The organism is Desulfocicer niacini (assembly GCF_054657595.1).
This window is the reverse complement of the sequence record NZ_BAAHYK010000032.1, coordinates 1-57,671: the sequence shown is the minus strand read 5'-3', so window position 1 is coordinate 57,671 and position 57,671 is coordinate 1. Positions and strand designations below refer to the sequence as shown.

At 47.2% G+C, this 57,671-nt stretch carries 38 protein-coding genes, 1 pseudogene and 5 riboswitches (1 of these 44 running past the window's edge); of the genes and pseudogenes, 17 read left to right on the top strand and 22 right to left on the bottom strand.

What is annotated here, in order from left to right; all coding sequences use genetic code 11:
- From ACYQ2M_RS16895 to ACYQ2M_RS16865, 7 genes are all read left to right on the top strand, one after another.
- On the top strand, nucleotides 1-1,223 hold the 3' portion of the coding sequence (locus tag ACYQ2M_RS16895; RefSeq protein WP_459917543.1) for a TonB-dependent receptor plug domain-containing protein. 814 nt of this gene lie to the left of the window's left edge; only the last 1,223 of its 2,037 coding nucleotides appear in the window; the start codon falls outside the window, past its left edge; it ends in the stop codon at nucleotides 1,221-1,223.
- A gap of 120 nt (nucleotides 1,224-1,343) precedes the next feature.
- Entirely contained in the window at nucleotides 1,344-5,264 is a 3,921-nt protein-coding gene (cobN, locus tag ACYQ2M_RS16890) for a cobaltochelatase subunit CobN (RefSeq protein WP_459917542.1), read from the top strand.
- Complete coding sequence (locus ACYQ2M_RS16885) at nucleotides 5,261-7,021, top strand: WD40 repeat domain-containing protein (protein ID WP_459917541.1); 1,761 nt, start codon at nucleotides 5,261-5,263, stop codon at nucleotides 7,019-7,021. Before cobN ends, ACYQ2M_RS16885 begins: the two co-directional genes overlap by 4 nt.
- Before the next feature lie 20 nt (nucleotides 7,022-7,041).
- Entirely contained in the window at nucleotides 7,042-8,685 is a 1,644-nt protein-coding gene (locus ACYQ2M_RS16880) for a hypothetical protein (protein WP_459917540.1), read from the top strand.
- The gene (locus ACYQ2M_RS16875; protein ID WP_459917539.1) at nucleotides 8,682-10,397 is read left to right on the top strand and encodes an ABC transporter ATP-binding protein; all 1,716 of its coding nucleotides are present in this window, start codon (nucleotides 8,682-8,684) and stop codon (nucleotides 10,395-10,397) included. Before ACYQ2M_RS16880 ends, ACYQ2M_RS16875 begins: the two co-directional genes overlap by 4 nt.
- A complete protein-coding gene (locus ACYQ2M_RS16870) occupies nucleotides 10,390-11,283 on the top strand; it encodes an energy-coupling factor transporter transmembrane component T family protein (RefSeq protein WP_459917538.1) in 894 nt (297 codons plus the stop codon). Before ACYQ2M_RS16875 ends, ACYQ2M_RS16870 begins: the two co-directional genes overlap by 8 nt.
- Before the next feature lie 509 nt (nucleotides 11,284-11,792).
- Nucleotides 11,793-12,419: a DUF3786 domain-containing protein gene (locus ACYQ2M_RS16865; protein ID WP_459917537.1), complete on the top strand. Its 627-nt coding sequence runs from the start codon at nucleotides 11,793-11,795 to the stop codon at nucleotides 12,417-12,419.
- Nucleotides 12,420-12,468: 49 nt separating this feature from the next.
- Here ACYQ2M_RS16865 and ACYQ2M_RS16860 read toward each other — a convergent pair whose 3' ends face one another.
- From ACYQ2M_RS16860 to nhaD, 7 genes are all read right to left on the bottom strand, one after another.
- Nucleotides 12,469-15,393 carry an HD domain-containing phosphohydrolase gene (locus ACYQ2M_RS16860; protein WP_459917536.1) on the bottom strand — a complete coding sequence of 975 codons (2,925 nt, stop codon included), beginning with the start codon at nucleotides 15,391-15,393 and terminating at the stop codon, nucleotides 12,469-12,471.
- Between the two features lie 101 nt (nucleotides 15,394-15,494).
- On the bottom strand, nucleotides 15,495-16,247 hold the full coding sequence (locus ACYQ2M_RS16855; protein WP_459917535.1) for an acyl-CoA dehydratase activase: 753 nt from the start codon (nucleotides 16,245-16,247) through the stop codon (nucleotides 15,495-15,497).
- On the bottom strand, nucleotides 16,244-17,476 hold the full coding sequence (locus ACYQ2M_RS16850; RefSeq protein WP_459917534.1) for a 2-hydroxyacyl-CoA dehydratase subunit D: 1,233 nt from the start codon (nucleotides 17,474-17,476) through the stop codon (nucleotides 16,244-16,246). Before ACYQ2M_RS16850 ends, ACYQ2M_RS16855 begins: the two co-directional genes overlap by 4 nt.
- A complete protein-coding gene (locus tag ACYQ2M_RS16845; protein WP_459917533.1) occupies nucleotides 17,473-18,444 on the bottom strand; it encodes a 4Fe-4S binding protein in 972 nt (323 codons plus the stop codon). Before ACYQ2M_RS16845 ends, ACYQ2M_RS16850 begins: the two co-directional genes overlap by 4 nt.
- Nucleotides 18,429-19,277 (bottom strand): hypothetical protein, encoded by an 849-nt coding sequence (locus tag ACYQ2M_RS16840; RefSeq protein ID WP_459917532.1) that lies wholly within the window; start codon nucleotides 19,275-19,277, stop codon nucleotides 18,429-18,431. Before ACYQ2M_RS16840 ends, ACYQ2M_RS16845 begins: the two co-directional genes overlap by 16 nt.
- Nucleotides 19,278-19,605: 328 nt before the next feature.
- Nucleotides 19,606-19,789: riboswitch (cobalamin riboswitch) on the bottom strand.
- Nucleotides 19,790-20,069: 280 nt separating this feature from the next.
- The gene (locus ACYQ2M_RS16835) at nucleotides 20,070-20,924 is read right to left on the bottom strand and encodes a protein phosphatase 2C domain-containing protein (protein ID WP_459917531.1); all 855 of its coding nucleotides are present in this window, start codon (nucleotides 20,922-20,924) and stop codon (nucleotides 20,070-20,072) included.
- A gap of 525 nt (nucleotides 20,925-21,449) precedes the next feature.
- A complete protein-coding gene (nhaD, locus tag ACYQ2M_RS16830) occupies nucleotides 21,450-22,889 on the bottom strand; it encodes a sodium:proton antiporter NhaD (protein ID WP_459917530.1) in 1,440 nt (479 codons plus the stop codon).
- Nucleotides 22,890-23,103: 214 nt separating this feature from the next.
- On the opposite strand from nhaD, the gene nhaR reads away from it, so the two are divergent.
- Nucleotides 23,104-24,009, top strand: coding sequence for a transcriptional activator NhaR (gene nhaR / locus ACYQ2M_RS16825; RefSeq protein ID WP_459917529.1), 906 nt, complete (start codon nucleotides 23,104-23,106; stop codon nucleotides 24,007-24,009).
- A gap of 54 nt (nucleotides 24,010-24,063) precedes the next feature.
- Here the strand turns inward: nhaR and ACYQ2M_RS16820 are convergent, their stop codons facing one another.
- From ACYQ2M_RS16820 to ACYQ2M_RS16800, 5 genes are all read right to left on the bottom strand, one after another.
- Nucleotides 24,064-24,309: a hypothetical protein gene (locus ACYQ2M_RS16820; protein ID WP_459917528.1), complete on the bottom strand. Its 246-nt coding sequence runs from the start codon at nucleotides 24,307-24,309 to the stop codon at nucleotides 24,064-24,066.
- A 502-nt stretch (nucleotides 24,310-24,811) separates the two neighbouring features.
- Nucleotides 24,812-25,357 carry a P-loop nucleotide/nucleoside kinase family protein gene (locus tag ACYQ2M_RS16815; RefSeq protein WP_459917527.1) on the bottom strand — a complete coding sequence of 182 codons (546 nt, stop codon included), beginning with the start codon at nucleotides 25,355-25,357 and terminating at the stop codon, nucleotides 24,812-24,814.
- Nucleotides 25,358-25,562: 205 nt separating this feature from the next.
- Nucleotides 25,563-26,552 carry an MBL fold metallo-hydrolase gene (locus ACYQ2M_RS16810; RefSeq protein ID WP_459917526.1) on the bottom strand — a complete coding sequence of 330 codons (990 nt, stop codon included), beginning with the start codon at nucleotides 26,550-26,552 and terminating at the stop codon, nucleotides 25,563-25,565.
- A 138-nt stretch (nucleotides 26,553-26,690) separates the two neighbouring features.
- Nucleotides 26,691-27,137 carry a DUF3795 domain-containing protein gene (locus ACYQ2M_RS16805; RefSeq protein WP_459917525.1) on the bottom strand — a complete coding sequence of 149 codons (447 nt, stop codon included), beginning with the start codon at nucleotides 27,135-27,137 and terminating at the stop codon, nucleotides 26,691-26,693.
- A gap of 475 nt (nucleotides 27,138-27,612) precedes the next feature.
- A complete protein-coding gene (locus ACYQ2M_RS16800; protein ID WP_459917524.1) occupies nucleotides 27,613-28,302 on the bottom strand; it encodes a transglutaminase-like domain-containing protein in 690 nt (229 codons plus the stop codon).
- A 471-nt stretch (nucleotides 28,303-28,773) separates the two neighbouring features.
- Here ACYQ2M_RS16800 and ACYQ2M_RS16795 point away from each other — a divergent pair.
- From ACYQ2M_RS16795 to ACYQ2M_RS16775, 5 genes and pseudogenes are all read left to right on the top strand, one after another.
- Nucleotides 28,774-29,629: pseudogene (locus ACYQ2M_RS16795) on the top strand (IS4 family transposase); the annotation flags it as partial.
- Between the two features lie 578 nt (nucleotides 29,630-30,207).
- Nucleotides 30,208-30,392: riboswitch (cobalamin riboswitch) on the top strand.
- Nucleotides 30,393-30,764: 372 nt separating this feature from the next.
- Nucleotides 30,765-32,909, top strand: a complete 2,145-nt coding sequence (locus ACYQ2M_RS16790; RefSeq protein WP_459917523.1) for a TonB-dependent receptor — start codon at nucleotides 30,765-30,767, stop codon at nucleotides 32,907-32,909.
- A gap of 98 nt (nucleotides 32,910-33,007) precedes the next feature.
- Nucleotides 33,008-33,229, top strand: coding sequence for an iron chelate uptake ABC transporter family permease subunit (locus ACYQ2M_RS16785; protein WP_459917522.1), 222 nt, complete (start codon nucleotides 33,008-33,010; stop codon nucleotides 33,227-33,229).
- Nucleotides 33,230-33,784: 555 nt separating this feature from the next.
- Complete coding sequence (locus ACYQ2M_RS16780; protein WP_459917521.1) at nucleotides 33,785-34,606, top strand: ABC transporter ATP-binding protein; 822 nt, start codon at nucleotides 33,785-33,787, stop codon at nucleotides 34,604-34,606.
- Between the two features lie 74 nt (nucleotides 34,607-34,680).
- Nucleotides 34,681-38,427 (top strand): cobaltochelatase subunit CobN, encoded by a 3,747-nt coding sequence (locus tag ACYQ2M_RS16775; protein ID WP_459917520.1) that lies wholly within the window; start codon nucleotides 34,681-34,683, stop codon nucleotides 38,425-38,427.
- Nucleotides 38,428-38,430: 3 nt separating this feature from the next.
- On the opposite strand, the gene ACYQ2M_RS16770 is transcribed toward ACYQ2M_RS16775, so the two are convergent.
- The 8 genes from ACYQ2M_RS16770 to ACYQ2M_RS16735 form a co-directional block, all read right to left on the bottom strand.
- The gene (locus tag ACYQ2M_RS16770) at nucleotides 38,431-39,165 is read right to left on the bottom strand and encodes an ABC transporter ATP-binding protein (RefSeq protein WP_459917519.1); all 735 of its coding nucleotides are present in this window, start codon (nucleotides 39,163-39,165) and stop codon (nucleotides 38,431-38,433) included.
- Nucleotides 39,158-40,096: an ABC transporter ATP-binding protein gene (locus ACYQ2M_RS16765; protein WP_459917518.1), complete on the bottom strand. Its 939-nt coding sequence runs from the start codon at nucleotides 40,094-40,096 to the stop codon at nucleotides 39,158-39,160. Before ACYQ2M_RS16765 ends, ACYQ2M_RS16770 begins: the two co-directional genes overlap by 8 nt.
- The gene (locus ACYQ2M_RS16760; protein WP_459917517.1) at nucleotides 40,093-40,902 is read right to left on the bottom strand and encodes an ABC transporter permease; all 810 of its coding nucleotides are present in this window, start codon (nucleotides 40,900-40,902) and stop codon (nucleotides 40,093-40,095) included. The genes ACYQ2M_RS16765 and ACYQ2M_RS16760 overlap by 4 nt, the downstream gene beginning before the upstream one ends.
- On the bottom strand, nucleotides 40,899-41,846 hold the full coding sequence (locus ACYQ2M_RS16755; protein WP_459917516.1) for an ABC transporter permease: 948 nt from the start codon (nucleotides 41,844-41,846) through the stop codon (nucleotides 40,899-40,901). The genes ACYQ2M_RS16760 and ACYQ2M_RS16755 overlap by 4 nt, the downstream gene beginning before the upstream one ends.
- Nucleotides 41,847-41,850: 4 nt before the next feature.
- Nucleotides 41,851-43,533, bottom strand: coding sequence for an ABC transporter substrate-binding protein (locus tag ACYQ2M_RS16750; RefSeq protein WP_459917515.1), 1,683 nt, complete (start codon nucleotides 43,531-43,533; stop codon nucleotides 41,851-41,853).
- Between the two features lie 202 nt (nucleotides 43,534-43,735).
- On the bottom strand, nucleotides 43,736-45,838 hold the full coding sequence (locus tag ACYQ2M_RS16745) for a TonB-dependent receptor plug domain-containing protein (protein ID WP_459917514.1): 2,103 nt from the start codon (nucleotides 45,836-45,838) through the stop codon (nucleotides 43,736-43,738).
- 132 nt (nucleotides 45,839-45,970) lie between these two features.
- Nucleotides 45,971-46,153, bottom strand: a riboswitch (cobalamin riboswitch).
- A gap of 181 nt (nucleotides 46,154-46,334) precedes the next feature.
- Complete coding sequence (locus ACYQ2M_RS16740; protein ID WP_459917513.1) at nucleotides 46,335-47,105, bottom strand: alpha/beta fold hydrolase; 771 nt, start codon at nucleotides 47,103-47,105, stop codon at nucleotides 46,335-46,337.
- A gap of 118 nt (nucleotides 47,106-47,223) precedes the next feature.
- A complete protein-coding gene (locus ACYQ2M_RS16735; RefSeq protein WP_459917512.1) occupies nucleotides 47,224-47,457 on the bottom strand; it encodes a helix-turn-helix domain-containing protein in 234 nt (77 codons plus the stop codon).
- Between the two features lie 296 nt (nucleotides 47,458-47,753).
- On the opposite strand from ACYQ2M_RS16735, the gene ACYQ2M_RS16730 reads away from it, so the two are divergent.
- Nucleotides 47,754-48,599 (top strand): DUF169 domain-containing protein, encoded by an 846-nt coding sequence (locus ACYQ2M_RS16730; RefSeq protein WP_459917511.1) that lies wholly within the window; start codon nucleotides 47,754-47,756, stop codon nucleotides 48,597-48,599.
- Between the two features lie 329 nt (nucleotides 48,600-48,928).
- Here ACYQ2M_RS16730 and ACYQ2M_RS16725 read toward each other — a convergent pair whose 3' ends face one another.
- Both ACYQ2M_RS16725 and ccsA read right to left on the bottom strand, forming a co-directional pair.
- Nucleotides 48,929-49,774: a hypothetical protein gene (locus ACYQ2M_RS16725; protein ID WP_459917510.1), complete on the bottom strand. Its 846-nt coding sequence runs from the start codon at nucleotides 49,772-49,774 to the stop codon at nucleotides 48,929-48,931.
- A complete protein-coding gene (gene ccsA / locus ACYQ2M_RS16720; RefSeq protein WP_459917509.1) occupies nucleotides 49,771-50,517 on the bottom strand; it encodes a cytochrome c biogenesis protein CcsA in 747 nt (248 codons plus the stop codon). Before ccsA ends, ACYQ2M_RS16725 begins: the two co-directional genes overlap by 4 nt.
- A gap of 243 nt (nucleotides 50,518-50,760) precedes the next feature.
- A riboswitch (cobalamin riboswitch) is annotated at nucleotides 50,761-50,938 on the bottom strand.
- A 361-nt stretch (nucleotides 50,939-51,299) separates the two neighbouring features.
- Nucleotides 51,300-51,555: riboswitch (cobalamin riboswitch) on the top strand.
- 248 nt (nucleotides 51,556-51,803) lie between these two features.
- On the opposite strand from ccsA, the gene ACYQ2M_RS16715 reads away from it, so the two are divergent.
- From ACYQ2M_RS16715 to ACYQ2M_RS16705, 3 genes are all read left to right on the top strand, one after another.
- Nucleotides 51,804-53,528 (top strand): TonB-dependent receptor plug domain-containing protein, encoded by a 1,725-nt coding sequence (locus ACYQ2M_RS16715; RefSeq protein WP_459917508.1) that lies wholly within the window; start codon nucleotides 51,804-51,806, stop codon nucleotides 53,526-53,528.
- Nucleotides 53,529-53,863: 335 nt separating this feature from the next.
- The gene (locus ACYQ2M_RS16710) at nucleotides 53,864-56,119 is read left to right on the top strand and encodes an acetate--CoA ligase family protein (protein ID WP_459917507.1); all 2,256 of its coding nucleotides are present in this window, start codon (nucleotides 53,864-53,866) and stop codon (nucleotides 56,117-56,119) included.
- 141 nt (nucleotides 56,120-56,260) lie between these two features.
- Complete coding sequence (locus tag ACYQ2M_RS16705; RefSeq protein WP_459917506.1) at nucleotides 56,261-57,175, top strand: radical SAM protein; 915 nt, start codon at nucleotides 56,261-56,263, stop codon at nucleotides 57,173-57,175.
- The last annotated feature ends 496 nt before the right edge of the window (nucleotides 57,176-57,671 follow it).

The following is a 57,671-nucleotide window of genomic DNA, read 5'->3' as shown; positions in this document are numbered from 1 at the left end:
CCTACCTTAACTTCGGGCTGTCCAGCCGGCTGTCGGATAAATTTGAATTCAAGGCCCAGGCCGACTGGTTAAAGTCTAAAGATTCCTATACCGGTGAAACCCTTGTCAATGTGACCTATCCTCCTTTTGGAGCGCCAATACCAAGCTTTAATTACAGCGCTTCTGTGAATCATACCCAAGCCCAAAGGTATCGTGGGGATGTGACATTGAACTGGTATATGGTACCGGATCAGATCATGACCATTGGCAGTGAACTTATTTATAACAAGTATGAAAAGAGCATTCGCGATTTACAGACGGGCGAACTTCTGGAGGTCCAGGGCCGACAAGGCGAAATCACGGATAAAGATGATAGGCTTTATTCTCTCTATGCCCAGTACGATGGTTTATTTTTTGACTGTTTTGAAATAGTTTTGGGTGCCCGGTTTGATGATTACGATAGCTACGGTTCCCAGGTCTCTCCAAAAGGGACCCTGCGATGGCAGTACGGCAACGACGGCAACCTTAAGTTTTCTGTTGGAAAGGGGTTCCGAGCCCCCAACCTGAACCAACTTTATTCATCCCCCTGGACAATTTCTCCCATGATCGTTTACCAGGGCAATTCAGATTTGGAGGCGGAGACCATGCTCTCCTATGAAATGTCCCTGGAGCAGTATGCCTTGAATCGAGCACTTTTTTTCCGTTTGACCCCCTATTACACCGATGCGGACAATTTTATCACCAGTATCAGGATGCCGGACCCCGTGAATCCTGCCTCCGGACAGATCATGTACCCGGATAATGTGGATGAGGTGGAGATCAAAGGCGTTGACCTGGAAATATCATACAAAGTGACCCCACCCTTAACCCTGTTTGCAAATTACAATTACAATGAAACCAGGGATGCGAAAACCGATATGATTTTGAACGGCTATCCGAGAAACAGTGGGGCTTTGGGCCTGCGTGGAAACCACCGGATACTAACTGACTGGCGTCTGTTTGGCTCATACTCGGCCCGCTACCGCGGGGAATGGGATGATACAAGCTGGGGCCGGACTATGGTGAAGGAAACAGTGGGCGGCTATTGGTGGCATATGGCCTCGGTGGGGATTTCCTACAAGGAGATGGTCACCCTTAAAATCGATGGTTTTAACCTGTTCGATGATCGTACCAAAACCGGTATTGATGATTATCCGGCCCAGCGCAACGTATTGGTTGAGCTGGCGTTAAAATATACATTTTAGGCCATTCCCCACTGAATCTGTTCATAACGGCCACGGGTCTTCCTGGTATTTCGTTTAAGGCATATCCGCAACAAAGGTTGAAAACGCCTGGGTAAGGGTTTGAGTAAAAGGAGAGAAAAGATGTCTTCAAAGATAAAAATTGCTGGTTTCCGTGTGATTTTCGGGCCGAGTACCATCGGCAGGCTCTACGAACAGGCCGCTGAAACCTGCAGTACAAAAGGTATAAATATAGAACTGAAATATGCCCAGCCGGCAGCGGCAGGCATGCCCATGCCATCGTCGGAATGGTTGCATTTTGCCAGAGAAGAGGCAGATGCGGTGTTTTACAGCTTTCCCACAGATTTTAAAGTTCTGGGTCAAATATTTGACAAACTTACCAAAGAGCTGGACAAACCGGTGGTACCGGTTACCCCCGAGGCTGCAGCCATTGGAAACCTTCCCGTGGAAATGGCGGAACAGGCCGTTGCCTACCATTTATACGGCGGGAAGGAGAATATCGAACATTTTTTCTGCTGGCTCGGGGAGCTTGCTGAAAAGTTTTTGCCCGGCAGGGCTCAATCGCCCAGGGAACTTCCCTGGGCCGGCATCTATCATCCTGATAATGACCAATATTTTACCAAGCCTGGGGATTATCTGACCTGGTACAGGGGACACAGACCCAATGCCGGTCCCCTGGTGGGGCTTTTGTTTCCGAGGCTCTTCTGGGTAGAAGAAAATCTGGCAACATATACCGCCATAATTCGTGAAATCGAAAAAAGGGGGGCAGGGGTTATCCCTGTCTTCAGCGACGGATGGTTTGGAAAGGTTAAAAATGACGATGTCATACTAAAATATTTCACAAGGGCGAATAAAGCGATCATAGAAACCCTTGTGGTGTACAGCGCGTTTTTTTTAAAATCAAAACAAAAACAGGCGGCCATCAATCATGAATCGTCAACCAATGTGCTGACACAACTCAATGTTCCGATTCTGAAGATGATCCATTCCGCCAGCCAGACAGAGGAGCAATGGCGATCCGATGCCCAGGGGCTGAACCTGCCCCAGGTGATTATCAGCATTACCCTGCCTGAATTTGACGGGCTCATCGAACCGATTCTCGTGGGTGCATCCGGCGGCTCGGGCGATTATGCCCCGACCTTGCCCATTGAAGGCCAGGTGCCGTACCTGGTGGATCGTATAATGGGATGGATCAATCTGCGTGCCAAGGCCAATGCAAAAAAAAAGGTGGCCTTTGTTCTGCTCAATTCCCCTTGCAAGAGTGTGGAGGCAACCGTGGGAGCCGCCTTTGGCCTGGACAGTCTGGAAAGTATGGTCAATATCATGAAACAGATGCAGGCCCGGGGGTATGCCCTGGACTGGGTCCCAGAAAACGGAAAAGAATTCATTGATGAGATCATGGAACGAAAATCCCTGCCTGATTTTCGCTGGACCACCATCAGTGATATTGTATCCAAAGGCGGAGCCGCCGGGTTTGTGGATCTTGAAACCTATGGTAAATGGTTTGCACAAATGCCGGAAGATGCACGTGAAAAAGTGACGGCAGCCTGGGGTGATCCAGACAAGGCCCGGCAGCTCACAGGAGTTGAAAAACTCTCCTTTGGACTCCACGACAATAAAATTGTAATTCCGGGGATTCAAACGGGGAACATATTTATCGGTGTGCAGCCCAAGAGAGGGTGTGCAGGCTCCAGGTGTGACGGAGAGGTCTGCAAGATTCTCCATGATCCTGAAGTGCCGCCGCCCCATCAGTGGCTGGCCTGGCATAGATGGCTGGAAGAGGAGTTTGGGGCCGATGTGGTGGTCCATGTCGGTACCCACGGAGTTATGGAACTTTTACCCGGCAAAACCACGGCATTGACCGAGTCCTGCTTTTCAAGAATCTCCCTTGGCAAGGTGCCCCATCTTTATATGTACAACCTGACCAACCCCATGGAAGCGGTGGTGGCCAAGCGCAGAAGCAATGCCGTTATCATTGATCACATGCCGCCGGTTCTGGCCACCATGCGACTCTCCGATGACCTGGCCGACCTGGAGGATCTGCTGGAAGAGTACCAAAAGGCAGCCCAGCTCAATGAAAAAGCCAGGGCGGTAGCACTTTTGGAGGGGATAGAAGAAAAGGCCAGGGCTGCAGGCCTGTTATCCCATGACAGGGAAATTGATCCGGATATGCTCCATGAAAAGCTGACAATGCTGCGGGAAAGTCAGTTTCGTGACGGCCTTCATATTTTTGGGCAGGCCCCGGAAGAAGAGGCTCTGGTCGAACTTCTCAATACCGTGCTGAAACTGGATCAACCCGATTGTCCGGCCTTGCGCCGGGCCCTGGCAAGCCATTTTAAGCTTGATTATGATGCCCTGCAAAACGCTCCTGAAAAATCAGGGGCATGTAACATGACCAATGGCAAACTGCTGGATGATCTGGATCGCCTGGGAAAAGAAATTTTGTCCGAGATCATTCATCTTCCCGAAAACAGGACAGATGAGGCCCTTGGGGTAATTGAACCGCAATTGTCATCCTTTGCCCGGGACCGGGGCCTTGGGATGGACAATACCGATTCGATGGTGGAAAAGGTTATTGCCAAAGCCCTGAAGATTGTTCCCTTGGTGGGACAGACCACGGATGAAATCAACAACCTGCTGCACGGGTTTGACGGCGGCTATATTGAGGCCGGTGCCTCGGGAGCCCTGGCAAGGGGCAGGGTCGAGGTCCTTCCCACGGGCAGGAATATGTATTCCATCGATCCCTTTCGTATCCCGACTTCAGCAGCATGGGTTGTGGGCAAAAGGCTGGCCGATGACCTGATCCAACGATATCTTGAAGAGCAGGGGGAATACCCGGAAACCATCGGCCTGACCCTGCGGGCCATGGATCCCTATCGCTCGGACGGTGAGATGATTGGACAGATTCTCTATACCCTCGGTGTTGAACCGGTCTGGTCGGCAGGAAGGGTAGTCACCCTTAAACCCATCAGCCTTGATTCCCTTGCCAGGCCTCGCATCGATACCACGATAAATCTTTCCTCCATGCTGCGGGACGGGATGCCCCGGGCCTTTGAGCTGATTGACCAGGCAGTTCAACTGGTGGCTGCACTGGAAGAACCCCTGGAGATGAATTATGTCCGCAAACATGTTCTGGAAAGGGAAGCTGAACTTGCTTTGGAACATGATGCCAGGGATGCAAAACGCCTGGCAACCCTCAGGATCTTTTCGGCAGCACCCGGCACCTATGGTACGGGGGTGGAACTGGCTGTGGGCGCATCCGCCTGGCAAGAGGAAAAAGACCTTGCCGCAGTTTATTTCCAGCATGCCGGTTATGCCTATGGTGACGGTGTTTATGCCCGTCATGCCACGGATGAGCTGATCCATAATTGCAGCCGGGTGACCGTAACCTTTGAAAAATTTGATTCCGATGAGATCGACCTGTGCGACTGCTGTCACATCTATGGGTGGCATGGCGGGTTTACAAACGCGGCAGAGGTGGCTTCGGGGAAAGAGGTCAAAACACTTTTTGGAGACACCAGTGATCCGAATCGGCCAGTGATACGCACCCTTAATGAGGAGTTGTCCAGGATTGCCCACACCCGGCTTTTGAATCCTGCCTGGATCGAGGGCAAGAAACGTCATGGATACAAGGGAGCAGGGGATATTTCCAGTCGCACCAACCACATGTACGGCTGGCAGGCCACCACCAGAGAGGTGGACAACTGGGTGTTTGACGGTATTGCAGAAAAATTCCTCCTGGACAAGGAGAACAGGAAGTTTTTTGAGGAGAATAACCCCTTTGCAATGGAAGAGATCGCACGCAGGCTCCTTGAGGCTGAAAGTCGCGGATTATGGCAGGCTCATCCCGATACCCTCCAGGAACTAAAGGAGATCTATCTTGATATCGAAGGAATGATGGAAGAACAAATGGGGGATGTGGAAGGTGATTTCCAGGGCGGTGCCGTTAATATCATGGGTTTTGATGAGGTTCCCCAATTAAAGGAAAAAATGGAAATAATTCAGTCAAAACTTACAGCTTTAAAGGAAGGTGAAGCCAATTGAGTGCCATCATTGAGGTCAGGAATCCGACCAAAACCTTTGGCCGGGGTCAAGCGATCCGGGCAGAAAACAGATCATGGATGGGTATCATCATGTGCCTCTTTATCCTGTTGATAGGATGCGACCATAAGCCGGATCAGGATGAAGTGTCGGTAAATTCAGCCATATTTACGAGGACAGGCCTTTTCTTGGAGATGGCCGGGTCTGTTCCCATCCGGTCAATCACCATATCCAGGGATGGGCAGACACTTGTTTCCCAATCCCTTGACTCTCCTGGCCAGGCCCTTATCAACCTGAAATGGGAGAGTGGCACCAGGTATGACCTTAAGGTCTCGACCCGGGACGGGGTTGTAAATATGCCGGTGTACGCACCGGACAAGCCAAGTCCGGTGAAAATTGCCGACATTGCCCTGGAAGACCTGGATAAAGAGGAGATGGAGTATCGCTACTATGCTTCCCGTGGTTCTGAAGTCTGTTTTTCGCCGGACGGGGCCTATATCGGAGTGGGGTCAAAGGGCGGATATGTTTACCTTGTGAGCACGGCATCCAAGGAGATCCTATGGAAGCATAAAATTCCCCAGGGAAGGGTTGCCACGGTTGTCATTTCCAATGACGGTAAATTGATTGCCGGTGAAGAGAGCATGGACGGCTTTTTGTACTGCTTTGATCTTAAAACCGGGAACCTGGTCTGGCAGTATAAGACTGCGCAGGATTTTGACAATAAAGGGTCTTCTGTCATTAGAATGAGGGGAAGATATAAATACTATCCCCTTCAGCTTTGGGGGCTAAAAATTGACAATGACAACAACCCCTATGTGATGGTCAGGCATGCATCGGAAAAACTAATCAATGAAAAAAAGACCATGGTCACGACCTCAATGGTTTACCGATTCAGCATCAAGACGGGACAACCGGTCTGGAAATATCCCCTGAAGGATTCTGCCTGGGGATTGGATATTTCAGAAGACGGCAAATACGTGATTCCGTCCATGGGCTGGGCAAAGACTGCCACCCTGGTTGTCATTGACGGTGAAACCGGCAAACCCTGCTGGCAATATGAGTTTGCCGGCCGGCAGGAAGGTGTTGAATCCTTCAGGGGGACAACCGGTTTTATGGCACGGATATCGCCGGATTCCAGGCATGTTGTCGTAAACCAAATGTATCCGGACTGGACATTTGTGTTTGATAATCAGGCATCGTCAAAGAACGAAAAGCCCCTTTTACTGTGGAAGAAAAAATTTCTTAAGGTGCTGGATGTAAGCGGTGTCCCCATCAGTGCCAGCAGCGCCAATTTAAAATTGACAAACACGGATTTGATTTTTGCCACCTGGAGTACAAGGGCACTGGGAATGGGGGCAGAGACGAGATGTTTACCGGCCCGGCATCCGGATGCAGACACCCTGTTTGTTTACGACTATGAAGGAAAGCTTAAATGGAAGTGGAAACTGGGGGAGGGAATCTGGAACAATGATTGCCTCTTGTCTAAAAAGGGCGAATACATGGTCATTCCCATCGGCCTTGTCCCGGAAACATCCTTTGCCAATCCCAAGGATATGGGCGTTTATGTGTTCAGCCCCAACGCCCAGGGCGGGGGAACAGCCAGGTTAAACTGGTTTTACCATACCCCGGGGTTTGCCTATAAGGCGGCCGTCAGCCCGGACGGCAAATATATTGTCGTGATTGAAGCCCCCTTTGATGTTGACCCTGACCGGCTCAAAGAGGATATTCAGGGCAGTCACAGATTGATTATTCTGTCGTGATGGGCTGGGTTTTCAAAATTTTGACCACCATCATCCTGATATTTCATGCTGCCGGGACGGTTTGTGCCAATGTAGCGCCCCCCCCTGTTGATCCGGCCCGGGTGCTCCTTCAGATCCCCTTTGGTATACAAAACAACGGGGATCGACACGGCTCTGGACTTGTGGTTCCCGGCAGCAGTGCGGCATCGTTTATTATTGTTGAAAGTTTTCATGAAAAAGAGCTTTCAGCAGAATTGACCATTGAAATCCCCAAACCGCTTAAGCCCGAAACAGAGGCGGGCTGGTTTGAAATTTCAGAAACACCTGACAGCTACATTCTGGGTGCAAGATTTGAGTTGATGACCGAATTCGATGACTGGCACAGCCTGTTCACCCTGGGAATCCCTGCCACTGCCCGGCCAGGGCATTACACCATCCGGGCCAGGGCTGGATTTTCTTCCAAAGAAGGGCAAAAAGAGTGTGAGATCAGACAGCAGGCTGTGATCAGGGTGGCCACCCGGACGGAAATCCAGAAGGTGTTCACCGTCAATCAAATTAAGATCCCGGCTGATTTGGATGGAAATTACGATAATAAACTATCTCGCAACAGCCTGGTGTTGCCAACCGATCTGGGGCTTTTGGGCAAACTTCTCAAAAGCCGTGGGGACATTGGGGCAGCACCGGTCTCCTTTGCCAGCATCCAGATGGAAAATCAGGCGGATGAAGCTGCCATTGTCCATGTCAGCTGGGAGGTGTGGGATCCGGAGACCGGAAAAGAGATCAAAGGTTTTCGGATTTCCAGGGAATTTCTCGATCTTCACGGTGGAGGGGACGACCGCATCCAAACCCAGGTTTTTATACCCGGAAAATCCAAGGTTCAGTTTGTCCTGCCGATCTTTGCAGACAAAGACCTGGTCCTTCCGGGCAGATATACCGGCCGCATTCAGACCCGGCTTTTCGGCAGTGACGTAACGATCAGAACCGACGCGTTTGAACTGGTGGTGAAAAAAATGGATTGGACAAGTATCGGAATTATGATGTATGCGATTATTCTCACCCTTGGGATCTCTGGCTTCCTGGTGTTTGGAAACCGCTTGATATTCAGCCGGTTTAAAACCAGATGGTTGATTCTGATAGCACTGTTCGGATCTGCAAAGTTTCTACTGTCCCTTGTGCCAAAGTTTTTTCTTACTGATCTTTTCAATGGTCTTCTGGGTCCCTTTGCCGTGTTTGCCACAGGTGTTTTCAGGGAAGGGCTTACCTATCTGTTTATCATGGCTCTGGTGGTTTTAATCCCCTTTCCAGGCGTTGTAACCCTGTCCGTGCTGATGTCGTTGACCCTGTTTTGTCTGCTTGGCAGCTTTAACCCCGTGGTTATCCTTTTCATGATGGTGTCCATGTCAACCATGGAGGTCACCCTTTATCTCACCGGGTTTACAAGGCAGCATGCACCCAATTTTACCCGGACCAACAAGGCATTATTCCTGGCTGCGTTTGGTATGGGTATTGCCAGCGCCTTTGCAATATTTGTCGACTATAATCTTTATATGCTTCTTTACCGGCTATACTATGCAAACTGGTATATTTGGGCCAACATCATTGTTGTGGGCTTTCTTTATACTGCTATTTTCGCACCGGCAGGAGTTATGCTGGGCAATAAACTAAAGCGGACGGCAATAGAATGATCACCTTGGACAATTTATCATTTATCTATCCCGGCAAAACAGCACCTGCGCTTGAGCAGGTTCATCTTCAGATCAACAGGGGAGAATTCGTGCTGATTTGCGGTCCCACCGGATGCGGGAAAACCACTCTTTTAAAAGTCTTAACCGGTATTATCCCCCATGAATCGGAAGGAATCATGACCGGAAACGCCTTGATTGACAGCCTGGACACAAGAGCGACGCCCCTGGCAACCCTGTCCAGGACCCTGGGGCTGGTGCAGCAAAATCCGGATGATCAAATTTTTTCCCTGGTTGTTGAGGATGAAGTTGCTTTTGGACCGGAAAATCTGAATCTTGAGGTTGAAACCATCGGACTCCGGGTTGACCGTGCATTGGAACAGGTGGGTTTGGCAGGGTTCAGGGGAAAAAGCGTGCAGGAGCTTTCCGGCGGGCAAAAACAGCGGGTAGCCATTGCCGGGATGCTGGCCATGGAGCCTGGGGTCCTGCTGTTGGACGAGCCCGTCAGCCAGCTGGATCCCCTGGGTGCCGGTGAGGTCCTATCCGTTATTGCCGGTATCAATTCAGATAAAAAAACCACCATCATCCTGGTTGAGCATCGAATTCACGAAGTGGCCCACCTTGTTGATCGAATCATTGTGATGGATAAAGGCAAAATTCTCATAAACGCAGATAAAAATGAGGTGTTTGAAAATCATATCCCGGTATTTGAGCAGCTGGGGTTGAGACTTCCGGAAATGATCGAGATTTTCCATCTGCTGGACCTTGGCCGTGCTCCGTTGACAGAAAAGCTGGGGCTTGACCTGCTGAAAAAACGCTTAAACGGTTTTAAGGGACCAGATGGTCATAGGGGGCTTGGCATAACGGGGTTTCAAAGAAAGGAACCCCAAAAAAAGAATAAAATTCCGGTGCTCAAAATGGAAAATCTCTGGTTTGCCTATGGGGATAAAAATTGGGTGTTAAAGGGTGTTGATCTTGAATTGTACCAGGGAGAGGTCATTGGACTGCTCGGCAGCAACGGTTCCGGCAAATCCACCCTGTTACTCCATATGGGTGGCCTTCTCAGGCCGCAAAAGGGGGATGTCAGGGTGCTGGGCAAAAACACCCGGACTGTCAAACCCGAATCCATGGCCGGGGATGTGGCAGTGGTATTTCAGGACCCGGGCCTCATGCTGTTCTGCGATTCGGTCTATAAAGAGGTTGATTTTGGTCCCAGGAATTTAAAATTGGGAGAAAGAAAGATCAGAAGACAGGTGGATGATGCTTTAAAGGCCATGTCAATTGAAGATCTGATTGCCGAGCCGCCCCAGGCTCTGAGTGGCGGGCAGCGGCTGCGGGCTGCCGTGGCTTCCATGCTCTCCTTAAAACCGAAAATTCTCCTGCTGGACGAGCCCACCAGCGGACAGGACAAGAGAAATATTCTCACCTTTATGAGGTATATTAAATCATTGTCGGACAACCTGATTACCTGTGTTTTTATCACCCATGATATGGAAACCGCCTTGAAATTTGCCGATCGGATTATTGTTCTAAACCATGGTAAACTCATTGCGAACGAAAGCCCGGCAACGGTTTTTGAAGACACGGCCCTGCTTGAAAAGGCTTGTCTCAAACCTCCCCAGGCCTTAAGGTTCAGCAGGGAACTGGGCCTTGGCCCTGCATTTTGTGCAATTGATCTTGCCAATATCATAAAAACGGTGGCACCCCATGTATGATCCAAAAACAATATTGACACCGAGCCTGAAAAACACCCCGGTTCACAGAATGGACCCCAGGACAAAGATCATCACCCTGGCAGCGGTTTCAGTGGCGGCAATATCGATTGATAAGCCCGGGGCCCTGCTCCTTCTTCTGGGCCTCTCCCTGATCGGATATCCCATGGCCGGGATATCCCTTAAAAAGGTAAAGGTTCTGGGCCTTTTATTGTTCTTATTGATCTGGGGGACCATCTATTCCCAGGCCCTGTTTTATCAGCAGTATCCCAGGACTATCCTTTTCACGGTACTGGGTGAGAATTCTTTTGGAAGGGAGTGGGAAGGTCTCCATGTGTTTCAAGAGGGGATCGAATACGGGGCAATCCAGTCCATCCGTTTTGCAGCCACCACCTCGCTGGCGCTCCTTATTTATTGGACCACCCAGCCCAATGCCATGCTTTTCGGGTTGATCCGGCTGAGGGTACCCTATGGGCTGGCATTCATGGTGATCACTTCCTTGAGGTTTGTTCCTCTTATCATTTCAGAGTCAATCACGGTCATAAGGGCCCAGAGGCTGAAAGGCTACAGGCCGTTTAAGCCGGGCAACTGGATAAAAACGATATTCGGGGTTCTTTTACCGGTGTTGTCAAACTGTATGCGAAGGTCTGTAAAGCTGGCTATTTCCGTTGGGGGACGTTCGTTTAAACCCGATGCACCCCGCACTTACCTGAAAGCCGATATTTTAAAATTTGGTGTCATTGACAAGGCATTGATCGCATTATGTTTTTTGGTGGTTCCTGTGGTGATCTTCAAACTGCTCTTATGGCTTTATGGGAATAATATATTTTATCTGTCAGAACTCAGATGGACCTATGAAATTGCAGGAAACTATCTTTTTAATGAATGATGATGATGCTCTCGTAAAAAGCTCCCAATTTTTAACCACACAACCCATTGTGGAGGAACAAGGCTTAAACCCATTTATGATGTGGTAAAAAAATCATGGGCCGATTTTTTACAGGTTCATCAATAATGGAATGGGTACTTGATCATTAGATGGGCCAACCAGATGGCACTACAGCGACACTAACCTACTTTCACCAAACTGACGTGTCAAAGTTCCCTGACCGGATATATAACACCCTTTAGAATTCTATCAAAGTAGGGTGGATCATGAAAGTGTCGCTGGGGTGATAGAGCGTTAATTGTTTTTATTTTTTTCTGAATTTTTTTACCTCCCCCCCATTTGGGGGATGTTTTTTTACCAGTCTTACCCTATTTTCAAGACCTGACGATTCGCTTAGCAAAATGAACAAATTTTATTTTGAACAAGGGAAGAATCTGCTTGGTTTTATAAATACCATGCACTTTTTCAAATTTCTTGAAAAAATAATCATAGGAAAGGGAGACAAATCCATGATTCAAAGGTCTGCAGTATTTGATAAAAATTATGAGGGCTATGTAGAACAACTGAGCAAAATCAACTTTAAATCAATTGAGGAGAGACTTGGAATAAGATGTCATGACGATGAGGCCCAAATAGATTTTTTAAATAATAGCTATTGGGTCTCAAGGAACGGCATCAGGGATGCTTCCGGCAACAGGCCTGATTACGGAATCTGTGTCATACTTTCAAAATACATTTTGCTTTGCCCCGATCAAACATACATTGATACCCAATGGGTATCTTTTAAGGATTTTAAACGCACCTCCCATTTCACCAATGTAAATTTTTTTACCAGCGACACACAGGCGGTACTGGTCAAACATTTTTCGGGCAGGCTTGAGGCGCTTCTTAAAATCAGCGAAAAACTGGGCGGTATTCCCCATGAAATGGAGACTCCATACGATTTATCAATGCAGTTTAACGCGCTCCCCAGGCTATCTCTTCTTTTGCTTTTCAACGATGGGGATGAAGACTTTCCCGCCCATTGCAACGTACTTTTCCAGAAACACGCTGAATTATACCTTGACCCGGAATCTTTGGTTATGACCAGTGCGGGTCTGGCAAGGAGTCTGATCAGAGCAGACCAGAATTGTTAAAATTTCATTTGCCGTTGTGGGCTATATCCGGGGTCTTAGCCTGACACCATCAGGACAGATACTGGGAAATATCAACTTCGTCGATTTGTTCAGGCAGCAAAAACTGCTCTGCGTATCTTTTATAAACTCCTGAAGTCAGGAATAAGTTGAAAATTTCTGGATCAATGTGCTGATCCTTTTTAAAAAAGCTTAAAATCTTGATTGCTTCTGACAGCGTCTTGGCTTTCTTATACGGGCGATCCGATGCCGTTAATGCTTCGAAAATATCAGCAACCGCCATAATTCGTGAAGGTACAGACAATTGTGATGCATCAAGCTTCCGAGGATATCCCGTACCAATCATCGTTTCATGATGCTTTCCAGCATATTCCGGCACCCGCGCCAATTTGGACGGGAACGGCATTTTTTCCAGCATGGAAATTGTCTGCATAATATGCTCACTGATCTTAAATCGCTCTTCTTCCGTCAGGGTGCCGCGTCTAACAGACAGGTTATAAAGCTCACCCCGATTATAGAGATGTTCAGGCACCGGTAATTTAAAATCAAGGTCAGCATATTGCTGTTTGATATCACGAGTGCGTTTCAGGATGTGATAGGCTCGGTCCGCAAGGAGTTTTTCTTTTGCAGGTAATATATCACATTCTTGATAAAGCAGTTCTTCCTCATGGGATAAACCAAGGCGGATATCGAAATTGCGTACCCATTCTTCTTCGGCTATTTTTTTAAGACGCTCAATTTTATTATCTGCCATAAATTCACCGCCCACATTACATTGCGCAACAAAGGCAAACTTTTCGATCAAATCCGCTTTTCTGGCATCAAAAGCTTTGCCAAGTTCATTTTTATCTCCACCTTCAGACAGTTCTTTATAATACGCCACTTCTGCATCGCGCAACAGCACTTCAAAGCGTGTGCGAATTTCATGGATACGGTTGAAAATGGTTTCTAATTTTGTGGCCTTGTCAGCTACATATTCAGGGGTTATGACCTTGCCGCAATCATGCAGCCATGCACCGATTGTAAATTCCCTCCATTCGTCTTCATTCTGGAAGGCAAAATCAGTGAAAATACCGTCTGTGCACTTGCTTGCTTCTTCAGCCATCATAATCGCCAGTTCTGGCACGCGTTCACAATGACCACCCGTACAGGGACTTTTAGCGTCAATGGCACCTGCAATCAACTGTATCATGGAATCCATGAGATTTTCTTGGGCTTCGAGAAGTTCTAAATTGTATAAAATCGTTGCGGCCTGTGCTCCAAGCGCTTCAACAAAGCGTAAAATCTCTTCACTAAACACGGTAACATTGCCATGGGCATCTTTGCAGTTAATCAACTGCAATGCCCCAATGGGTTTGGCTCCCCGGGGCATAAGCGGAATGGTTAAAAAGGATTTGGAATGGTATTTATTGATTTGATCAAAGGTTTTGGTACCGGAAAAATCAAACTCTGCATTATCATAGGCATCTTCGATCAGGATGGATTTTGTCGCCCAGATCGAATGGCTGACCACGTTATGATGATTTTCATTTCCCTGATCATCATAAAGAGGAACACAATTGAGCTGAATCTCATTGCCCTGAGTTCCCCCGAGCGCAATGCCCAGCGTGTCGTTACTGATAATCCTGAAATTCAAAACGTCATCTTCAATTTTATAAAGGGTTCCTCCATCTGCATTTGTCAATTCTTTGGCACCAAGCAGAATCATTTCCATCAATTTTTCCGGGTCGCGCGCGGCCGAAAAGGAAATTCCAAGCTCAACAAGCCTGTTCAGTTTTGACTGTGAAATTTCCAGAGCCTGGGTTTTTTCAAATAACGAAGAACGCATGGCATCAAAATTTTTTTCCAATAAATAAAACTCCAGGATCGGAGAAGGTTTTCTTTCTTTGCTTTCAAAGATAAGATCTTTCATCTTCTCGGCTTCCGATGCGATCAGCGAGAGTCGGTTTGTCATATGTTTGCTTAAAAGATATGTCACCGGGAAAAACAAGATAAGCCAAATCACTGTGGTATAAGTCAACCGATTTTGTATATTGACAAACGGAGTGTTAAAATCACCCATCGGAGCTGTTACAACGACTTTTAAGGCTGAACCGTGCTTGAATACGTCGTCCGTCTTGACATAATAAACTTTATTCCCGTTTTTTATTTGCCGTAATCCAAGCCTATGATCCATGCTCAGTTCTGATAAGAGCGGGTCCGAGTTGATAGATATATTTTTCAAGGTACCTGTTTTTTCAATTACCCGATAATCTTCATCTACAATCAAAGTGCGGCTATTTTTTGAAATTCTAATGTTTGAAATCATGTTTTCCAATTGTCGTAATGTCAAATCAACACCGGCTATCCCCTTTCCATTTGCTTTCTTTTCTGAAGCTGTAATTCCTAAATCCTGGAGCGAGTTAAACATATATACGTTGGAAAGCGCAGCTTCATCTGCCTGCATTGCCATAAGGTACCATGGGCGTTTTCTTGGATCGTATTCCGGATTGATTTCAGATTTTTTTGATAAAATTTGAAAGGTTTTATCTAAAAAGTACCATTTTTGAACTCTTTTTGCTCCGTTCATGAGTTCAATTGATCGTAATATCCATATTGTTTCAGCTGGCGCCATATGTGCTTTTAAAATCAACGGATCTTTATTCGCGGAAATCACTTGTATGAAATGACTGTCTTCATATCCGAAATAGATGGAATATAACTCTCTGTTTTTTTTAAGCAATCTAAATATTGTGCGCAATGATGAAGATGCCAGGAGGTGACTTTCATCTATGCTGAAATCATCAAGTCCAGACACCAGATACACGGTTTCAAATGCATGGTTGATCAGGGCAACTGCTCTGTGTTCAATTTTTTCAAAAGCAGAATTAAATAGATGTCCGGCGGCTTCTTGTGATGCTTTTTCACTAACAGAATGTATATGAAAATAAAAGGCCAGAGAAAGAGAACCAACAACAACCAAGATTGCAATAGTCAAACTTACCTTAAAACGTATCCGCATACTTCCCCCACTGCCACATAAATTAGGTTCCGGACGCATGATAGCAAAAAATAACAACAATGGGAATGCAACTTTAACTACTCAACAAACAACGAGCCCAGTGCCACGGTGAACTGGGGATCGTCGGCTGTTTTGATATCACATAGCAATGCATCTTCAAGACTTTCTATCAGGCCAAGGTTCCTGGCGGGACCGCCGTCAATATAAATATCTTCTTCCAGGTGGCCATTGCCCGCAAGATTGGCAATACGCTTTGCCACGGCATTGTTAATTCCCTTGATAATACTGTTTTTGTTGACCCCTGTGGCTAAAAGAGAGACAATTTCACTCTCGGCAAAAACGGCACAGGTGGCGTTGATGCTAACGGCTTCAACATCCTCCTTTACATGGAAATCCTCAAGCGGGGTATCCAGGATATTGGCGGCGATTTCAAAAAAGCGGCCGGTGCCGGCGGCGCATTTATCATTCATGCGAAAATCCATGATCTGACCCTGGTCATCCAGTTTGATAATTTTTACATCCTGTCCGCCGATATTTATCAAAGTGCGTGCCTTTCCATTGGTCAGAAGGGTTATACCGGCCGCGTTGGCTGAAATTTCATCGACCACCTTGTTTGAATCCTCGATCAAATTTCTGCCGTACCCGGTGACGCATATTTTTTTTATGTCCTTTTGTTCAATATTGAGGGCGTTAAGCCCCTGCCCTATCAGTTTATTTACCAGGGAAGACTGCCCGGGTTTTGTGGGAACCACTTTTTTCCACACCGGGGCGGATTCTTTTACAAATACGATTTTTATGCCGGTACTGCCGACGTCTATGCCGATTTTCATGAAGTTTTACTCCTTAAGGTACGTTTAAACGCTTCCAGTCGTGTGACGATATTTTGTTCATCTTCTTTGACATAGTCGGTTTCAATTTTCAGGAACCGGATACCTCTATGTTTGAGCTGGTTTTCAAGAATACCCGCTTCCATGTCATAGGGATGGCATCCCTTTAAAACATGGAATATCACCCCTTTGATACTGTGCTGTTCAAGGGTATGGACCATGGCATTCAAACGCCGTTGATTATCGGCAAAGGTCGGACAGGAACAGGCTTTTTGATACCTTTGCGCCAGGGCCTTTAACAATGAAAATTCTGAGGTATCCTCGTATGGGGTGCTGCCCTGGAAGGTTCTTTCCATGGTGCACAGATCATCTGCTGTAACCGACATCCCCGCATTTTCAATCAACGTCAGCATTTTGTAGTTGGGGAAGGCAATGGGGCTGCCGCTCAAAAAGACAGGGACAGTACCGATTTCAGGTTCCCGATGATTAAGGATATAGAGATCAACAGCACGCATCCATGTTTCAATATCCTGGTACGAAAGGGCATTGGCGATCAGGGCAAAATGGAGGCTTGGGATCACCTGCTGACGCCGCAGGTTGATCAGCCGATTATAGAGCTCAGAGGCTTTTGCATGGATTTTTATGGCGTTTAACAGCCTTTTGGAGGAGATTTTATGCCCGATTGTTTTCTCAAGCCAATTTTTAAAAATCTTGATTTCATTGTGCCATCTTTTTGATGAGCGCTCCGCCTCCCTTAAATGGGGCAGCTCCATGAAATGGATTTCTGCTGTATCATAAAGGCCGGTGAGCTCACTGAATTTAACCACCCAGTCGCAGGTGGTGGGAATTACCAGCGGGGTTCCGGAGACCGAGTTCATTTCAAGCAGACCGGATATGGATTTAATCATGGGGCAGGTCAAGGCCGGCAGGTGGAGCGGGGCCATGTTCTGGACTGCAAAGGCTCCGCAGGCAAGCCTGAACGGTTGCACCTTTGCAGCATGGAACAACTCCAGAGGGGCCTGAATGCAGGGGGTCATGATCACATTTTTTTGGGCATTATCAATAAATTCATCCATAAAAAGGATTTTGCCAAGGGTATTGATAAAGGGTTCAAGATGCTCCGTGTAATCGAACCGGTTACGGATGAGTGTGATCTGCTCTTCAACTTCTTTTTGCATCAGGGCTGTTGTCCGTTTTTTAAGACGGGCAAGCCTTGGGGTGGATGGTGTCATTTTGAACTCCATTTTTCAGTCATGTAACGCCTTGAAGAAGAGAAAAGTTTGAAGTTAAACCATTTAAAGGTCAGGACATTGTCCTCGGGACAGGCTTCGACACAGGCCATGCAGCCCATGCAATCCTGGGTTAAAACATCAAAGGGCTTCAATGTCTCCCCGGAGACGGATTTATCCTTTTCCCCTTTTTCAAGGTGAACATCCGGGATATCCACAGGACACATGCGTTCGCAGTTGCCGCACCCGGTACAGGCATGGGCGTTTTTCTCAAACCGAACAGGACTTAATTTTTTAAAAAGGTGCATAAGGGCCAGCATGGGGCAGAAAATGCAGAAAAACCGTTCTTTAAAGAAAATTCCGGCAAGGAAAATTCCGGTCAGCAGCATGGCGGTAATGCTGAAACCCATGGTTACCCCGTTGGTCATGTTGATGCTAAATTTATCAAAGTCTCCCACAAACATGGGGAGGATGGGGCGTGCAGGGCAGATCTGGCAAAAGGGCAGCTTCCAGTCCGGGTGGAGTCCGAAATTGGCAATGGACAGGGGGATGAGGATCATCAGCACCAGCAAGATGTATTTGATGGGCTTAAGTTTTTTTCGGGTCTTCCGGGTCATGGTTATTCCCCGGACATTAAATTTTTTTCGAATTATTGTGATCCAGTCCTGGAACAGGCAGAAGGGACACAGCCATGCGCACCAGATCTTTGAAAGCGGCATAAAGAAGATCAAAAATAGAACAAAAGGCCATAAAATATTGACGAATGCACTGGAAAAAATCATTTCAAAACTGGTTTGAAAGCCCACATAGCTTCTTTGGAGCACCATAAGATAGCAATGCCCGGCACAGCCATTGACATAGGGGCATGAAAAACAGGGAAGTGAACTGCCCAGATCAATTCCAATCCGTCCACCGTAAAGAAACAATATAAATGATAGGTGCTGGCAAATCTGCCTTATTCTTTCCACCATGGTTTTTTCCTCTTGTTTAACAAAACGCCGATGAACAGAATAGTGCCGGCTGCCAATGTAACAGCCCCGGCTTTGTGGTTGTCATGGGCATGACGTGAGCGATGCACCCGAAGCGCGTAAGCCAGGTGGTATTGCTTGCCGTTATGCTCCACTTGGGTAAACAAAAGATCCTGTCTGGTGGCGGTAAGGCTGGACTGTCTCAGGCGTTTATCATGGGGCGGTGTATATAAGAAGCGGTAAGGTTGTGCTATTTCCGGTACGAGGGTAGTGGTATTGTTGTTTTTAAAAAGCTTCATCACCGTCGGGGTAAGCGTCTGTGAGGCAGTGACCAGACTGAAGGTTAGTGGAACGCCGGTCTGGTGCCAGTAATGACGGTCAGAATTGTTCAGGGCAATATGCGGAAGCCCTCTTAAAAGGACGGACTCCGATATTGACGCCGGGATTCTTTTGGCCGGTATTTTTGATTTCCCAAACAATACCAGATCGGTGCAGGTCACATAGCTTTTTTGCTGGTCTTGGGCAAAGGCAAAAATTCGGATATTTGAGGTTTTGTGTACCTGGATGGCGTAACATTGCTTCACAGGCGTTGCCTTGTAAATGACGGGATCTTGGTTTTCCAGGTATAGTAAGGTCACCGGGCCGGTTGAAATCCGGGGTGGGTGAACGGTAAACCGTTGAACGGTTTGTCCGTTTTGGAGCCTATCCATTGCCGTAAATTGAATGTGTAGTATCTCTTTGGGGTATCCGGCAAGGTCGTCAGCCCGAATGACCACTGGATTAAGTAAAAGCCCGACAAGGAACAATAAACAGGTAAGTAGTAAATGTTTTTTCAAAGCAGATAACATAAGAGCCGATTAAGGGAGTCCATGACAAATAATATACCCAACACCAAAGAGCTTTATACCAGACTTTCTGGAGTACCGCATGCAATAGTGGGTAGTTTTATTATGATGAAGTCCCTAATGATTGTCCCATTTCCTTTAAAAAATAAAAAAATCCCTGATCAAGGGGCGTTTTGCTTGATCAGGGATTTCGTTTTTAATCCACATGACCGGTTGTTGTTTTCCGAGAAACAACCGTTATAACTGCCACGGGTAGAGCGTATTTTGATTTGGTTCTACCCATAACTGAAGATAGAAAATCTCCCCAGATTTGCGGGAGAGTTCTTATCCATTTTAGGCAGGTCTTCTGACTTTCGGGTCATCCAATTTGCTGCGCCTTCCCGGTTTTATCCAGTGGCATGAATTCAGCAATTGTCTCCGATTACAGCGGCGGGTCCGTCCTTGATTTTCACAGGGTTCCCTATTCAGCCGATTTCTCCGGCACCTAAAACAATGCACCTTATGACAATATAACAAGATGTCTGTCAAGTAAAATTTATCATATGATTGTTGCTTTTATCAGTCGTTTTTTGTTTTTTTATTATTCAGAGATGTTGTGTGTGTATCAAGATCGTGGACACCCTCTTTGAAAGGGATATGCCGTTTTATAAGAAAGAGTAGGTAAGCCTAACACTCTTTAATGCTTCGTTGTGGGCAGAATGAGATCAAAATAAGGTCTGCCCATGGCAGTTATTGGAACAGAGATGCAGAAGAAAACGCCTTGGCGAAGGGTTGAGACAGGTTTCACACTTTAACGGCAATGGCTGCGATATCATCGTGGCATTTAAAACGGGGAAAGGTCAGGCAAAGGGGATCGGTTTTTTCTTTTTGTCGGATCATATTCTTTAACCCGTTGAGGCCCAATGAGATATAACTTTCCACCAAAGAGGTATAATCTTTATGTTTTTGAGGGGTTTCGCCGGGGATGGTTAATCCGTCTGTGAATAACAGGATATCCATGACCTGATCTAAGGATTCCACGCCCTGATTTAGAAACTCTTCGGCACGGGGCTCACCGTTAAGCACCCCGTAGGTAATGTTCATTTCCGACCTTACTTTTTTAATCTGGGAATTCAATGTCTGCCGGAGAGCTGCAAGGCCCTGCTCGGTGTTGCCCTCGGTCAATCCAACGCGCTTATCATCTGCCTTATCCTGAACCAGATCTTTCCACAGGGTCAAGGTTTCATAGTCATGGTCTTCCCGCTCCACCAGTACCTTATGGGACCCATCGTTATAGACCAGAATAATGACGGCATCCCCTGCCTGGACCCATTCCAGGTTCTTATTCTGTATCCGGACAACAGCAGCACTTGTACTCCATAGATCCTCTTGGCGTGAGATGTTTACTCCGTTACGGAGCATTTGCGTCATAATTTCCCTGTTTGCCTGGCAGGCCAGGTGCCTTAATGGATAATGATTTTGGCTGAACACGGAACCTGCGGTTTGTGCTGCGATCTCACCTCCGGTTTTTCCCTGATGGAATGTCCGGCCCGTCAGGCTGGTTGCCCCGTCAAACACCCCGAAAATATTATCCTGAATTACAAGGCAGTCTTCATTTGTCTTTGCAGTTCCTTTTTCAAGTATGTACTGGGTTTCCATGTTCCTCCGTTTCTACTTTTCGCCAAAGATTCCCCTTTTGAATTTCTGCATAACTGCCGTGGGCAGACCTTGTTTTGGTCTCGTTTTGCCCACAACGAAGCATGAAAGAGTGTTAAACTTGCCTACTCTTTCTTATAAAAAAGAGATGGGGTTGACGCAATCGCCATATTTCATCCACATGGGAATTATAAAAACGGAGACGGTGAAGTCAAAATGATAATATCAATAGCTTTTTTCATCGGCATTCGGATTCACAATAAAACAGATTGCCAGATGCAGATTGTGGGTGCTCGCAGGATATAATTTCGGCCATCCGAACCGCCTGCCTGGACGGTAAATTAGATATGGGATCATGGCTGATTCTGCTGGTCACCGGGTGCCTTTTTTTCATCATGGCGGCCTCCTTTGTGGAAAAGGCCAAAGACTGATTCATGGAATGATGCGCCACGGGCGGACCTTATTCTGACCTTGGTCCGCTGGCCGGGTGGAAAAAGAAAAAATGCCCATGGCCGCAGATTTTTTTATTTACATCATCGCCCTGTTGAGCAACAGGTGGCATATAATACTTAAGGCATAGCCCAGAGCGATCACCGGGGTCCATTTCAGGTGTCCCCCGAAGGTGTAGGTACCCCGTGCAGTTCCCATGAGTGCCACGCCGGCCGCAGAGCCGATGGCCAGCATACTGCCGCCGGTACCGGCTGTCAGGGTAACCAGAAGCCACTGCCCGTGGGACATGGCCGGATCCATGGTGAGAACGGCGAACATCACCGGAATATTATCCACAATGGCCGACAGGACACCCACAAGGCTGTTGGCCCAGGTGGCCCCGAGATCCAGGTACATAAATTTGGAAATCAGCGCAAGGTATCCGAATTGGGCCAGCCCGCCCACACAAAGGATAATGCCATAGAAAAATAACAGGGTGTCCCATTCGGCCCTGGATATTTTTTTCATGATGTCAAAAGATATTAAGTCAGGTGAAGGGGTGCAGTTTATCTCACGGACTCCGAGAATGGGGTCGTATTTATTGCTTCGGTTCTCATGGCGCTTGATATGATAGGAAAACACCCCGAGATATCCAAGCCCCAGCATCATACCGGCCGCCGGGGGTAGATGCAGCACATTGTGGAAACAGATTGCTGTCATAATCGTTGCCAGGAAGAGTCCCATAATGACCCAGGCCCCGTACTTCATGGTAACGGATTCGTCCAGGGCCTCGGGAACATCCTTGTTCACAAATTGGCTCATGACCACAGCCGGCACCAGCCAATTTACCAGTGAGGGGATGAAGATGGAAAAAAATTCGGAAAAGGCCAGCTTACCTTTCTGCCAGACCATCAAGGTGGTAATATCTCCAAATGGCGAAAATGCACCACCGGCATTGGCCGCCACCACAATATTGATGCAGGCAAGGCTGATGAAGCCTTTGTTTTTCCCGCCCACAGCCATGGCCACCGCCCCCATCAGCAATGCCGTTGTCAGATTGTCCGCCACAGGGGAGATGACAAAGGCAAGAATCCCGGTAATCCAGAAAATTTGCCTCAAAGAAAAGCCCCGGGAGACCAGAATCGCCCGCAGCCGCTGGAAAACATTGCGCTCTTCCATGGCGTTAATGTAGGTCATTGCCGCCAGCAGGAACAAAAACAGTTCCGCATATTCAATGAGGCTGTGCTTTATGGCATCATGGGCGGTGTGGGTATCTCCGATACTGGCATAGGCCAGCGACACCAGGACCCATATTACGCCGGCAGCCACCAGCACGGGCTTACTCTTTCTTAAATGGATATTATTTTCCAGGGGAACCAGGGCATAGGCTACGATAAAAAAAATCACCGCAATATATCCGTATGCAGTGCCTGTCAGTGCGGAGCCTGCAGCGTGGGAGGCCTCAGCTTGGGCAAAAACCATGACCGGAAACATCAGCAATCCGACCGTAATAAGCATCCATTTGACGGTATCTTTCATATATGTCATTTCCTTTATTCCATTGGGTTGACCAGTTGTTTACAAACCGCATTATCTTCACGTCAAAACCGTGGACCCTCTTACCGGCTTCATGATAGGATGCCCACATATTTAAGCTTCAGCGGCAAAGAACAAATGTCAGATAATAAAGAGCGGAATTGATTCGGTCAAATAGATAATATAATGGTTACTATTCGAAAAAAGCGAACAAAATATGGAATGGCTTAATTATCATCATCTTTACTATTTTTGGACAGTTATGAAAGAAGGCAGCATCACCGCAGCCAGCAACAGACTCAGTTTGGCGCAGTCAACCATTAGTGCTCAACTGGCCAAACTGGAGGAATCTTTCGGTGGAAAACTGTTCAACCGACAGGGGCGAAGGCTGGAAGCCACGGATTTGGGTCAGCTGGTGTTTCAATATGCCGACAAGATATTTTCCCTGGGGCGCGAACTGATGGATCAAATTCACAGCCGGCCGGTGGTCGGGCCGCTTTCACTGAAGGTGGGGATCGTGGATGTGGTGCCGAAGCTCATGGCCAGAAAGCTGATTGAGCCGGCCCTGTGTATGGGAAAAACCGTTCGCCTGGCCTGCCACGAAGGCAAAGAAAAAGACCTGCTGGCGGATCTTGCCCTGCACAATCTTGACCTGGTGATTTCCGACGGATTGCCGCAGCCTGGCCTCAGCATAAAAACCTACAATCATTTTTTAGGAGAATGTGGCGTCACTTTTTTTGCCGAAAAAAAACTGGCAAAAAGTCTGTCTGGAAAATTCCCGGACTGTCTGGATAATGCTCCCATGGTAATGCCCATGACCATGTCATGGCTCCGGGGCGCTATTGATCAATGGTTTGACGCTTTGTCCATTCGGCCGGTGGTGGTGGCTGAGTTTGAGGACAATGCATTGCTGACAGTTTTCGGGCAGGCCGGAGACGGTGTGTTCATGGCGCCCACTATTATTGAATCTGAGGTCAAAGCCCAGTATCAGGTGGATATCATCGGCCAATGCGACAATATCAAGGAACGGTTTTATGCGATTTCTGTTGAGCGAGTTCTTAAGCATCCGGCGGTTGTGGCCATCACCGACACCGCACGCCATTCAGTGTTTTCCAGCGAGTAATGCCCACGGTCATGGCATCATCTAATATCTTTGCGTCTTTATTCAAACCAGCTTTTAGAAGATACGGCCTTTGAGTTCACGGGTATCAATGGGAAGAGACACAGCGTATACAACATAGCCTTCATACCAGAGCGCATCCTCCATTTCCCCGTTAATGTAAGGAAAAAGTGGAGCTACATTCTGATTCAGCTTAAACGAAAGCGACCAGACGCCGGGGGCATTGTTGGGGCTGTCCGAACCTGAGCGGCTCAGGGCACCGGGAATAATGCAGTTAAGGTCAAAATAAGAAATCAGCGGCATGGCAGCCTCCATATTTGAAGTTCCCTGTATCATATCCCGTACAGAAAAATTTACCCCCCCCAAAATGGGGGATGACTTATTTTTTTTCGATCAAACGGTAAGTTCTCAATAAATCCGGGCATTCAGGGAATCCTATTTGAATAGGACCCGGCGTTTAAAGAGTAAATAGGCTTTATCTCCCCAGGTTATTGAGAACTTACATCAAACGTAGAAAAATTTATGCTTGGTTTAGAATAAAGTTCCCATCTGTGCCCACCGTTGACCAGCACATCTCTATATCGAATATCAGATTCAGCGCTCCCGACATATATTTTTGGAGTCTCTCTAATCGGCCAATGTTCTGGTATTCCTTTTTTAAATTTTACATTATGGACAATCATCTGAGCCTCGCAATTTTTAGATGAAATATTTTAATCCTTAATTATGTGCACCATACGCCCAGCTCACCGCGCGGAGTAATTTGGCGATTGTTTTGCGTGTATTTGTAATAAAAAGACTTAAATTAAGGAGTCCGGTGGAGCGTTTGGTTAAGCGATTTTTTCTCGAAGCCCAAGCCTAACAAGAGCTCCTGGAAACTTTCTGCTTTTGTTTTACCCGCTGTATCTATTACCAACCTCTCTCTACCCCACGGATGGTATTCTCTATTTACGACCTCTTTCCATGTTGGCAATGTGAGCCCTTCAATTTCAGACGCTCTGTTTTCAACCCTGAATTTATGTTCAGATAACGTTGAGCATACAATTTCAATATTGGTGAAGGCTACATTTGATTTTTTTGCAACGTCATTCCATTCTGTTCGAGTTAGCTCAATCGGGTTACATGAATCAGCTATAACGCTTGTTCCGAGTCTAAGGTTATCTTGTGCGATTTTGTACGACAAACGATAACCCTCGCCCTCTACTTTAAAATTATAAAGTTTTCTTAATTCTTGCTCAATGGTATCGATCCTTAAATACACAAAGCCTAATAACTTAGAAAGCTCTTGAGCAAGTGTTGATTTCCCAGAACCCGGTAACCCTGAAAATATATACAGTTTTGGTTTATTCATTTCGTTTAAGCCTCAAACCCCGTGGTTAGGGAAAAAATATTTTTTATGTTTTCTTAGCGTTCTTTCGCCTGCTCAAAGGTCTTTTTTTGAATTTCGTTTCGGTTAACCGGAGGGTATCCATTTCCATCAAGCAGGATCTGAGAATCTCCTGTTCGCTGCGGCCCTTTGTGTCGGCTGCAAGCGCCTGGTATTTGATCATTAAGCGTCATAGTTGATAAGTTGCCCCTGCTCTGAGCACCGATGTCTCTGAATAGAGTTCATTTTTAAATCTCTCTATTGCATAATCGCATGTATCATGTGCTGAAAGAAATACATGCTTTGGGTGTATAGCATTTATATTGTCTATGGTGCGCTTCAAATCATCGTCTGTGATTCGTTTCCAAGGCGGTTTTCCCGTGCCCCAGATCATTTGTATCTTAAGGCCTGGTTTATGAAGGGGGCTATCAGTTACAGGGAAGTGCAGGCCGCCGCCAATGGCGTATATTGGCTCGTCAGACAGCTGCTTGGCCATCTGAAGAATAACTTCAATGGTTGGATGGCCGCATCCCGTAAATACAACTAGCCCTTTGTTTCTTAGACGGGCAACAATAGCCTGCTCTTCAGTCCACCCCATTAGAAAAAGGCTCCTTGCCAAAGGACCCGTTGAGCCAATCCCTGCCGCTATCATCTGTGGCCCTTCAACGACTTCAACTTGTCCTCCCCCTGTATTGGCTTCGGCAGGTAAAAAACAAGTGAGTCTTTGGGTTCCTCCAATCTCTTGTGGAACAGTTACAGTTTTGTCCCGTACCGCCTTGAATCCACCCATGTGGTCTGGATGGAGATGTGAAATCGCGATGGCATCCACTTGGTCCATTTTGAAATTCATTTTTTTTGCGTTATGCGCCAAAGCGGGGTTTTCCGGGCCATACCCTACATCGAAAAGCAAAGATCCAAGATCGGTCTTTATCAGATAGGACACCCCGGGAGCACTAAGAAAGTCTTTATCCGCTTTTTGTTCTACAAGAACAGTTAGTTCAAACTTATCAAGCTGAGGGAGTTCTAAAGGTTTGGCATGTTCGATTCGTTTTTTATTAATTCTTAGTGATTTCGTGATGCCATGTTTGTATCGGCTATTTTTGGCTAACAGCCAGGGAAAAAGAACAGGGGAAGACAAACCAATTATAGGCCACCAGGCCGGAGAAATGCGATAGGACATTTTTATACTCCTTAATGCTTTACGCTGCGATTTTCTAATCTCGGACCACCATATGATAGGATTTTTTAAAATCTATTTTTTTAAATCGGTCTGCTCCAGCGCTGGGTTCTGTTTGTGTCTCTGAAGGAAACGATGATATCATTTGTCTGATAGTGTCCATGGCTTTGTAAAGTATGTTTCTCGAACTTCAGATGCCTTTGAAGCCGCCCAATTTTCTAATCCCATTTTATTTATTAAGCACAAATTAAAAATCTTCATATTATGAGGCAGCTCGGTGGCTCTGTCAGCATAAGGATGTAGGTTGTCACATGGAAATTCCTCACAATCACCACAAAAATCTATGCCTTTACTTTGAGCACATTCATATGCAGCACAACTATGCGATTCGCCAAAAATGTGTTTTTGTAATGGTATTTTGCCATCGTGATTTCGGCATCCATTGCACAACATTATCTCAACAGGCACATTATATTTTTCGGACATTTTTTCAACAGAGACCTTTGCTTCATTGTTTTTCAGGGCCAAATAAAAATGGCAGTTGAAGCAGTCCAAACCACAGGGGGCTGTCATTTGAAAGAAATCCATAGTTCATTCTCCTTTTATTTTTTGATTAATTTGAATAATTATAATTCAACTTCGACAATGAAACATCACCCGTTTGGGGGGTATTGGTTAAAATTAAAGAACCATAATCGCGGTGTTGACCGGCACCGTGGGCCTCACAATAAAACGCAGTTTTCTTGGTCGAAAAGTCTCCCATGCCTGGCCCTGGACTGTCCAGCTGATCTTTTCCCTGAATTTCCCGGGCCATGAAGGTACTTAAAGAAGCGGGGAAAATTCTTCTTGAATGCAGGCGATTGATCCTGTCTTCCCTGGACATCGCCTGAGTTTTATAAGTATCGCTCCTGACAGTATTTGCTCTACTTGCTGCTCAGCGCTCCGACGGCTGCCGTGCAGATCGCCACAGCGGATTGTGCATTGTTTGCTGAAAATTCCTGGCCATCTTTGATAAAGACTGCTCGCCATTGGGTTTGGTTCAGGCTTTTGGGACAAAGGTCTTTCAGTTGAAAGGTTTCTCTTTTAAAGCTTCAATGCTGAAAGCACGTGAATCCCCCAGTACATTCATTTCAATAATTTTCGGGTAATACCTTTTGAAAGCAGCAAGGATCTCCTCAAAGGGCAGGTCGGCAAAAATGCCTCGATCGTTCACATACTCCATGTGACGATTTCCCGCATTGTCGAACTCGTGGAATATGGAATCATGGATGCCGTCAAACTCCAGGGGTTTTACATTAAAATGACTGCACAAGGACCCATTAAACGCTGGGGTCGCCTTGACCCATTGTCCCTCCAGATAAAATTCAACATACCCGTGGTATACAAATAGGTTGGTTTCCATAAGAGACTTCAATCGCTCAGTTACCAGATGGTTCTGGACATCGGCAAATCCAAGGCGGGCAGGAATGGCCTGTGCCCTGGCAACCGCTGCAAGAAGCACTGCTTTAGCAACACAATAGCCAGCTTTTTTTTCCAGAACAGAACTTGCCCGGATAAAGTTTCGATTATTTTCAAAACTGTAGGGGTCATAGCGGATATCGTCCCGGACCCCATAGTAGAGTGCGATGGCTCGGTCCCGTTCAGAGCTTATACCCCTGCAGAGATTTCGGGCATACGCCTGGATTCGTGGTGAATCGCTGTCAATAAAAAACGTAGGTTTTAGATAGATGTCAAGATTCGATTGCTGTTTCATTCTGTCCTTTCCAATAGAGTACGGCATGTTTGTTATATTTGTTTAATGAAATTTGGCCTGCTTGTTGTACCAGCCGAGCATGCTCAGCATAATAACGGTAAGCCCGTTTTCGAATTACCTTTACATTCAGAGCGAAACCATGATCACAAAGCACCTGACGGACTTCATCAAAAGAGCTCAGCAGCGTGGACCAAGGACTCACCATAGAAGCCAAAGCCGGTGTGCATCGATCATGAATTTCAAGAAGCCTTAAACCGGCATATACGACTTTATATTTTTTCCTATTGCGGCGATCACAGGTCTGTCGATAGTAAAGGACTATAACCTGTATAACTCAATTTTCGGTGATCCAAAAAAGAACTCATTTTGAATTTAAGGCTTTGATATATCAATAAATATTCACGGTTTTCTCTTTGTTTGGTATGTTTTGTTTACCGCTAAACAAACAAAAAACAAAGGAAATTCGTTAAAATGAATACTACTCTGATCAGTGAACAAAATCAAACCTCAAATTTCGATAAAATGGGTATTATTTATGAGCATTTGTCAAGATTAACAGTTGGCACACTTTTGAATAGATCAGGAATAACCAAAACAAAGGGAGCCACCCCGTTAGCTATTTTCTCGGCATTGTTCAAACTGTCTTTTTCAAGAGCAAATTTATTTCAAGGTATTGTGAAAAACAAAGAAATCCAGGTTGATAAAGGGGCAGTGTACAATTTTTTAAATTCATCCACTTATAATCTGGAGGCGTTTTACACTTCTTCTTTTCCGTAAAATTTATTTTGCGATCAAAAAACTTCTCAACGACTCCACTGAGGAAGTTCTCATTTTTGATGATTCTACCCATAGCAGGAACCGTTTAAAAAAGTAGAACTTCTATCCCGAGTATCTGACCATACGCATAAAAAATATATAATAGGATTTAGGATACTTACCTTGGGTTGGTCTGATGGAAACAGTTTTCTTGGAATTGATTTTATCCTTTTATCCTCAGCCGACAAAAAAACAAATTTGTGATTACCAACGACGTCGGGAGGCCATCACCAAAAGCACGGCACATCTTATCCCTATGGTCAAAAGAGCTCTTGATATAGGGGTTCGGACCAAATATGTATTAATGGATAGCTGGTTCTCAATGCCATTTGCCATAGCGGATCTTCGTGAACATATCCATGTTATCTGCATGCTGAAAGATCAACCTAAATGGCTTTATGAGTTTAAGAGTAAAAAACTAAGGTTATCTGACCCCTATAAAAAATTGAAGAAGAAACGGGGGCGAGCAAAAATAAAGGCTGAAGTTGTTGTAAGTCTTTCCAATGGAAAATAGGCAAAAATAATTTTTGTCCCATGTGATACAAAACATACTTGAGTTGGTCATGAATAAAGCCCTTGCATATTTTGGCTTGAAGAATAATAGGTGAAAGGAATTATTGGAGGCGTAAAATCACTCCTCCGAAAGTTGAGTGATGAATTCACCATGACCGATGCACTCGAGGCCTGCAGCAGCGAATTGCGATCCGGTGTAAACATTTGTGTACGCCCGGCATGGGCGTGAACTTATGGGGTGCAAGTCCCCTATGTGTGAATCCTGTTAACCAAGTTACAGTTAGCACAAGTATTATCCGAAAACAAGGGCGGAGCCGTGAGGAGCCGTCTAAAGGAAGTTGGCGCGCAAAACCATGAGTCGATGAACAGAAGTCGTGTACAGGCGTATGATGGAAAAATCATTTTTATTTTAACGTTATAGCGCTATGGTTTTTAATGTCAAAGTTTATGAAAGGAACTCATGCTCCGGAAAAATATTGCCTGCAAATCATCTAAAATGTGACCAGCTGTTAATGAAAAGAAAATAATAGACAAATTGTGGGTTCTTTCCTATTGACTTTTAAGGTTTTACAAACTAATTAAATGCATTGATCAGGTGCAAGAATTTGCATAAAAGGGAATCCGGTTAAACTCCGGAACGAGCCCGTCGCTGTAATTGGGGACGAACACTGCATAATGTCACTGTCCATGTTTTGGTCGGGAAGGCGCAGTCAGTAGATTGATCCAAGAGTCAGAAGACCTACCTGGACAACCATAGGGATGCTGTGTACGGCAATGCTGGCTCCTGTTTGATTCTGAGGATAGAAAAAGGGACAGCCTTGAATCGTTTTTTTAAACGATTCAGGGCTTTTTTTGTTTTGGTATCATATGATCAGTAACGACAGAGACAATGTGGCGCATCAGTGATGTAAAGCCCATAGTAAAATCATTATTGTCTCTGCAAAGCTGGGGGAGAAGGCCAAAGACTGATGTTGTATTAAAATAACTAAAAGTTCATCAGCATGGGAAGCGTGTCTGTTGAAATTTATGCTTGGAAGGCGAGCGTAGCGAGTCCTTCCAAGAAATAATTGTCTTGATTACCGGATAGTCCGGTTCAAGAGTGTGTAAAATTATCAAAGGAAATTGAGGAAAAGATGGAACAATTTAGGAACATTAGGTTTGTTTTTGTAATGATGTTGTTTGGAGCAATTTTTTGCTCCGGTGCCATGGCCCAGGATGACGAGGATGTCACCGTTTTAAATACGGTTATTGTGTCTGCTTCGGGAACAAAGAGTGAACTTTTGGACACCAATGCATCCATACATGTGCTTACCTTAAAGGATATTCAAAACAGTGGTCAGAGCAGTACTGCGGAATTGATTTCTTCAATCCCCGGTGTAGTCAGTCAGAAATCAAGTTCCCAAACCTATTTCAGTATCCGTGGTACCAGAACTGGTATGTCTGGAGGACCCCAGATTTATGTGGACGGTCGTCCCATTAATGTCGGCGTATACGGTTATAGTAAAATAGATAGTATACCCATAGACAATATTGAAAAGATTGAGGTTATTAAGTCTCCTCCCACATCCAAGTACGGTGCAAACGCAGCGCGGGGCGTCATCCTGATTACAACTAAAAGTGGTGCCGGTGCGAAAGAAAAGTTTGAGGGAAGTGTCAGTGCAGAATACGGCTCATGGAATACCAAAAAATTGACCGGCACTATATCCGGAGTGTCTGATCAAATAGATTACAGTATTTCGGCATATGCAAATGAATCCGATGGCTACCGTGACAGTGATGAAGAAACCAAAAACGGTGAGGCTCAGATTGGACGACAGTTTGATGCTGGGCGTCTTGATCTTATTGTCGGAATCAACCAGAGTTTTAACAAATACCCCATTGGGTTGGCCCAATGGCAGGTCGATCAGGATAGAACTGAGTCTGCTGCATACACAAAAGAAGACGGTTCTGGATATCTGATGTTGCCCAACGAGTCGGACGAGGAACTTATTAATGCACTGATTAAATATGAGTATGATAAAAATAATTGGCTTATTAATTCATCCGTGGGTTTCAGCCGGGACCAGCAGGATTTCTTTTCTAAAAAGTATTTGAATTATGCTTCCAAACTTGATGATAACTACCGTGATCATCGTATTGAAAAGACATATGATGTCATGGGCAGTGTGGGGCGTACGTTTGATTCGGGCCTTATTTCCAATACCCTCACCTTTGGTCTGGATTACAAATACAGTGATTTCACACAGGAAAGAAGCTATCCCTGGGATACCGCAGGAAACAATGCCTCAACTGAGAGTAAAGCCGATATTGATGCTGAAAAAGAATTATTCGGTATCAATTTTAATCATGAGTTTTCCTATGATCGCTTTAGACTTCAGTCCGGCCTGCGGCATAACAGTATGACCTATGATCTTTCAAACCAGTTGCCGGACTCAGTTAAAATTGAAAATGACAGCGACATCGACTGGAATATATCGCCTTCGTATAGAATTCTTGACAAGGCCAATCTGTTTGTCTCCTGGAATCATTCTCATTTTTATCTGCCTTTGGGATATTACAAGGCCGATATGGAAAATGATCATCCTTACACACTGCCCCAGAATCTGGAACCCGAATTGTATGACACGATTGAAACCGGTTTTAAACATCAATTCAGCAAGGGCTTTAACTACAGTCTTATTTATTACCATACAAAGGTGGATGACAAAGTGGTTTCATATTATGACGGTACCACTTTTGAAGGCTACCGAAATGCCGGTTCAAGTATTCATCAGGGTATTGAGGCCGAAGTTGACGGAAGACCTCTTGACTGGCTGGGTTACCGGATCAGTTTCACCACCATTGACGCAGAGTGGGAAAAAGGAGGAGCCAAAGCTTATGCAACACCTGATGCCAAGTCTCTTACCTTGGCAGATCTTTCCGGTAAAAAAGTTAATTATGTGCCGGAATATGAATACAGCGTCGGAGTGGATTTTTTCCCACTTCGAAATACTTCGTACGGCTCACTGACATTATCCATAGACCTTCGCGGGTTTGGCGAGCAATATGAAGATTATAATAATAACTTGAAAATGCCTGCCGCCGATTTTGTTGATACCAAGATAACCTGGGTTTTTAAAGGTGTTGAATGCTATGTCTCCTGCAGCAACCTGTTTGATAAAGAATGGGAGAGGCTGGTTAATGCACAGGGAAAGGCCCATGACAGGATTTCCACCGGATCTGGATATTATCCCCAGGATGGACGTTATGTTGGTTTTGGCGTTGCTTACCGGTTTTAAGAGGTTTGAAATATGCCTGACCACATAAAAACAGCCATCCTGTTCTGTGTGATTTCGGCAGTTCTTTTGGGTGGGTTCCCGGCAGTTTTTGCTGGCGATTGAAGATGCTTCAATTGGGAGATGACATTGCCCGTTCTTTGGGACTGAATGTTGAAAAACATCGACTTGTCTTTATCTCCCTTGCAGCCCTTTTGGCGGCCAGCGCCGTCAGTGTGGCAGGATTACTGGGTTTTGTGGAGCTGCCGGTGGGCATTATCATGGCCGTGCTGGCTGCGCCTTTTTTTCTTTATTTGCTGCGATCCAATTTCAATAAAGGGTAGAAGGCAAGCCAGACATTCCCTTTCAAGCTTAGTTGTGAGCAGAACAGGATCAGAATAAGGTCTGTCCGTGGCAGTTATATGAAAAAGGTAGCCTTCAAGGTTGCCTCAGCAGAGCCCCCCCGATGGGCAATAGGAACCGGCCAATCGAGCCGTCTATGGTTTCGGGCCGGGCCCATTGCCCGTCGGGGGGGCGGCATGATGCCATTTGGCTCCGCGTCTACGACCCATTATTCGCTGTATCTGCAGGCCGACATGATCGTTTATATGAAAAGGTAGCCTTCAAGTCTACCTCAACAGAGCCCCTCCCCCGACGGGCAATAGGAACCGGACAATTGAGCTGTCTACAGTTCCGGGCCGGGCCCATTGCCCGTCGGAGGGGCGGCATAATGCCATTTGGCTCCGCGTCTACGACCCTATCTTCGTTGTGTCCGCCAGGACATGTGGGTTTATAAGAAAGAGTAGGTAAGTCTAACACTCTTTCATGCTTCGTTGTGGGCAAAACGAGATCAGAATAAGGTCTGCCCATGGCAGTTATATAAAATAAGGGGTGTGTCCATGATCAAGATACAAGATCTCAGTCTCGGTTATAAAACAAAAACGGATGTTATCAATTCTGTTGATCTTAATATTGGTGCCGGTGAATTAGCCGTGATCATTGGTCCCAATGGCTCGGGAAAATCAACACTGTTAAAATCCATTGCCGGAAATTTAAAACCCCGGAAAGGGCGAATTCTTCTCAAGGAGAAATCCCTGGCATCATATTCGGCAAAATCTTTGGCACAAAAAGTAGCGTTTTTACCCCAGTTTCCCACAGTGCCCGATGATTACACGGTTCGGGAGCTGATCAGTTACGGTCGGTTTCCCCATTTAAAATGGACCGGAAAAATGCGTTCAGCAGACTGGGAGATCATTGACTGGGCAATGGAATTGACGCATTTGACGGATTATGCACACCGACCGATGATTGCCCTTTCCGGGGGAGAACGACAGCGGGCCTGGGTGGCTTTGGCCTTGGCCCAGAAACCCCAGGTATTGATTCTGGATGAACCCACCACCTATCTGGACATCAGCTTTCAGTTTGAGGTGCTGGAATTGATTAAATCATTAAATAAACGGCTAAACATCACCACACTGATTGTTCTCCACGACCTGAACCAGGCGGCACGTTTTGCCGATCGAATCGTTGTGCTTGAAGCGGGCCGTATTGTTCAGGAAGGTAAGCCGGATCAGATTATCCGCAATGGAGAGCTTGAACGTATTTTCCAGATCACCGTCGGCATCCGGAAAGACACCTATAATAATTGTCCATACCTGATTCCCCTGAAAAGCAGAAGAGCATTGTTCAATGCCCGGATGGGGGATTCAATCCGTGCATAAAGCACTACGGTGTTGTCAAAAAATATTTCAGCCTGCCTGTCTTTTTATCCGTTTTTGTTATGGAGGTCCTTTATATGTTTCAGTTTACCCTTATCTCTGTATCCGGCGCAGGCCTTAAATTCGTTGATGAGGCCGTCCATCGTCTTAAAAAAGATGCTGGTGCAGGGCTTGTTTTGGAACAGGCACTGAAGGTGTCTTTTTTTTACATTGGAGAGGCCGGCAGTCAGAGGGAAAAAATGACTGCCATGGCCGAGGCGGTGGCAGTTTCTGACTTTCTTTTTTTAGACCTTATGGGTGCCTCTTCCGGGGTGGTGGAATTATTGGAAAAAGAAACCGAAAAATACACCGGGAATCTGGCGGTCATGGGGGCCGGGACTCAGGTTTTAAGGGAACGAGTCCGTCTGGGAGCCTTTTCTTTTGCTAAGATGGCCGGATCCATGGGCAGAAACAAGCAGCCCATGGGAATGAAAAATATGGACCTGAATCGTCTGGAAGCCATGTCCGGCATTGGCGGCAAACTCAGCCGGTTTTCAAGGGGGCTCCACCACTGGTTGATGCTCCAGCGGGCCTGGACCCATGCCGGGACCGAAAATATTTACAATATGGTTTTGCTGATCCTGAGGGAATACGGCGGGTTTAGCACTTTGTCGAAACCTGGAAAGATCACGGATTACGCAGACCATGTGCTGGTTCATCCGGGTACGGGAAAGGGCTATAAAAGCCTTGCCGCCTTTAAAAAGGATCATCCCTTTGATAAATCAAAGCCCTCCCTGGGGCTGCTTTTTTCTTCGGCTAATTATCCCTATTACCATTTTGATATCATGGCGGATATCATGGAGCGCATGTCACAGGATTTTAACTGTATCCCCCTGGGGGTTCATACGGGAGATAAGAAGTTTAAACGCATTGAGGAACACCTGGCCCAGGGCATGACCCTGGACCTGGTTTGGGATTTCCTGCCCTTTAGATTCGGTGCCGGTCCCATGGGGGGCAATGAGGAAATGGGGCCCAGAACCTTTAAACGTTTTGATGTACCTGTACTGCATCCCTTTTTTATGAATCGTCGAAGGATTACGGATTGGGAGAATGATTTGCCTGGCCTAGGTCCGGCTGAAACCATTATCTGCACCATGTTGCCGGAGATGGACGGTGTCACCGATACCATTCCTCTGGGAGGGCTTGCTCCGGCCCCAAGCCTCGGCATGCCGGACATGAGCGCCATATCTCTGATCCATGAACGCTTTGACAGGCTCCGGTCCAAATCCCTGAATATGATCCGGCTTCGTCGGCTGCAGAACAGTGAAAAACGTGTTGCCGTTATCATTTACAATTATCCTCCCGGAGAAGGCAATGTGGGGGGAGGCGCCTTTCTGGACACCTTTAAAAGTGTTGAAAGCATGATTATTCGTCTTAAACAGGAGGGATACACCACCCGGGGGATCACAGCGGAACAGATGGAAGAAATCTTCATGACCCGGGGGCAGTGCAACAGTCCCCGGTGGACTGCAGATCAGGGCCGGGGAATTAAATTTCCCTATGACCGCTGTCCGGAGGTGCTTACCCATAACCGGGAGACGAACCGGGCATGGGGTTCTTTTCCCGGACAGATCATGGCCGATGAAACCGGGTTTGCCATTCCTGGTATTCTGGAAGGGAATGTATTCCTAGGATTGCAGCCATCAAGGGGTACAGATGAAGACCCTGACAAGAATTACCATGATAAATCCCTGCCCCCCCACCACCAGTACGCGGCCTTTTATCATTGGCTCAAACATGAGTTTAAGGCCCATGCCGTGGTCCATGTGGGTACCCACGGTACCCTGGAATTTTTGCCGGGAAAGGAAAACGCCATGTCCGGCAGATGTTGCCCGGACATGCTGATGGGGGATCTGCCCCATTTTTATTTTTATCATGCCGGTAATCCTTCTGAAGCCACCATTGCCAAACGCCGTTCCCATGCCGGTCTTATTTCCTATTCCGGACCTGGGTTCCGCAAATCGGGGGCTTACGGAGAAATGGCAGATCTGGAAGCTTTGATTGAAGAATATGAGTCTGTTGAGCCCGGTGCCGAGGCCCGCAGGGCAGAGATTTACGGGCGTATTGTCAAAGGGGCAGGGGCGCTTTCCCTTTTGCCGGATGATCCCGAGGACGTGGACGCCATTGCCGCAGAACTGGTGCGCATGAAAACCTGTCTTATGCCACTGGGGCTCCACTGCCTTGGCAGCGGATTTAAAAAACAGGAGGTGGTTTCGTTTTTAGGGGCCATTCTGGCTTGGGATACGGCCGATCTGCCTGCTTTGCCCGGTCTGCTTTTTTCAGCCCTGGATCCGGATGTCCCGGGGATTCAACAACAGGAGGCTGCCTGGGACATGGGACTGGACCTCATTGACAGGGTGGTGTTGGACAAAGATTCCCTTCCAATGTTCGTGGCGGACCGGTTGAACCGAGAGGAGCTTGTCTTGGTGAATCGACAGATGGACCGGGGACGGTCCTGTCTGGAACTTATTCGACAGACCGACGAATTGGGAGGGCTGATGCGCTGCCTTGGGGGAGGATTTCTTCCTGCCCGTCTGGGTGGGGATTTGATCCGTGATCCGGATATATTTCCCACGGGCAACAACCTGTTTCAATTTGATGCCAGAAAAGTACCCTCTGCCACGGCCATGGATCGGGGACGACGGGTGGCATTATCCACCCTGTCCTACTTCAAAGCAACGGGAAAGGATTATCCTGAATCCGTATCCGTGGTGTTGTGGGGGCTTGAAACCTCCCGGACCCGGGGGGAAACCATCGGTCAGATTCTGGCCTATTTGGGGGTGGACCTGGTCTCTGTGGAAAATGCATGGGAAAAGAAATTCAGGCTTATCCCTTTATCGGAACTGGACAGGCCCAGGATTGATGTGGTGGTATCCCTGTGCGGTTTTTTCAGGGACATGTTTCCCAATATGATCGATTTCTTAGATGAGGTGTTTGAGGCGGTGTGCCTGGCTGATGAACCGGAAGAACTGAATTTTTGCAAAGCCCATTCCCGGCAGACCCAGGCGGAACTTGAAAAGAATTTGGACAAAAAAGAGGCAAAAGCGCTCTCCATGGGGCGTTTGTTCGGCCCAGCCAGGGGGGAATATGGTACCGGGCTGACCACGGTGGTGGCCCAGGGTTCCTGGAAGGATGAGTCTGAGCTGGCCCGTGGATTTATTTCAGCCCAGAAACATTTATATACCCGGAGCCGCAAAGGTCAGGCCCAGCCGGATCTGTTTCGGGCTGAACTTTCCAGGGTGGACCTGGTTTCCCAAGTTCGCAGTTCAGTGGATTATTCCATTGCCGACCTGGATCACTACTATGAGTATTTCGGAGGGCTTTCTCGATCTGTGGAGGAGGTTCGTGGTAAAAAACCTGTGATGCTTTACACCGATTCCTCATCTTCCACCATGTACACGGATGAAGCCCAAAAAGCCGTGAACATCAGCGTACGGACCCGGCTGCTCAACCCGGATTACATTAACGCGCTTTTAGATCATCAGGTTCACGGGGCCCAGCACCTGGCCGATCGGGTTAAGAATCTCATCGGCCTGTCCGCCACCACAGGAAGGGTTGATTCCTGGATTTTTTCTGCGGTTAAACAGACTTTTCTGGATGACCGTGCCATGGCCCAGAAATTGAAAGAGAATAATGCCTTTGCTCTGCTGGATATGGCGGCCTCGCTTCTGGAGGCCCGACAGCGGGGCTATTGGGATGCCACAGACGATGAGATCCGGGATCTTGAAATGCAGTACCTGGACATGGAAGGGGAGGTTGAAGAAAAAATAGAAACCATGGGATAACGGTCAGGTTGAAGATTGGAGGGAGGCGGGTAATTGGCATGCCGGGCCGTTCCAGACAATGGTTCCCTTTTCAAGAATGGCGGCACGGTGACACACTGCCCGTACCAGGTCCATATCGTGGGAAATGATGATAAGGCTGGTTTTATGGGTTATGGCGGCGGTGCACATAAGATTCATTATCCGGGCTTGGGTGGTGACATCCAGGCTGGCTGTGGCCTCGTCCGCAATGACAAGGTCCGGGGCCAGGGCCATGGTACGGGCCACCATCACCCGCTGGCGTTCTCCGCCGGAGAGTTCGTACGGGTAACGGTCCAGGTGACCGGCATCCAGTCCCACTCCCTCCAGGATCATGGTAATTTTTTTTCGGGTGATCCGGGCATGGGCTTTTCGTCCTTTCACCAGAAAAATTTCCCCCACTACGTTTTCCACGGAGTCATGGGGATTCAAAGCGGTATCGCAGTTTTGGGAGATCATCTGTACCTGTGATCGATATGCCCTTTTTTCTTTTCCCCGAAGGGTGAAAATATCCTTTCCTTTCCACAATATATGTCCCCTGTCTGGTTTTTCCCTGCCCATGATTATCCTGGCCATGGTGGATTTTCCTTCACCACTTCGCCCCACAAGTCCCAAAATTTCTCCGGGGGGCACCTTTAAGTTTATCCCACAAAGTACCGGTACGGGATCGGGGGCCAATAGCCCGGTTCGAAAGGTTTTACTCAGGTTCTCAATTTCAAGCATGGCTGCACCACACCTTGTGATTCGGCAGAACTTCCGTGGGGAAATTGGGTCTTCCTTCACATTTTGGGGCCGCTTCGCACCAGGGGGAAAAGGCGCAGCTTCCTCCGGCTGGTATTCTGTCCCAGTCCGGCAAAGCCATGGGGTGCATTCCATTTTCAGGCAGGGCCCGGACCAGGGCCCGGGTATAGGGATGGAGGGGGTGATCCAGGAGGCTGTCGGTTGGTCCGGTTTCCACGATTCTGCCCCGGTGGAGTACGGCCAGATGTCGGCAGAGTTTTCGGGCCGCCGTAAGGTCGTGGGTGACCATGACCTGGGCCAAATTTTCCTTTAAGGAGATTTGCTTTAGAAAAGAGATGACACGCTCTTTAAGGTCTGGATCCAGACTTTTCGTGGGTTCATCGCAGATCACCAGATCCGGGGTGCCGGCAAAGGCAAGACAGAGAAGCACCCGTTGATTCATTCCTCCGGACAATTGAAAGGGGTAACGGTCCAGAAGCTTGGGGGGATCGGGCAGATCGAACCACTCTAAAAGCTCCAGAGCCCGTTGACGGATTGGGGCTCGCCTGACGGAAGGCATTGCAATATTGAGGGTTTCTGTGAGATGGTCGCCAATGGTGATCAATGGATTAAGGCTGTCTGTGCCCTGGGGTACCAGGGCGATTTTTCTGGTGTAAATTTTTTTAAAAGCTTTGGGGGACAGGGCCGTTAGACTGTAGCCCTTAAAATTTGCCAGGCCCTGGCATCGGACGTTTGGGGGCAGCCTGCCCATGAGTACGGAGCAGATGGTGGTTTTTCCAGCCCCGCTTTCTCCAATGATGCCGAAAATTTCCTTTTCTTCAACGGAGAAATTCAGATCCCTCAGGGCGTGAACGGTTCCGTTGGGGCCGGGATATGCCACTGACAGTCCATTAATATCCAATATCGGTTTCATGAAATGTTTGCCTTTTGGAACATCCTGTCTTTTCGGCTTTTTATTTGATCCCCCACACTGTTGAAAGCCAGGACGGTAAAAGAAATCAAAAGCCCTGGAAAAAATGCCATATGGGGGGCGGTTCTGAAATAATCGGCACCGGCACCCAGCATGGCACCCCAGTCCGGTACCGGTTCCACGATTCCCAGCCCCAGAAAACTCAGGGAAGAGACCATGAGAATATTCATGCCCATACCCATGGTGGTCATGGCTGCCACGGGGGGCAGTATACCTGGCAGGATATGGGCCTTGAGGATGTACCAGCCGGGGAGACCGGCCATGCGGGCTGTTTCCACATGGTCTGCCTGGACCACATCAAGGACCAGCCCTCGGATCATTCGGGCGTACCTGGTCCACAGGGTCAAAGAAAAGACCAGGATGAGGTTGAAGGGACCCGGCCCGAGATGCTGGGAGAGCACCATGGCAAAGACAATGGATGGCAGGGCCATGAATACATCGGTGATCCGCATGATGATTCCGTCCACCAGCCCCCGGGCCATGCCGGCCAGGGCTCCGAGCATTCCACCCAACAGGAGGGAAACGGCCATGATGGCCGTGCCCATGCCCAGGGAGACCCTGGCCCCGTAAATCATGCGGCTTAAAAGGCATCGTCCCAGGTGGTCGGTGCCGAACCAAAACCTGGTCGAAGGCGGCAAAAGACGACATGAAATATCAATGGCATAGGGATCATGGGGAGCAATGACAGGGGCGGCCAGGGCAATTAGGGTCAAAGCCGTCAGGTAGGCCGGGGCAAGGCTGCGGGTCATATTTTTTCTCCGGGAAGGGGGATTTTCCGATTAAAGATCAGGTATGCAAAATCCATGGCTGTGTTTACCAGAACAATGGTGATCCCGAAAAATAGAACCAGAGCCTGAACCATGGTAAAGTCCCGGCCGAACACTGCCTCTTGAAAGAGTTTGCCCACCCCGGGCCAGGCAAAAATGGATTCAACGATTACCGATCCTTCCATGACCATGAGAAATTGCAAAGAAAGGTATGTAAACACGGGAATGGCAGCATTCCTCAGACCGTGGACATAGAGAACCCTGAAAGAAGACAGGCCCCGGAGTCTTGCGTACCTGATATACTCGGTGTTCAGAACTTCCAGCATGGCCGAACGGACCACCCTCAATGTGAGTCCAAGCTGGCCCAGGACATGTACGGCCACGGGCAGTACCCAGTGGGCCGGACTGCCTGTACCGAAACTGGGCAACCATCTTAGGCGAATACTGAACAGGTATATCAACAGCATGGCCATGTAAAATCCCGGCACTGATACCTTGATGGATGCAAGTATCCGGGTGGCCCGGTCCAGATACCCATCCGGGCAAAGGGCTGATCGGATTCCCAGGGGAATGCCGATGAGGGCGCATATGGCCACCGATGCCGAGGCCAGACCCAGGCTGGCCGGCAGCCGGGTTGCAATCTCCCGGGCCACGGGTACCCCGGTGCGTAAAGAGACCCCAAGATCTCCTGTCATCAGCAGAAAAGCCCAGTCCATGAATTGCTTGTACAATGGCTGGTCCAGGCCGTGTTCCAGTGCCAGAGCCCGGACGGATTCAGGGGAGATAAGCTGGGCGCCGTATCGGTCCAGTGCAATGATCACGGCAGGATCTCCACCGGTGAGATGCATGAGAAAAAATGTCAGCACCATAACGCCTGAGAGCACAATCAAGGCTGTTCCCAGCCGCCGCAGGGCATAGTTTGCCATGGAATCAGTTCATCCGCCACAGATCCTGGGCCGCCCCCACCCATTCTTCCGGGGGAAAGGCAAACTGCACCAGGTCTATGCGGAATACGGCGTTTTTGGATTCGTTGATCCCCATCAGGATCATACCGGTGTCAAGGATTCTGTCTTGGATTTCCCAGGTCAGGTTTAAAAATTGCCCTTTGTTTGGACATTGCCTTGCCCTTTCCAGCAGGCGGTCCAGATCCGGATCATTGAGGTGGGCCGACAACCAGGATCCGGAGTGAAATGCCCCGTAAAGATCCAGAAAAAAGGAGGGAATATTGGGATGGGAAATCACATCGTAATCTCCCTGGCGGATTATCTCAAACACCGATCCTCCCTCCCTGGGGCTCACCCTGGCGTCAATGCCCACGGCCTTGAGGCGTTGGCACACCATCACGGCAAGTCCCTGGTTTTTTGTGGCGATCAGATTGAGGGAAAAAGGCTTTCCTCCAAATTCCCGGATGCCGTCCTTGTCTGTGTCTTTTATTCCTTCCTTGTCCAGAATGGCTTTGGCCTGTTCCGGATCAAAGGGGGCAAGGGCAAGTCCCGGTCGGGTATAAGGGGTGTCCGGTCCCAGGGGGCCGGTACACACCCGGGCCGTATCTCCTAAAAACGCCTGAATTTCGTCGGTGTCCAGGGCCAGTTGCATCGCTTTTCTGACCCCGGGCCGGTCAAAGGGGGGACGGTGAAGATTCACCACCAAAAGTCTGGCTCCCCAGTTGGACCCTGTGGCAAAGGCCATGTTCGGGTTTTTTTTCAGGCTGTCCAGGTTTTCCCGTCCCAGGGCACTGTTGGGGGTGAGGCCGGTGATATGGATTTCTCCTGTTTCCAGGGCCAGGGATCTTGCATTGGTATCCGGGATTACCTCCCAGACAATGCGTTTAAATCCCGGTTTGCCCTGCCAATAGTCTGAGTTGGCATTCACGGCAAAGGTTCGGGCCCGTTTGTAGGATGCCTGGTCCCAGATATAGGGGCCTGTACCGGTGGGCCTGGTCACCACCCAGGATATTCCTTTTCCCATGTCCATTGCTTTTTTCATGGCCGGGGGCATACCGCCTTTAACCGCTGTCATGTTTTCCTTAGCCATGACAGTCTTTTTCATGGGATTGGCGGCCATGTCCATTTTTTGAGATGCTGTGTTTTTGGGCATCTTGGCTTCAATGGCCAAAGGAGAGACCATCCCGTGGCTGCTGGCGGCCAGGTGTATGAGAAAAAGGGGAGAAGGACGGTTTAAATCAAAGGCTACTTGATATTTTCCCTCAACCCGGACTTCCTTGATAAGCCTGCCCAGAACCTGCCATCCGGTCCGGCCGATTTTATTAAAATTATCGGCCACTGCCTGGGCATCAAAGGGGGTGCCGTCGTGGAAGGAAATTTTCTCCCGGAGATCAAAAATATAAGTACGTCCGTCATTTGATACCTGCCAGGATTTTGCCAGGCAGGGCACCGGTTCGGTTTCGGTGTCCAGGTTGACCAGGGTTTCATATATGAGACAAGCTGGCTCCCACATGCCGAAGGGCTGGAAATTGCCCGGCTGGGTGGCGTCCCTTCCCGTGCCGATGATCAGGGTGGATATTTTTTCTGGTGGTCCGGGCTGTTCAGATGAACATCCCCATAGCCAGATGAATGCCAGGGCCAGGCAGACCCAGCGGAGAAAGGTTTTCATGAGATCTCCTCAGACGATTGGCGGATAAAAACATACCAGGATGCACAGGCTTTGTTTAAAGGCGGTTTTTCCCATGCATGGTGGGTAAAAGTACAACCCGAAAAACAAAGAAAAAGACATGCAGGCGGGTACGTTTTTTTGGGGTGGAATCGTCTTAAATAACCGGCCGGAAAAAATCCGGCCGGTTCAATGAAATATGGCTTTAAAGGGTCAGTTCCAGACCTGCCCAGACATAACGGCTGGGGCCCAGCTTGGAACCGTGGATGGCATACTCCTCATCTGTCAGGTTATGGATGGCCAGTTTTAAATTGATGCCTTCCTTGTACCGAAGGCTTGCGGCCACATCCAATACTGTATAATCGTCAACCACGATGGAGTTACCGGACATGTTGTCCGTATACAATGTCTCGTCACTGTACCGGAGATCCAGGGAGGTACACAGGCTGAAAAGATCGTTGAGAGCATGGTGGGTGGTGATTCCGGCATTGGCCTGGTAAAGGGGCACGTTGTCCAGTCGGCCATATCCTTTTTCAACGGAATGGGTGTAAGTGGTGTTAAGGTGAAGCCCCAGCCAATCCGTAATATGACCTGATATACCTGCTTCAAACCCGTCGGTTTCCACTTCATCCAAATTTTCATAACGCATGACCCCCATGCTGATGGGGTTGGAAATTAAATTTTCGGCTTTGGAATAAAATGCGGTAAAACTAAATTCCAGGTTACAGGGCAGGCTGATGGTTGTGCCAAGGTCATAGGACCAGATTTCCTCCGGTTCCAGATCAGGATTGGACTCAAAGGGAATACCTGGAATCATCATCCAGGTGGGGGTATAAAGTTCGTTGAGGTTGGGCGCTCGGAAGGCTTTGCCCACGGAGCCCCTGAAGCTTATCGTGTTGTTGAGCCGGTAGAACAAGCCCAGTTTTGGAGAGAATGCATTTTCAGACTCGGAATTGATATCATATCGGCAGCCCAGGGTGGCGATGAAATTGTCAGTCACATTGATTTCATCCTGCAGATAACCGGCCACATTGCTCATATTCTCGTCCATGGTCCGGTCAATGATTGTGCCGTCTTCTTCGGTATTTTCCCAGAAACCCTGCATGAAACTATAATCCACGCCTGTGGTGAATATGTGTCTTTGGCCCAAGGCTTTGGTTCCTTTGAGCTGGATGCCTGTGTCCCGGCCCCAGTGCTCAATATCGCCGACCAGATACAGATACGGCGAAACATCGCTGCTGCCTCCCATGCCCATACTTGAACCCATGCCGCCCATGCCGCCCATACCGGTGCTGCCGGAAGAAACATAATCGGGATTATTCACAATATGCTCCCGCAGTGAATCGGTTTCGTCGTGGTTGCTGTAAATTCGCATTTCCAGATTCAGGTCGTTCAGAATTCGGGTTGTGCCTGACAGGTTCAGGAAATAAAAATCATGGCGGCTGTCCCCCAGATCCCGGGTAACCGGCTGGTAATCGCTCATCCCATTGGCAGACTCATTGCGGGCAAAGTTGCCGGAAAAACACAGGGAGGAGACATCGTTCATTTTATAGTCGAAACGGCCAAATAATTTTTTGGTATCAAATTCCCCGTCGGTGATTTTTTCGTATTTTTTGGTAAATTTACCTGATCTGTATGAGTATGACAGGTTGTCGTCCCGCCGGTACTGGTTGTCAAAGTACTGCCAGGCCGCATCCAGGTTAAAGGAAAGCTTGCCTTTTTTGCCCAGAACCGAAGTTCCGCCCTCTGCGAATCCGTATTGACCGCCGTATCCCCTGACATTGGTTTCAATGCCATCCTTTTTTCTTTGGCGGGAGATGATGTTTATGACACCGCCCATGGCGTTACTGCCGTATAGGGAAGAGAAAGATCCCTTGACTACTTCAACCTGCTCCACGGAAAACAGATCGGTGCGAAGGGGGTAGGCAAATCCGGTAAGAGCTGAATTCAAGGGCACCCCGTCCATCATAAGCAGGGAGCGCTTTCCGCCTCCGATACCGCGAATATTGGTGGTGAACCACCAGCTTTGAGAGCTTGATCCTCGGTTGTCCAGCCCCGGGAGACCCCGGAGGGCATTTTCCAGGGTGGTGGCTGTGGTTTTTTCAAGATCCTGCCGGGTGACCACCTCCACATCGGCATACAATTCATCCGCCGCCCTGGCCGAACGGGTGGCGGTAACAACAGTTTCTCCGAGATCTGTGCAGGTTTCAGTGTTCTCTTTTGCAGCATTTGCCGGCTGGGCCATACTCAGAAACAACCAGAGTAAACTCAGCATCAATAATCGGTTTTGAAAATTTTGTTTCATCATCTTTTTCATTCCAGTTCCGCTGATCACGTGGGTCCGGAATAAAAAAATCCCGAACCTATTAAAAAAATAGATCCGGGATGTCCCGATTTTATCCGCTGATCCGATTGGACGCGCCCTGCCACGGGTATACGTCCACTCATAAAGGTCATGGCAGGTCTTCTGACTTCCGGCTCATCCTTTTTACCTCGCCTTCCCATTCATTACAAACAGTGGCATCTTGAGGCAATTGTCCCCGGTTACAGCGGCGGGCCCGTCTCCGAATTTCACGGAGTTCCCTTTTAGGCTTTATTCAGCACCATTACCCGTAAATTAAATTACGATTACTCCTATAGTCAAAAAGCCACTTAAGTGTCAAGAGCGATTTCTCAAAAAGAATGCTGGATTCTTATTTGTGTGTATGTTTTTTGCAATTCTTGTAAATGGTAACCTGTTTTTGCCTTTGTTGGACGACGCTGATGAAAAGCGGATCTTCAGGCCATTTCTTTTCGTTTGTTGGTTATAATGTTATCTTGGCTATAAAGTTAGACATAACCTTCAAAACACTCGCTTGTGCCTCTATGTGTGGGGCATGCCCACAATTTTCGATCATCTCCGACTGGGCAAAACCGGAAGTTTTAGAGACAATGGATTTGACTTGATCTGCGGAGCCATATTGATCATTCATTCCTTGGAGTGCCAACAGTGGCGCCTCAATGCTTGGCAAAAGGTATTCAATGTTCCAGTATTTGAACCAGCCGGAAAGCCATGTGGCGGACCATGCTTTGAAAATTGTTTCTGTTTTGTCTCCGTGATATTTTATCAGTCCTTTCAGCTGTCCTTTCTCCCATGCCTCATCAGCCATCCTGATGCCGGCGATGGTTTTCGGCTCAACAAATACATGTGCTGCCTCCGTGATGATGCCTTTTAGGAGTGAAGGTTGCTCCGCGCCATAGATTAAACTGATGCTTCCCCCATCCGAATGCCCAATTAATATGAAAGGTGCGCCGGGAATTATTGCTTTTAAAAGTTTTGGGAGTTCTCTTAACGCATATTCATGCATGTAATGCACAGTATGAGCACGGTTCAAAGGAGAAGATTTTCCGTAGCCCAAACGATCATAGATCAGTCCGGAACAACCAGTGGCTTTACATAATAGTTCTGGAAAATCTTTCCACATAATCTCGCATCCCAGGCCTTCGTGCAGGAATACAAGATAGGGTTTGTCCCGGCCCCTGTGGATTAGTCTATAGCTGAGCGTGTGACTCTCATTCATTTTTAGCTTTGGCATGGATATCTCCTTGTGAGGTATTATGGTTCTGCCAAACGAATACTTCCGTGCAAAAATCTGAATATAAGGGAATTAAACCTTGTTAAGCAAGGGCTGTTTGATGTAAACGATTGATATCTCATAAAGGCGGAGCACCGAATAATCGGCTGTATTCACGCCTGAACTGCGAGGGGCTTTTGTAACCAACTTCGAATGTTTCGGTCAGTGCATCCAGGTTTTTTGTGAGCATCAACCTTCTGGCCTCGTTCAAACGCAATCGTTTTTGAAATTGCAGGAGGGCATTGAGGTCAACCCTTTTTACAGGATAAACTGACAGCGGCAAGCCGGGATTAAAATATTTGACATAATTCATTAGGTTGTGTGTGCAACCAAATATAATGTTTGATTATGATCACAATAAATCTTTGGCACATTTAAGCGGATTGGTCAATGGGCTGTTAAGCAATACGCTTGCAGCACGATTCAAATTAGCGAATATAGACATGACCGCTGAACAATGGGGCGCCATTCTTGTTTTATTGAATGCGGGAATGCAGCGGCCTGCCAGTCCGTCCTGCTACACATCATATCAAACCTGAATAATGGGGTTTAACAGGCAGGTATAAAAAAATGACCTGATAGTTGTATGCACAACATAAAGGAGGCAAAATGAATTTTAAATCAATGCTTGAAGATACAAAAGTATTTCTGGATCATTTGGGTTTGGACGAAGAACCTTTTGGTGTATATTACGATGACATCAAACCAGAAAAATCCTTTGGCCCTAAATCTGGAGTCCCCATCTCGCGTGAACTGGAAGATCAGGGGAAGGTGGATATGCAGGCCGTTTTTAAGACTTTTTCCTGCGTTATCGGTAATATCTGGCTGGCCAGAAAAAAACACTGCGCCGCCTATATATCCTCAGAAAATTACGGATGCCCCGGAGGTGTTTTTTACTGCTCCATGATGAAACCCAACCTCAGATTCATTGAGCATTATGTGACCACAGGGTTTGAAGGGACACCCATTCATGGAGAACGATACCTGCCTTCTCCCGAATCGATGAGGAAATTTCTTGACAAGGTGAATCCCCGCAACGCACCGGCAAAATATTGTATTTTCAAGCCATTATCTTTATTTGTGGACGATGAAAAACCGGAGTTTATCATTTTTTTTGCCCGGCCAGAAGTGCTGACCGGCCTTTTCACCCATACGACGTTTACCACGGGAGAGGTGGACAGTGTGATGTCCCCGTTTGGTGCAGGGTGCACCAATATTCTGTCTTGGCCGCTTCACTATCAAGAACAGGGAATGGAAAAAGCCGTACTCGGTGGTTTCGATCCTTCGGCAAGAAAATATTTAAAAACGGATGAGTTGACCTTCACGGTTCCCTTATCCCTGTATCAAAAAATGCTTAAGGCCATACCAGAATCCATGTTCAATGTCGGCAATGAGTGGGCAATCGTTCGTAAAAAGGTACGCCGTAGTGCAAAGGCCTGGGGAGAGGAGGATTAATTAGGCATTTGTTTGATTTTTATCTGTGAATTTCGCGTTATTTCGGCAAAAGAAGGCATCCTTCACATCCCCATAAAAATAGTTTACACTTTTTGGGGAGAAACACCTGAAAAATAAACTTGGACTCCAGAAAGTGTAAAGTCGCCGTGAAAGATGCCTATTTTTTATTCCCATCATCTGCGATCATGTACAAAGTGTACACTCTAAAAAGAGGAGAAAGCAAAATGACAAAATCAATCATTGTGGGGATTACCGGTGCCAGCGGCGTTATTTACGATATTCCCCTGCCCAAGGCTCTGTAGAACCTGGGAAGGAATTGGATTGTTTGGCTATTGAATACCAGTTGTTTGACTGGTGGACTGGCCTATAAAGGATCGACTGGAAGGGATCAGTTTTTCCCAGAGGTAGAGAAATAACCCCAAGGTGAAAAGCAACATGCCGATAAAATAATAATATTTCCCCGGATCATTTTTGATAATTACATGGATAAACTGTTTCCGATTCATCCCCCCGTCTGTTTTGGGGGCAAAATCCTTTAAATGAATGGAGATGGGAGAAAGATAGATGGGCTGGTTAAAATCAAGCAGGGCGGTTTTTTCTGTGTGACCATTTTTAATTGTCACCACTGCCTTGATATCAATGGCTCTTTTTTCCATGTGGGCGATGCGTTTTCCCTTATAATAGTATATGGAAAGCGTTTGCAGTGTAATGGTGCAGGCAGGGGAATCAATGGAGATGGATTTTCCCGGCAGTAGAATTTTGCCCATATGGGTTCCGGTGCATAGATAACTGATGAGATACCCCGAAAACATGATCAGCATGCTATAATGCATGATGTGAGGGGAGAGCCGCAATAAAAATCGAAATCTTGTCGGAAATGCATTGCGTTTTTTGATTAAGATGACCATGCGGTGGGTGGTGCATACAAAGGTGTTGATGGACAGGCATGAAAGCAGACCCACCAGAATGAAAAGCCAGGCGGTGTATTTTAGATAATATCTGCCGTAGGAACCGGCCCATTGGTAAAAACCTATGTCGTTGATGGGAGTAAAGAGTTCAGGATGATGTTTAAGTGGGGAATATCCGGCAAACAGGTCCACCATCATTAAAGCGATGATGACCAGGGTAAGGTTAATATGGCCCCAGAAATGCCAAATGCGGTGGTGTATTTTCAAAAGAATCCTCCCGGTAATCTAAATATGCCAAGTTCCGGCAGGCAGGTGGTGAAAAAAGTGCCAAATGCTCCTGCCAGAGCCAGGATGGCCCTGGGCCTGGGTCCATGCAATTGGGTTAGGTGAAGGTGAAGAAACAGGATATAATAGAGCCACATCGCCATGGTGCTTGTCAAAATGGGATCATCCCATATCACGGGGGAACCCCATCCCAGATAAGACCATATGGCACCGGAAAAAATGGACAATGTCCAGAAAAAAAATCCCCACATGGCAATGTGGATCATTTTTTTTGTGTCGGTTGAATCTTTTTGTCCGGTTAAGATCAAGAATGCAGTGACACCGGTCATTAAAAACAGGGCTTTTCCCATTACACCAAAGAGAAAGAAAAGATGCGAAAACGGCGTTTTAAACTGTAAAAATGGAAGATAGTAGTCATTGGGAAATAATAATGCCGTTGCCGCCAGACAGGATACCAATAATGGTTGAACCAGGTGGCCTTTCCGGGATAAAAGAGGGCGGATGTATAACAGGCCAACAATGCAGGGAATGAAATAGGAACCCTGGTAAAGGGGAAGCAGCGGGAAGGAAATGTAGTATCGTATTACCAGGGAGAGGGCATTACACAGACACCCCATGATCAAAAAGAGGACAGCACCGGTCTTGTAACGGCAGCTGATGAAAAACAGGCTGACGAAGTAACACATGGTTGCTGCCAGAAAACAGTCCTTAATTAATTCAGACATGATGATGTGCTCATGGCTCCCATTAATACAAAAAATCCACGAATATCAATCCGTGGATTTCCCTTTTTTATCCATGGAACCCATGGGGATAGCAGCACTCCCATGCGGCATTTCCCTGAAACAGTTTCATTGACCCCTTAAGATCCAATGATTGCCGATTAAAAATTTCATAATCCCTGTGTCATGCAATGGAGACTATCCATGGGATGAAGCCCATGAATTTAACGGCATATCGCAAAAACTGTTTTTTTTGTTTGCCAGGCAGGTCTTCTGACTTTCGGATCATTCTACTGACTGCGCCTTCCCGGAAGTATTTTCCAGTGACATATTGCAGCGTTCGTCCTCGATTACAGCGGCGGGCCCGTTTCCGAATTTCACGGAATTCCCTTTTGAGTAAAACACCTGAAAACTAATGCTTTGTCTACAAACCAATAACAAAAAAGTCAAGGATAAAAAAACTTTTCCGGAGCTGCTTCAAGGTCCGAGGGGAAACAATTTATGATATGTTTTATTGTTTTGAAGGGTGTGGGTACTTAACAATAAATATATTGACTAATTTAAAAAATAGTGATTAAGGTTACTCCCGAAATCGTCTGGGTGCTTTTGCAAGCATAGGAAATTCAATGATTACCCTGCCATGGAGGGTAAATATTCGGTCCGCGCCCCATCGTTATCTGTTTTGGTCTGCTAACATAGACTTAGTATGTTACGCAACTTTCAACAGGTGAATATGAGGCTCGACCCAAACATTTACATGACTAAGCCGAATATTTACCATGGATGCATGGTGTTTTTATCTGGATTTTTGAACAGGAAACCCCGTTAAAATCGGGGACGGGCCCGCCGCTGTAATCCTTCTTTCCCATGGCGTTGACAGGGAAAAGCGTTTTTGGCATGGAGTGCCACTGCCCAAGGTTTTATGCGTTTTTTTTGATGTGTCTGAAATTATTTCAGGTATGAAAACGAATAAAACATCGGGTGGGAAGGCTGCTGAAGCGTAAGGAAAGTCAGAAGACCTGCCCAGACAAATGACGCTATTTCTCGTGGACAAAGAAATGGCGCAATAATCCCGCCGGATAAAAATGGGAAATCCCGGATTGTTGTTACGATTTGGGGGTTTGCCTGTTTTCGTGGTTTTTCTCACTTCCCCATATATGATTGAATGCCTGGCAATAGTGTTGTTGTTTTTTTTGATCCGCCACCATCAATCTCCGTAAATTTTACTTATTGTCCTTATAATTCTTTTAATAATTCTTTTAATTTTTTGTGAAGGGCGGGGAGGTGACATGGTGGGGAAATATCTTTGTGTGGTGGTTACTGTGGTAATGGTGTTGTTTTTTTATCAATTTGTGCCTGTTTCTATTGCATTGGATAGCACTGATGCCATTATCATTACGGCCCGGGACATTGAAGCCATGAACGTGAACACCATGTCCGATATATTAAACAGAGTGCCGGGTGTCAGGGCAGGGGATTCATCCGTTTCCATACATGGATCATCCAAGGTGAAGGTCTATGTAAATGGGAAACCACTTAACGATCCCACAGCCACCCACGGCGGTGTTTGCTGGGATATGGTGGTGCTGGATCACATTGAAAAAATTGAAATTTATAAAGGCAAGGGCGGTGTGTCCCACGGAAGTGATGCTGCAGGCGGCGTGATTCTCATTTCCACACGCAAGATCGCTAAATTTAAAGGGGCCGTTAAGACCCATGCGGGCAACAAAGGAGCATTTAACGCCAAAACAAACGCGACCAGCATTCTTGGACAACTGGGCATGGGGATCTCGGCGGAGTATAACACCAATGACGGATATAAGACGAATAATGATAAAGAGACCCATAGACTGGGGGGGCGACTTGAGTATTCCCCCCGGGAAGACATGGGCTTTATTGTTACCGCCGACTACATGAACGATGAACGCGGTTTGAGCGGATTACCCGACTTTCCCACTCCTTTTTCCCGCAAGGAGACGGATATTGCTATTTTTTCTCTATTTTCTTCATTTAAGTCCTTGACCGGAAAAACCTATCTCAGCCAGGGAGAGAAGCATAATACCGATATCAGCAAAAACTTGGATAAGACCATTGAAGTAAGAAAACTGGGCCAGGATATTAATTACGCCTTTCAATTAAATGAACAAAACAGCTTGAATTTTGGGGGTGCGTGTGAGCTGGGAACGGCAGTGGGATCAGATTTTTCCAGGAAACGTGAGTCCTCTTTTTCAGCGTTTTCCACCTGGTCCAGGGGGCTTGAATTTCTGCCGATGACCCTTTCAATGGGGCTTCGCGGCAGTTATAACTCGGAGTTTGATAATGCAGTAAATCCAGAAATAAAACTGATTTATAAAAAAGACAGGTATCAAATTTCTGCATCCTATGGCCGGGTTAATAATACCCCTTCCTTTTATCATAGATACAATGAAACCTCCTCGACCATCCCCAACCCTGATTTGACCATGGAAACTGCAAATAATTATGAGTTGGGATTCTCCATGGAAATGTCTCCATCATTTTCTTCTCATTTGACTTTGTTTTATAATCAACTAAAAGATAAAATTAGCTATGTTCGTGATGACGCAGGGATTGGACAATATCAGAATGTGGGGGAGGCGACCTACAAAGGGGTGGATTTTGGGATAAATTGTAATTCCTGGAAATGGCTGGGCATCAACGCATCATACACCTATCTTGAAGCAAAAGATGAAAATACAGGCTTGTGGCTCACAGCCAAGCCTGCCCATCGGGTTGATGTGAATTTTAATGTGACACCTATTGAAAAATTGTTTTTCAATTTGAATGTGCTTTACGCATCAAAGTGCTACACTAATAAAGCCAATACAAAAAGTGCTCCGCAATATCTCATTGCAAACATACGTGGAGAATATTTTTTTAAAAAATTCAGTCTTTTTTCCGAAATTGAAAATATTGCGGATACCACCTATTATTACGTGGATGGATTGCTGGCACCTCCCCTTTTGTGGATTGTGGGGCTGGAATATAAATTTTAATCAAGGTGCCTGCCCTCCTGTCATGCGCATATTCGACCGGATAATGTCGCTCTCGGAGAATTTAAGTCTTTTTGGGCTTGGTTCTAAGTTGGCCCACTTTGGCCAGCACCCATCAGATAATAGCCGTTGAGTATTTTGGATTTTATCATAATATCTATTTGCTAACTGTTTGGTGCATATCCAGTGGGCGAAGTTAGGACCAAGCCCTTCTTTTTTTGTCTTCTGTTAAAATTAATGATACAAAGAGTATTACTTATGGGTATACGTGCCGGGTAGAGATATCCCTCAATTGAGTCAGATCTGAGTTTTGTTAACCGCTTCGAACAGGAATTGCAATGACCACCAATCCGCTGCATTATTTGATGAATCCGTCTTCCATTGCCACCTTTGGCGCAAGCAATAATTTTATGAAAATGGGCACCATGCAGGCCTTGAGCATGATCAAGGATGGCTATAAGGGAAAGATCTTTCCCGTACACCCAGAGGAAAAACAGGTTTTAGGGAGAAAGGCGTATGCCAGTGTGGCAGACTTGCCTGAAACCCCGGATCTGGCTTTTCTGGTGGTTCCCGCAAGCCAGGTTATTCCCATTCTGAAGGCCTTAGGACAGAAGGGCACAAAGAGTGCCATCATCGTTACTGCAGGATTCGGTGAAACCGGCAGGGATGGCCAGAAGCTTCAGGACAGGCTCAACGAAATATGTGAGCAGTACGGCATCCGGTTTCTGGGTCCCAATTGCATGGGCATCATCAACAGCGATATTTCACTGAACACCACCATTGCCCCCTATCCCCGTGCCAAAGGTGCATTGGGATTGGCCTCCCAGAGCGGTACCTACGTGTCCCAGACCATCTCATATCTGGGAAAGCGGGGTATCAGATTCAGCAAGGCCGTCAGTGTGGGGAACAGCGCCAGCATTGATATCATCGACGTCCTCGAATACCTGGGGCAGGACGAGCAGACCCGGGCCATTGCACTTTACATCGAGAGCGTCAAAGACGTCAGGCGGTTTGTTGAGGTGGCCCGCAGGATTACTCCCCATAAGCCCGTGGTGGCCCAGTATGTGGGTGGCTCCGGTGCCGGGGCACGTTCGGCACTTAGCCATACGGGTTCCATGGCAGCACCTGATCATCTTTACGAGGGAATGTTCCGGCAGGCAGGGGTTATCCGGGTTCACTCCATTGAGGCGCTTTACGGATATGGAAATATGCTCGCCCTTCAGCCAGGGCTTGAGGGGCCACGTATCGGTATTTTGACCAATTCGGGTGGGCCCGGCTCGGCCATGGCCAATGAACTGGAAAAGGCGGGTCTATCCGTTCCCCAATTTTCACAGGAGCTTCAATCCAGGATCCGGCCCCTGATATACGGCCATGCTCCCTGCAATAATCCCGTGGATATGACCTTTCATCTGGATATTGATATTTTAACCCATGAGATTCCCTCCATAATTTTTGAAAGCGGAGAGGTGGATGGCCTTGTTATCCACGGTGCCATACGCAAAGGTTACCTGGCGGAAATATATGAACATGTGAAAGAGCATTTTGACAACGCCCCTGTTGAAGAAACCTTTTTAAAGGAATCTCCCCCCATTTCGCAGAAGACCCTTACCCTGGTGGCCGACCATGGGAAACCTGTGGGCCTTTCCAGTTTTTATGACCGGGATGATGATTATACAGCTGCTTATCAGGATCATGGGGTGCCTGTGTTCGACTCGCCGGAAAAGACTGCCGGTGCCATGGTGGTCCTTTACAAGCATTTTAAGGTGAGACAGCGTCTCCCCTGGCATCCTCCGACGATTCCCGTTCCATCTGCCGGAGCCTGTGAGCTGATCCAGCGCTGTCTTTCCGGAGGGCAGGGAAATCTGGACGAATATGATTCCAAACAGTTCCTGAAATCCTGGGGCCTGTCCGTGAATGAGGAGGTCCTGGTGCAGACCAGAGACGAGGCTGTGGCCGCCGCAAAAAGCATGGATTTTCCCTTGGTATTAAAAGCCTGTGCCCCTGAAATTCTCCATAAAAGCGGCAAGGGTCTTGTGGTGTTGAATGTTAATTCAACGGATGAAGTTGCCCAGGCCTATGATCGTATACAGGCGGCCCGGATGCAGGCGGTTGAGACATCGGAGACCGGAATGCAGGAAGTGATTGGGGACCAGGAGATCGGAGAACAGAAGGATGGGCGACAAAAGGTCCGGAGCAGTGACGTGTCTGTACTGGTCAGTCGGATGGTCAGGGGAGATCGGGAGTTTGTGGCCGGTATTGTGGATTGCAAGGACTTTGGTCCTTCGATTATGTTCGGACTTGGGGGGATTTTTACCGAAGCTTTGAACGATGCGGTATTCAGGCCTGCCCCGGTGAGTGTTGCAGATGCAGAAGAAATGATCCGGGAGATTCGGGCGGAAAAACTGCTCGGCCCTGTCAGGGGAATGCCGGCCGTGGATACTCAATCCCTGGCCAAAATGCTCTCCCGGTTGAGTTTGATTCCCCTGGCCCATCCTGAAATCCGGGAAATAGACATCAATCCCCTTATTGTGGAAGGGGCAGCACCGGTTGCCGTGGATGCCTTGGTGGTGTTAAGTAAGGCATCCATCATATGATCTTAAAAGTAGGTTACACTTTTTTGAAAGTTTATCCCCCAAATGGGGATATGGCTCTGTAAAGTGTAAAGCAGAAATGAAGCAAGCCGAAAGTATTTATTTAACCTTTGCAGTATCTATGAACACCAGAGGAAGTATTCTATGAAACGATCAGAGATGTACTATGCAGAGCCGATTTATCGACCACCCAGTGAACATTCCTCACTTCTTATACAGGCAACCGTAGGCTGTTCGGCTGCAGCAGCTGGAAAATGCCACTTCTGTAATTCAAATATTTTTAAGAAAATGTATCCTGAGAAGCGGTTCAGAATACGTCCGACAGATGAGATTCTGGAGGATATCACCATAGCCGGCAACCTATATGGTCCTCGGGTGGAGAAGATATTTTTTCTTGATTCCAATGCCATGATTATGAAGACTCAAGAACTATTGACGATTACCCGGAAATGCTATGCGCTTTTTCCCATGCTGAAGCAGGTCGCCTGTTATAGTTGCGCTGGCGATATTTTAAGAAAAAGTCCCCGGGAATTAATTGAGTTGCGGGAGGCGGGTCTCAACTTGGTCTATATTGGCCTTGAAAGCGGAGATCAGAAAATTTTGGACCTTATTAATAAAGGAACAACCGTTGTAAAACAGATAGACGCCGTGCTCAAGGCCAAGCAAGCGGGGTTGCGTACCTCTGTTTCTGTTATTTTAGGCCTTGGAGGGCAAGCCTTTTCAGAACAGCATGCCATAAAAACGGGTGAGGCGGTTACCGCTATGAACCCTGACTATCTGGCCGCGTTGACTCTTATGATCGATCCGGGCACTGTTCTTGACGAAATGGTCAAGAAAAAGACATTTAAACCTATAACAGATCCTCTTGTTTTTTTAAAAGAGCTGCAGCTTATTATTTTAAATACGAATGCGCCCGGACCGGTGGTATTTCGATCCAACCATGTCTCAAATTATCTTCAACTACGTGGTAATCTTCCTGCGGATAAAGTGCAAATGCTCAACTATATTCAAGACACCATGGCGCATCCGGAAAGACTCAGTTCAAGACCATATAGGTGATGCTCACCCATGGACTACTGCATCGTCAAAGCCAACACAAACATTTAGATTCTTATTTCTGATTTTCGTGTTGTTTTGGCAAAAGAATCAGAAAGCCTCATTGGTTCCGGCTTGTCCAGGTTAGGGTTCGGTATTCTGAACAGCCAAGGTATCACTGCAGGTTTCACAGACTGTAACCCTAAACGTAAGTGATGACAAATTTGTGTCAATAATGTTCCTTGATGTGTAGCGTTACAATTTCATGATGGGAACTACAATAAGGTTTTATGACTGGCAGGCACGGCGTGAATAATATGAACACAATGAGCAAAGCTGTAAAAAAATAGCCCTACTTGGCAAGACGGGCCAGTAAGGCTATTTTTAATTTTTGGGTGGTTAAATACCGGATAAAAAACAATCATGTTCTATATAACTGCCACGGGCAGACCTCATTCTGATCTCGGTTTGCCCACAACTAAGCATGAAAGAGTGTTAGGCTTATCTACTCTCTCTTATA

What these genes read in the sequence shown, in the direction of transcription:
- cobN (WP_459917542.1), top strand. Translation starts at nt 1,344, where the DNA reads ATGTCTTCAAAGATAAAAATTGCTGGTTTCCGTGTGATTTTCGGGCCG.
- ACYQ2M_RS16875 (WP_459917539.1), top strand. Translation starts at nt 8,682, where the DNA reads ATGATCACCTTGGACAATTTATCATTTATCTATCCCGGCAAAACAGCA.
- ACYQ2M_RS16870 (WP_459917538.1), top strand. Translation starts at nt 10,390, where the DNA reads ATGTATGATCCAAAAACAATATTGACACCGAGCCTGAAAAACACCCCG.
- ACYQ2M_RS16865 (WP_459917537.1), top strand. Translation starts at nt 11,793, where the DNA reads ATGATTCAAAGGTCTGCAGTATTTGATAAAAATTATGAGGGCTATGTA.
- ACYQ2M_RS16855 (WP_459917535.1), bottom strand. Translation starts at nt 16,247, where the DNA reads ATGAAAATCGGCATAGACGTCGGCAGTACCGGCATAAAAATCGTATTT.
- ACYQ2M_RS16850 (WP_459917534.1), bottom strand. Translation starts at nt 17,476, where the DNA reads ATGACACCATCCACCCCAAGGCTTGCCCGTCTTAAAAAACGGACAACA.
- ACYQ2M_RS16845 (WP_459917533.1), bottom strand. Translation starts at nt 18,444, where the DNA reads ATGGTGGAAAGAATAAGGCAGATTTGCCAGCACCTATCATTTATATTG.
- ACYQ2M_RS16835 (WP_459917531.1), bottom strand. Translation starts at nt 20,924, where the DNA reads ATGGAAACCCAGTACATACTTGAAAAAGGAACTGCAAAGACAAATGAA.
- nhaD (WP_459917530.1), bottom strand. Translation starts at nt 22,889, where the DNA reads ATGAAAGATACCGTCAAATGGATGCTTATTACGGTCGGATTGCTGATG.
- nhaR (WP_459917529.1), top strand. Translation starts at nt 23,104, where the DNA reads ATGGAATGGCTTAATTATCATCATCTTTACTATTTTTGGACAGTTATG.
- ACYQ2M_RS16820 (WP_459917528.1), bottom strand. Translation starts at nt 24,309, where the DNA reads ATGCCGCTGATTTCTTATTTTGACCTTAACTGCATTATTCCCGGTGCC.
- ACYQ2M_RS16815 (WP_459917527.1), bottom strand. Translation starts at nt 25,357, where the DNA reads ATGAATAAACCAAAACTGTATATATTTTCAGGGTTACCGGGTTCTGGG.
- ACYQ2M_RS16810 (WP_459917526.1), bottom strand. Translation starts at nt 26,552, where the DNA reads ATGTCCTATCGCATTTCTCCGGCCTGGTGGCCTATAATTGGTTTGTCT.
- ACYQ2M_RS16805 (WP_459917525.1), bottom strand. Translation starts at nt 27,137, where the DNA reads ATGGATTTCTTTCAAATGACAGCCCCCTGTGGTTTGGACTGCTTCAAC.
- ACYQ2M_RS16800 (WP_459917524.1), bottom strand. Translation starts at nt 28,302, where the DNA reads ATGAAACAGCAATCGAATCTTGACATCTATCTAAAACCTACGTTTTTT.
- ACYQ2M_RS16790 (WP_459917523.1), top strand. Translation starts at nt 30,765, where the DNA reads ATGGAACAATTTAGGAACATTAGGTTTGTTTTTGTAATGATGTTGTTT.
- ACYQ2M_RS16780 (WP_459917521.1), top strand. Translation starts at nt 33,785, where the DNA reads ATGATCAAGATACAAGATCTCAGTCTCGGTTATAAAACAAAAACGGAT.
- ACYQ2M_RS16775 (WP_459917520.1), top strand. Translation starts at nt 34,681, where the DNA reads ATGTTTCAGTTTACCCTTATCTCTGTATCCGGCGCAGGCCTTAAATTC.
- ACYQ2M_RS16770 (WP_459917519.1), bottom strand. Translation starts at nt 39,165, where the DNA reads ATGCTTGAAATTGAGAACCTGAGTAAAACCTTTCGAACCGGGCTATTG.
- ACYQ2M_RS16765 (WP_459917518.1), bottom strand. Translation starts at nt 40,096, where the DNA reads ATGAAACCGATATTGGATATTAATGGACTGTCAGTGGCATATCCCGGC.
- ACYQ2M_RS16760 (WP_459917517.1), bottom strand. Translation starts at nt 40,902, where the DNA reads ATGACCCGCAGCCTTGCCCCGGCCTACCTGACGGCTTTGACCCTAATT.
- ACYQ2M_RS16755 (WP_459917516.1), bottom strand. Translation starts at nt 41,846, where the DNA reads ATGGCAAACTATGCCCTGCGGCGGCTGGGAACAGCCTTGATTGTGCTC.
- ACYQ2M_RS16750 (WP_459917515.1), bottom strand. Translation starts at nt 43,533, where the DNA reads ATGAAAACCTTTCTCCGCTGGGTCTGCCTGGCCCTGGCATTCATCTGG.
- ACYQ2M_RS16745 (WP_459917514.1), bottom strand. Translation starts at nt 45,838, where the DNA reads ATGATGAAACAAAATTTTCAAAACCGATTATTGATGCTGAGTTTACTC.
- ACYQ2M_RS16740 (WP_459917513.1), bottom strand. Translation starts at nt 47,105, where the DNA reads ATGCCAAAGCTAAAAATGAATGAGAGTCACACGCTCAGCTATAGACTA.
- ACYQ2M_RS16735 (WP_459917512.1), bottom strand. Translation starts at nt 47,457, where the DNA reads ATGAATTATGTCAAATATTTTAATCCCGGCTTGCCGCTGTCAGTTTAT.
- ACYQ2M_RS16730 (WP_459917511.1), top strand. Translation starts at nt 47,754, where the DNA reads ATGAATTTTAAATCAATGCTTGAAGATACAAAAGTATTTCTGGATCAT.
- ccsA (WP_459917509.1), bottom strand. Translation starts at nt 50,517, where the DNA reads ATGTCTGAATTAATTAAGGACTGTTTTCTGGCAGCAACCATGTGTTAC.
- ACYQ2M_RS16715 (WP_459917508.1), top strand. Translation starts at nt 51,804, where the DNA reads ATGGTGGGGAAATATCTTTGTGTGGTGGTTACTGTGGTAATGGTGTTG.
- ACYQ2M_RS16710 (WP_459917507.1), top strand. Translation starts at nt 53,864, where the DNA reads ATGACCACCAATCCGCTGCATTATTTGATGAATCCGTCTTCCATTGCC.
- ACYQ2M_RS16705 (WP_459917506.1), top strand. Translation starts at nt 56,261, where the DNA reads ATGAAACGATCAGAGATGTACTATGCAGAGCCGATTTATCGACCACCC.